The following is a 57,399-nucleotide window of genomic DNA, read 5'->3' on the forward strand; positions in this document are numbered from 1 at the left end:
GTCGCGATGTCGAACAGATCATCCGCGATCTGGTGGACGCCGCCATCGTGATGACCCGCGAATATCGGCGTGAGGAGGTCAAATCCAAGGCGCATGAGGCAGCAGAGGCCCGCGTCATCGCAGCACTTGCCGGTGAGGGCGCGCGCGAGCAGACCCGCGAGATGTTCCGCCGGAAACTGCGTGACGGATTGCTCGACGATACTGAAATCGAGGTTGAAGTGTCCGACACCTCGAACCCGCTGGGGGCGATGGACATCCCCGGTATGCCACCTGGGGGTCAGATGATGGACCTCGGCTCGCTGTTCGGAAAGGCGATGGGCGGTCGCAAGACCAAGAAACGCCTGCGCGTCGCCGACAGCTATGAGATTCTGATCGCAGAGGAAGCGGACAAGCTGCTGGATGAGGAGGCCCTGACGCGTGAGGCTGTGCAGGTCGTCGAACAGTCCGGCATCGTCTTCATAGATGAGATCGACAAGGTCGCGAGCAAGCAGGACGGGCGTGGTGGCGAGGTCAGCCGCGAGGGCGTGCAGCGTGATCTGCTGCCCCTCATCGAAGGCACCACCGTTTCCACCAAGCATGGCCCGGTAAAGACCGATCACATCCTGTTCATCGCATCGGGCGCGTTCCATGTGGCAAAACCGTCGGACCTGCTGCCGGAACTGCAGGGTCGCCTGCCGATCCGGGTCGAACTGCGGGCCCTGACCGAAGCTGATTTCGTGCGCATCCTGACGGAAACGGACAATGCGTTGACCCGTCAATACACCGCGCTTCTGGGAACCGAGGGCGTCACCGTGACCTTTACCGAGGAGGGCATCTCGAACCTCGCGCGGATCGCGGCGGAGGTGAACGCCAATATCGAAAATATCGGCGCGCGGCGGCTCTACACTGTGCTGGAACGGGTGTTCGAGGAGTTGAGCTTCACCGCGCCCGACCGCAATGGGGAAACGGTTCAGGTCGATGCCACATTCGTGGAAAAACACCTGGGCGAACTGAGCCGATCCAACGACCTCAGCCGCTACGTGCTGTGACATTACGGCCTTCCTGCTGAACACATCCCCGCCCCGTCCGTGCGATCAGGTGCTTCGGGCGGGGACGTTTGCGGAAGCTGACGCGAGAAAAGGCGGCACATGGCAGTCGCCTGACAGGCTGATGACGTGTCCCGCTCATGCGGCGCTGGCCTCCTGTCACGGATAGACTATCTTCACCCCATGACACTGCTCGCCTGCCCTTCCTGCGATATGCTCCACGATGTACCTGACCTGCCGCAGGGCCGTCGGGCCTATTGCCTGCGCTGCAATCACATGCTGGTTTCGGGGCGGCACACCTCGCTCGACCGAACGCTGGCGACCGGCTTCGCGATCGCCATCCTGATCGTGTTCGCGCTATTCTTTCCGTTCCTGTCGATCGAGGAACTTGGCTTTTCCAATACCACCACCTTGCTGGGCGTGGCCGCAGCGTTTCTGGACGGATGGCTGATTCCGCTGACCCTTGCCGTTACGGCCAGCATCGTGGCGATTCCGCTGATCCGCGTGGCCCTGCTGATCTATGCACTGTTCCCGATCTGGCGCGGGCGCCCCCCCGCGCCCCACGCCGCCCGCGCCTTTCGGTGGTCAGAGGCATTGCGCCCCTGGTCCATGGCCGAGATCTTCGTGCTGGGCGCAGCGGTGGCATTGGTCAAGGTCGCGGACCTTGCCACGATCGGTTTCGGTCCGGCCTTCTGGGCGTTTTGCGCCGCCGTCTTCATCATCGCGTTCGAGCGGCAGATCACCGACGCCGCCTCGATCTGGTCGATGCTGGACAATGAGCCATGAACGTCCTGACCGCGCGCGAGGCCGGCCTCGTTTCCTGCCATCGGTGCGAACTGGTCCACGATCAGGGGGTCGCGCGCTGTCGGCGATGCCATGCGCACCTGTCTTCGCGAAAACCCTATAGCCTGCAAAGGGTCTGGGCATGGCTGATCGCGGGGATCGTCGCCTATATTCCGGCCAACCTGTACCCGATGCTGGTCACACGGCAACTGGGCACGACGCATGAGGACACCATCGTCGGCGGCGTGATCGTTCTGGCAGATACCGGCGCCTACGGCATCGCGGGGATCGTCTTTTTTGCGTCCGTGGTGGTTCCGCTCTCCAAGTTCGGGGTGATCGCCCTGCTGGCGTGGTCCGTGACGCGCCCGAACAGTTTGAGCCAGCATTCGCGGCTTCACCTGCATGAGGTCATCGAATTCGTGGGCCGCTGGTCGATGATCGACGTGTTCGTCGTGGCCTTGCTGACGGCACTGGTCCAGTTGGGTGCGGCGGCCAGTGTGCATCCGGGGCCCGCTGCCGTATGCTTCGCCCTGTCAGTCGTTTTCACCATGCTGTCCGCGCAAGCGTTCGACCCGCGCCTGATCTGGGATCGTCCCGACACTTCGCCGAAGGAAACCTGATTTGACCGACCTGCCGCCCCCTGCCCCCCGGATCGAGACCGACGCCAAGCAGCCCTACTGGAAACGCGTGTCTCTGGTGTGGGCGATCCCCTTGGTTGCCCTGATCGTGGCCGCAGCGGTGACCTATCGGACCTATGCGTCGCGCGGACCGGTCATTTTGGTGCACTTCACCAACGCGGCGGGCATCGTTATCGGGCAGACCCCGCTGCGGTATCGCGATGTGAGGATCGGCCAGGTCGAGGATATCAGCTTTGGCCCCGGTCTTGACGACGTTCTGGTCCATGTTCGGCTGGACCGCGATATCGCATCCTACCTGACCGAGGAGGCGGTGATCTGGATCGTGCAGCCAGAGATTACCGCGCAGGGGATCTCCGGCCTCAGAACGGTGGTCAGCGGCACCTACCTCGCGGCTCAGTTGCCCGATGAACCGGGCGAGCAGGTGACCGAACTGACCGGGCTGGAGCGCGCGCCCCTGACGCCGATCGACCAACCCGGCCTGCGCGTCACGCTGCGCACCGCGCTGGCCAGTTCCATCTCTCTCGGCTCCCCGATTCTGTACAAGGGCATCGAGGTCGGCCAGGTCGAGGATCTGGAGCTTTCCAGCAATGGTCGCACGATCATCTACACCGCCTTCATACGTGAGCCCTACAACAACCTCATCACCGATGGGACGCGGTTCTGGGATGCGTCGGGATTCAACTTTACGCTGGATACCAGCGGTGCCTCGCTGAATGTGGGCAGTCTGGCCGCGCTGCTGCGCGGGGGGGTCACGTTCGACACGGTTTTCGAGGGCGGATCGGCCGTCACGCAGGATCGCGGATTCCGTCTGTATCCCGATCCCGAAACCGCCCGCTCCTCGCTTTTCGATACGTTGGAACGCGCGCCGGTCACCGTCTCGGCGGTCTTTCCCGGTTCGGTCAGTGGCCTGCGGGTGGGGGCGCAAGTCTCCTATCGCGGGATCCCTGTCGGCACCGTTACCAGCCTGTCCGCGCGACTGGCCGGCGAGGAAGGACATCGAACGGTCGAGTTGATCGCCGCGTTCGAGATCGAGCCGGGGCGGCTCGGCCTGCCGGCCGGCTCCGACACCAGCATCACGCTCGACCTGTTGGCGGAGCTGGTCGCGGATAACGGGCTTCGTGCCCAACTTAGCGCTCCATCGATCCTCAGCGGGGCGCAGAACATCGAGCTGACCGAAGTGCCGGACGCGGTCGCGGCCGTGCTTGACACGAATGTACAACCCTTCCCCCGCATTCCCACGGTGGAGACGGACGCGAGCGGTCTGGCCGAAACGGCAGAGGGGTTGATGACGCGCATAGACGAATTGCCCATCGAGGCTGTTCTGAATGCGGCGACACAGGCCCTGACGGCTGTCACGTCCCTACTCAACGATCCCGAGCTGCGGGAAATTCCCGCCGGAGCAAATGGCGCGATCGCGGATCTGCGCGATCTGTTGCAATCGGATGGCATTACGCAGGCCCCGGATGAATTGCTCGCCGGTCTGACCGCGCTGCGCGGTTTGCTGGAGGACGCGCAGCAGGCCGCCCTGATCGAGGCCTTCTCGACCGCTGTGGCCGACATCTCCATCCTTGCGGGCACCCTCAACCAGACGGCGGAGGAGATCACGCCCGAACTGGAATCGACCCTGATCGCCACCGAGGCATTCCTGACCTCGACGCAGGAAGTGCTGGACGATCCTTCGACCCGCGCGATCCCGATGCGGGCGGAGGCCCTGCTGGCAGAGGTTCAGGCCATCGTCTCCGACCCGGCCTTGCAGGCCGCACCCGAAACGTTGCAAACCGCCCTGGCCCAGGCCGAGGCGATCCTGAACGAGTTCCGCGATGCGGACATCGCGACCCGCCTGGCCACCGCCCTGGATGAGGGCGCGTCCGCCGCGACCGGAATCGCGGATCTGACCACCGGCGCGGCCGACCTGCCTGATACCTTGGCTGCTGTGATCAAGGAGGTGGACGAACTGACGAACACGGCCACCGCATTCCTGTCCGACCCCGAGGTAACCGCCGCCCCGGCGGAGTTGACGGGGCTGCTGCGTTCCGCCCGGGAAATCCTGGACGACGAGGCGACGCGCGCCCTGCCTGAGGAAACCCTGGCCGGGATCGCGACCATCAATCGCACATTGGCCGCCATCGAGGAGGCGGACATCACCACCCTGTTGGACGAAACGCTGACCTCTGCCACGCAGGCAGCGGCCCGTCTGGCCGAGATCGCTGAAGCGGCGGAGCCTGTTCCCGGTGCGCTGAACGATCTGATCTCGAATGCTGACTCGATCCTGACCGATCCCGGAACGCAGGCGCTGCCCAAGCAGGCCACAGCCGCGTTGAGCGCCCTGCGCACCTTGCTGGAGGATCCCGAGACGCAGGCATTGCCTGCCGATATCGGGGCGGGCCTGCGCAGTGCCCGTATCCTGCTGGACGATCTGATCGCTGCAGAACTGGGTCAGCGCCTGCAGGATGCGCTCGCCGATGCGGGCCGCGCTGCGGCCAGCGTAGCGGAGGCGTCCGACGGGGTCCCCGACCTGATCGCGCGCATCGACGCCGTCGTGAAGGATGCCGAACAGGTGGAACTGGACGTTCTGGCCCGAACCGCGCAGGATCTGCTGCGCAGTGCCGACGACATCCTGTCCGCCCCCGGCGCGGAGGATCTGCCCGCCTCGCTGAACGGCGCACTGAGCGAGGTTCGCGTAACGCTGGCCGAATTGCGCGATGTCGGTGTGGCGCAGGGTCTGGGCGATACGCTGAGCACGACGGAACGCGCGGCGGAGGCCATTCGTCTGGCCGCGCTCGATGTACCGGGCCTGTTGTCGCGACTGGATGCACTAACCTCTCAGGCTGGAACGACAATCGCCGCCTATAACGAGGATTCGCTCCTGAACGAAGAGGCCATTCGTGCCATCCGCGAGTTCCGCGATACGGCCCGTGCGATCACCGCGCTGGTCAGGCAGATCGAACGGAACCCCAACTCCCTTCTCACCGGGCGCTGACGCACCCCTCGCAAAGGATCGACCCCATGCGTTTTCTCATGCTCGCCCTCGCCATTACACTGACGGCCTGTAGCTCCGCGCCGGAACCGCGCATTCAGCTTGCCCCGATCGCACCCGCTGCCGAAACCACGGACAGCGTGGTGCAATCCATCGAGCTGCGCGAAATCTCCCTGCCATATTACGCGCAGGGTGAGGAGATCGGCATCGTCGAGGCGGATGGCAGCGTTGCCTTGCGCACCGACATTCTGTGGGCCGACCTGCCCCCCCGGGCGCTGACCTTGCGGTTGGCGCAAACACTGGCCGCCCGCTTACCCGAGACGGCCGTCGCAGCGGAACCCTGGCCCCTGCTCAGCCGCGCCGATCTGCGGATCGAGATTCAGGTCGCCCGGGCGCTGGGCCAGATCGACGGCGACTACAATCTGGACGGTCAGTATTTCGTCATCGCTGGCAATTTGGGGGAGTATGAACGCGCGCAAAGCTTCGCGATCTCACAGCCTGTCGAAGGCATCGGGTTTACGGCGATCTCCGTCGCGCAATCGGCCGCGTTCGATCAGTTGGCCGATCTGATCGTCGCGGATGTAGCGGCGGTCACGCCTGCCGACATTGGGCGGCGTTGAGGCGACCACCTATTGCGCGTTCTGCGGCAGCCCGTCGTTGATCCGGTAATAGTCGCCCTTGTCATCTGTGAATATGTGCAGAGCCAGCGCCGTGCCGGTCGGCCCATCAAACGCCCCCATCGCGACTGCGGTGCTGGTGCCTGCCAAGGGGTCCCAGAACAGGAACGCGCCGCATTCTGCACAGAACCCGCGACGAACCTTGGCGGAGGATCGATACCAGCGTATCGCGCTGTCGCCCTCGATCCGCAACCGAGCGCGGTCGATGTCAATGGAGGCCCAATAGTGGCCCGACATTTTCCGGCACTGGCTGCAATGGCAGGCATTGGGCGCTGGCAAGTCGCCCGTGACGCTGAACCGGACGGCGCCGCACAGACATGATCCTGAATGCATGATGTTACCTCCGAACTGGGCGCAGTATGCAAGCTGTACGGGATATGGCAAAGCCGCGATCACGTCTGGCACCGCGAAGCAGCCCAAAACTTGCGCAAGGTCTGGTCGCAGCATACGGGACTTGCGCAACAATATGTCCCGGGTTATCTCCTGATGCAGTGCAACATCAAACGTGAGTCCCATCATGGCCCAGAAAGACCGCCCCTGGCTTTTCCGCACCTATGCGGGACATTCAACCGCCAGCGCGTCCAACGCGCTTTACCGGTCAAATTTGGCAAAGGGTCAGACAGGGTTGAGCGTGGCGTTCGACCTGCCCACCCAGACAGGCTATGACAGCGATCACGTGCTTGCCGGGGGTGAGGTTGGCAAGGTCGGCGTGCCGATCAGCCATCTGGGCGACATGCGCGCCCTGTTCGCGGACATTCCGCTGGACCAGATGAACACCTCGATGACCATCAACGCCACCGCCGCGTGGCTGCTCGCGCTCTACGTCACGGTGGCGGAGGAACAGGGCGCGGATATCGCCGCGCTCAAGGGCACGGTGCAGAACGACATCATCAAGGAATACCTGTCGCGCGGCACCTATGTCTTCCCTCCCGCGCCCAGCCTCAAGCTGATCGGGGACATTGCGGAGTACTGCTACACATCCGTTCCGAAATGGAACCCGATGAACGTCTGTTCCTACCACTTGCAGGAGGCCGGCGCCACGCCGGAGCAGGAGCTGGCCTTCGCACTGGCCACCGCGACCGCCGTGTTGGACGAGGTTCGCCCCCGTGTGTCGGAGGAGGACTTCCCCGGCCTCGTCGCGCGGATTTCCTTCTTTGTGAATGCGGGCATCCGTTTCGTGACGGAGATGTGCAAGATGCGCGCCTTCGTGGACTTGTGGGACGAGATTTGCGCCGAACGCTACGGCGTCGAGGATCCCAAGCTGCGGCGCTTTCGCTATGGCGTGCAGGTCAATTCGCTGGGCCTGACCGAACAGCAGCCAGAAAACAACGTCTACCGGATCCTGATGGAAATGCTGGCCGTCACGCTCAGCAAGAAGGCCCGCGCCCGTGCCGTACAGCTTCCCGCGTGGAACGAGGCGCTGGGCCTGCCCCGCCCGTGGGATCAGCAATGGTCGCTGCGGATGCAGCAGATCATGGCGTATGAGACGGACCTGCTGGAATATGACGACCTGTTCGACGGCAACCCCGCAGTGGATCGCAAGGTCGAGGCGCTGAAAACCGGCGCGCGTGAGGAACTGGCCCGGATCGACGAGATGGGCGGCGCTGTCGCGGCCATCGACTACATGAAATCGCGTCTGGTTGAGAGCAACGCCGACCGGCTGGTCAGGATCGAGCGGGGCGACACCACCGTCGTCGGCGTCAATGCCTTCACCGGCGGGGAAAAATCCCCACTGGTCGATGAGCAGGGCGGCATCATGACCGTCGATCCGGCGGTGGAGCAGGAACAGATCGACCGTTTGCAGGCGTGGCGCGATGACCGTGACGATCTGGCCGTGCGCCGCGCGCTCGACGATCTGCGCAGCGCCGCGCGTGAGGGGCGCAATATCATGCCGCCGTCGATCGCCTGTGCGAAGGCAGGCGTTACCACCGGCGAATGGGGCACCGCGATCCGCGCCGAATTCGGTGAGTACCGCGCGCCCACCGGTGTCTCCAAGGCTGTCAGCAACGCTGCCACCGGACTGGACGACCTGCGTGAGGCCGTCGGTGACGTCGCCGCCCGCCTGGGCCGCCCGCTGACCTTTCTTGTCGGCAAGCCGGGGTTGGACGGGCATTCCAATGGCGCCGAGCAGATCGCATGTCGCGCCCGCGATGCGGGGATGGACGTGATTTATGATGGCATCCGTCTGACCCCCGAACAGATTGTCACCGCCGCGCGCGAGGGGCGCGCCCATGTGATCGGCCTGTCGATCCTGTCCGGCTCGCATCTGCCGCTGGTCCGCGACATGTTGGCCCGTCTGGCGGCAGAAAACCTGACGGTGCCCGTCGTCGTCGGCGGCATCATACCTGAGGAAGACGCCGCGCAACTGCGCAAGGATGGCGTGGCGCGGGTCTATACGCCCAAGGATTTCGAACTGAACCGCATCATGTTCGATCTGGTCGATCTGGTCGATCCCGACCGGACCGTCGCCGCCGAGTAATCACCGTCGAACGGTCGCTACCGCCGCGCCCATCGCGCGGCGGCCGCCCCTGCGTGCCGCCCCGTGGCGATACAGGCGGTCAACAGGTAGCCCCCGGTCGGGGCCTCCCAATCGAGCATCTCCCCCGCGGCGAAGGTGCTTGGATACGCCGTCAGCATCAGTGCATCGTCCAGTTCACCAGCCTTGATGCCCCCCGCGACGGAGATCGCCTCATCCATCGGGCGCGGTCGGATCAGCCGCAGCGGGCACGCCTTGATCCGGGCCGCAATGGCAGACGCGTCGCCCAGCGGTCCCGCCTCCCTCAACAGGGCCAGCTTGACCGGCGGCAGTCCTGTCACCTTGCGCAAATGGTTGCTCATCGACTGCTTGCCGCGCGGTTTGGCTATCGCCTGTTCCAGCGCCGCCAGATCCCGACCGGGGGCCAGATCAAGGGCGGCATCCGGCGCGTCGCGCAGCAGGGCGGACATCGCGTAGATCAGGCTGCCCTCCACGCCGGTCTTGCTGATGACGAATTCGCCCTGTCGCTGCGTGTCGCCATGGATCAGCGCCACGTCCTTGACCGGCGTGCCGGAAAACCGTGCCATATGCGGCGACCAGTCCACGTCGAACCCCATATTGGCAGGACGAAACGGCGCAATGGCCAGATCCCCCATCCGTTCAACCCACAGCCCGTCCGAGCCGAGCCGTGACCACGATGCACCGCCCATCGCCAGCACGCTGGCCCGTGGCCTGACCGCCACAGCCCCGCGTGGCGTGTCGAACCGATGGGTGCCGTCATCCTGCCCCAGCCAGCGCCAGCGCACCGTGATATCGACGGGGGCGAGCCGGGCCAGCCACGCCCGCAGCAGGGGTGAGGCCTTCATCGCGACCGGAAACACCCGTCCGCTCGACCCGGTAAAGACCTCCTGCCCCAATCCAGCGGCCCATTCCCGCATGGCATCTGCATCAAAGTCGCGCAGGATCGGTGCCAGCCAAGGGGCCCCGCAGGCAGCGACGATCTGGTCCGCGCTCTCATCCTTGGTCAGGTTCAAACCGGATTTTCCGGCCATCAGAAACTTGCGTCCGACGCTGGGTTTCTGTTCCGCCAGCAAAACGCTGGCCCCGGCAGCGGAGGCAACCTCGGCCGCGGCCAGCCCGGCAGGACCGCCCCCCACGATCAGAACATCGGGCGTCAGAACCATTCAGAAACTGGTCGTAAGCGAAAACTCCGCACCATAGGCCTCATAGTCATATCGCACATCGTTCGACGAACTGTTCGTCCATGTCAGACTGACCCGAGGCGTCACGCCCCGGAACTGGATGCGAGAGGACAAGGCACTGATGCGAAGACGGGTGATGTCATCCTCACGAATGCCGCCGACCAGCGAACTGACGCCGCGATAGGTCCGGCGCCTGAACTCCACCGATCCATCCAGCACCATGCCGTTGGCAAAGCCGCGATAGGCGCCAAGCTCGAACCCCAGCGCGTCATAGCTCTCGGCCTCATAAAGCGTCTCGGAGGTTCCGGCGAGCACGCCGAAGCTGACGCCCTGACGGGCGGACAGCGCCTTGTGCAAGGTCACTTCGGCATTCTGGTTGATCTGATCGGGGTTCCGCCGAAAATCACGATCAGTATAGGAATATTCGCCTTGAATGCGCATTCCATCACCAAGGGACAGACGCCCGGCGATCCGCGCGCCCAGCCCCGAGTCGAAGGAATTGCCGTCGACCCAACGCTGATCGCTGACGAGTTCGACCGTCGCGCGGCGTGTCGGCGGGCCGAAATGCATCCCCACGCGACCGGTGAGGATCTGGTTGTCAAACTGTGAATTGGGGTAATCGTTGATCTGCGCCGCGCCCGCGAAATAGAGCTGGCGATCCTGAATCATCGGTATGGCGTAGATCGCTGTGCCACCATAACTGACACCGACCCCGGATTCCTGCTCCGCCCCTACGATGAAGTTCAGCGGCAGGCCATTGAAATCCAAAACGACGGTACGCTGACCGGCGCCGCTGTTGAGGTTGGTGGACGGCGCGATGGTCAGAAAGGTCGAGAAGCTCAACCGGTTGTCAGGCGTTACGGCATCGATCGCCGCCTCGAAGAACTCCCGCTCACCGGCATTTTCCGCGGCCTCGGCCAGAATGTTGAGGTGGAATTGCGCCCCGTCCGTCTGATCCATCAGGGCGAGGACTTGTGCCAGCTCCAGCCGCACCAGGCGAAACTCCGGCTGCTCGGCCAGAATCTGGCGAAGCAGGACCGACGCTTCCTCCAGCCGCCCGGTCACGCGATAGATGATCGCTTGCAGATAGGCCGCCTGATAGCCGTAATCCCGTTCATCGAAGATCGAGCCGTTCAGCAGCAACTGTGCCTGTGCGACCTGACCGTTTTCGACCAACGTGCGGATTACGCCGATCTGCTCAGCCTGGCTCAGATCGACGTAAAGGACCTCACGCCCCTGATCGGGCTGCTGGGCGGCGGCGGGCAGCGTGAGGCAGCAGGCCGCCATGACCAGCGCAGCCCGGACGAATAACTTGAAATCGGCGACCATGTTTATTGAGCGCCACCGGCCGTGAGCGAAAGGATGAAGCCGACGGGGCCCGTGAGAGTGACGCTGGAATCCCCCGAATCCATGTCGTCGATGAAGATCGTCCCCTCCAGAATGCCGCTCATCGCGACCTCGGCCGCGTCCTCACCGAAGAACCCACCGGAGACGAGAGCCGCCGTTTCGCCAACGGGCGGGCCGCTGAAGATGTCGAGTTGATTGCCCGCCGCATCGGTGAACCACATCTGGGTGCCCGAGGCCGAGTTGCCCGTGATGTCGGCCTGCATGAACAATCCGGCCACTTGGTCGGTCAGCAGGTTATCGTCGTTCGTGTTGCCGATCTGCTCCCCAACCAGTTCCAGGTTCGCAATATCGGCTGTCAGCGTAGCTGCGCCGAAATCTGCGATGATGTCGAAGCTGGGCGCGTCCTTCGTGCTGGCATCCTGCAACCGCATGGAGGCGATGGCGTTTGCGCCCCGGCGATAATATCCGTTCTGCACCAGTATGGCGGAGGAATAGGTCGCCTGATTGGCGGTGGGAACGCTGGCGACAGCCGTCTCGTTCCCGATGAAACCGACGCCGAAGACGCCCTCATTCGTGACACTGTCAAAGCTGCTGACCTCGATCGCGCTGACATCGTGCAGCACCAGTTCACGCGGAGTACCCACCAGATAGACGCTCACCCCCGCGATCTGGGTTCTGGCATCGGTGCGCGCGTTCGTGTCACCGAAGCTGCTTTCCTCGAAATAAGTGGTTCCCTCGACCCCGGCCACATCCGTGAAGGTCGCGCCACGGTCCAGCGCACCCGTGACCGCTACATCGGTCAGCGTATCGACCAGGGCTTCCTGTCGTCTGGGCCTCGTGGTGCTGCCCGACGGATCAGCCGTCGATGATACAGTGATTGCAAGGCCGGAGGATGTCCGGTCACTGGCCTGAACCTCGGTCGGGGTGGTCGTGTATTCCGTGCCGTTCGCCCCGGTGGAAGAAGTTTGCGTGGCACCCAGTTGCGCCGCCAGAATCGTGCCCGACGCGGTAACGGGCAAATTGATCGCTGTCGATGGGGTGGATCCCCCCCCACAGGCACTTAGAACCAGTGGGAGGGCCAGAACCGGCAAAAAAGAGGTTTTCATAACATGCTCCATCGACGCGCTTGCGCCAATATAGACACGTACGCCCCCCTTATGTCTTCACCCGATAGGGTAAGTTTCTCAGAAAAACGCCTGTAGTCCGGTCTGCGCACGGCCCAGAATCAGCGCATGAACGTCATGCGTGCCCTCGTAGGTGTTCACGGTTTCCAGATTCTGCGCATGTCTGAGGACATGATATTCCGCCTGAATACCGTTGCCGCCGTGCATGTCGCGGGCCTGACGCGCGATATCCAGCGCCTTGCCGCAATTGTTGCGCTTGATAAGCGAGATCATCTCGGGCGCGGCGCGGCCCTCATCCATCAGACGCCCGACCCGCAGGGCGGCCTGCAACCCCAGCGTGATTTCCGTCTGCATGTCGGCCAGTTTCTTCTGGAACAGCTGCGTCTGTGCCAGCGGACGGCCGAACTGGTGACGGTCCAGACCATATTGCCGCGAACGCTGCCAGCATTCCTCCGCCGACCCCATCACGCCCCAGGCGATGCCGTAACGGGCGCGGTTCAGACACCCGAACGGCCCCTTGAGGCCCTCGACATTCGGCAACAGCGCGTCGTCACCGACCTCGACCCCTTCCAGCACGATTTCACCCGTGATGGATGCGCGCAGCGACAGCTTGCCGCCGATTTTCGGTGCGCTCAGCCCCTTCATGCCCTTTTCCAGAACGAAGCCGCGAATCTTGCCGTCATGCGCCTCTGACTTTGCCCAGACGACAAACATGTCCGCGATGGGCGCGTTGGAGATCCACATCTTCGCGCCGTTCAGCACGTAGCCGCCATCGGTTTTCCTGGCGATCGTCTTCATTCCGGCGGGGTCGGAGCCCGCATCCGGTTCCGTCAGGCCGAAGCACCCGATCCATTCGCCCGAGGCCAGCTTGGGCAAGTATTTGCGGCGTTGCTCCTCGGAGCCGTAGGCCTGAATCGGGTACATCACCAGGGACGATTGCACCGACATCATCGAGCGATAGCCGGAATCCACCCGCTCCACCTCACGCGCGATCAGACCGTAGCTGACATAGCCCGCGCCCAACCCGCCATATTCCTCGGGCACGGTTGCGCCCAGCAGGCCCATCGCACCCATTTCACGGAAAATCTCGGGGTCCGTGGTTTCGTTCAGATAGGCGTCCGTGACCCGCTTCATCAGGTTGTCCTGCGCGAAGGTCCGGGCGCTGTTGGACAGCATCCTTTCCTCCTCGGTCAACTGATCGTCGAGCAGGAACGGGTCCTCCCACTTGAAGGACGCGAGTGAGGGGCCGTGGCCCCCGGTCTGGGCATTGGACATGCTGGGTCTCCTTTATTCGCGGTATCGCACGGGGCGTGTCTGGCCTCAATCCGCGTCGTCGCGATGTTTGGCGACGAGGCGCGGCAGCACGGCGGAAAAATCCTTGCCCGTGCCGCCGTCGCTGACGAAAGCCTCGTAATAGGCGGTTGCGCGCGTACCCATTGGTGTGGCCGCATCGGCACTGTCGGCAGCCTGCTGGCTCAACCGCAGGTCCTTGAGCATCAGATCCGCGGCAAAACCAGGTACGTAATCGTTATCCGCCGGGCTTTGCGGGCCGATGCCGGGGGCCGGGCAATAGGCATTCATCGACCACGAATAGCCCGAGGACGTGGACACCACGTCGAACATCGCCTGACGGTCCAGGCCCAGCTTGTCCGCCAGCGCGAATGCCTCGCATGTGGCGACCATCGTGACGCCGAGGATCATGTTGTTGCAGATCTTGGCCGCCTGACCGTTGCCGGGCGCGCCGCAATGCACGGCCTTCTGGCCCATGATCTCGAACAACGGCGCCGCCTTGGCGAAGGCCGCGTCCGATCCGCCCGCCATGAAGGTCAGCGTTCCCGCCGAGGCACCGCCAATCCCGCCCGAAACCGGAGCATCCACGGGCAGCAAGCCTGCATCCTCCGCCAGGCTCGCAGCGGCGCGGGCACTGTCCACGTCGACAGTGGAACAATCGATGAAGACCGCGCCTTCCTGCCCGGCGGGGACAATCTCCGAATAGACATCGCGCAGGATATCGCCGTTCGGCAGCATGGTGATGACCGCGTCGCGCCCTGCGGCGGCCTGCGCGGCGTCTGACGCCTGTTCCACACCCTCGACAGTCACGCCCGCCACGTCGAAGCCGGTGACCTCGTGGCCCGCCGCGACCAGGTTCGCCGCCATCGGCGCCCCCATATTGCCCAATCCGATAAAGCCGATCTTCATGTCGTTCCCTCCTGACAGATCCCCCGGCCACCGCCTCCGCCTTGCGCGGAAGAAAGCGGCGTGCGGAAGTGTTTTCTACAGTTTCAAACCGTCCTCGCCCAACGGCATCAGCATCTGACTGACACGGATCTGCGGCAAATCCTCCAGCCGGGGGACGGCCCATTGCGGATTGCGATCCTTGTCGATCACGGCGGCGCGCACCCCCTCCAGAAACTCGCCATGTTCCATGCAGCGGGCGGTAAAGCGGTATTCCAGCGCCAGCGCGTCCTCGATCCGGCGCAAGGTCCGCGCCCGGTGTACCGCATCGACCGTACAGGCAACGGACAGCGGTGCATTGCGGCGCAGCGTCTTGAGGGTCGCCTGCTCCCACTCTCCGTTCACATGCTCCAGCGAGTTCACGATATCCATTGCCGTCTCGCCGCCGAAATGGCTGTCGATCCGCGCTTGTTCCTGCATCAGCGGCCCGGGCTGAAGCGGCTGCGCGAAATCACCGATCCTGTCGATGCCATCGGCGCAAAGCGCGGACTTCAGCTCCTCGATATCAGCCTGCGGAACATAAGTGTCCGCAAAGGTTGCGTGGATCGCATCCGCCGGTCCCATCCGGGTGCCGGTCGTGCCCAGATATTCGCCCAGCCGCCCCGGCGCACAGCTCAGCAGCATGGAGCCGCCGACATCCGGGATCAGCCCGATGCCGCATTCGGGCATTGCCACCTGCGTGTTATCCGTCACGATCCGGTGCGAGCCGAGCGCCGACAGCCCGACCCCGCCCCCCATGACGAACCCATGCATGATCGCGACATAGGGCTTGGGGTAGTTCCAGATCAGCGCGTTCAGCCGGTATTCATCGGACCAGAACTGCCGACCATAGGCGTAGTCGCCGGTGCGGCCCGTCTCGTACAGTTTCTGTATGTCGCCACCGGCGCAAAACGCCCGGTCCCCGGCGCCGTCGATCAGGATCAGCTCCACCGCCGGATCGTCGCGCCATGCGATCAGATGCTTTTCGATCTCCGGAATCTGGTCATGGGCCAGCGCGTTCAGCGCCTTGGGCCGGTTCAGCGTGATCCGGCCTGCACGGCCCTCTATGCGAAAGAGAGTGTCCACGTTCTGCCCCTCAGCCTTTGCCGCGATCCGCCAGCAGCTTTCGCGCGACGATCATACGCATGATTTCGTTGGTACCTTCGAGGATCTGGTGCACCCGCAAGTCGCGCACGATTTTCTCGATGCCGTAATCCTCCAGATAGCCGTAGCCGCCATGAAGTTGCAGACAGTCATTCGCGACCTTGAAGGCCGCATCGGTCACGAAGCGTTTGGCCATCGCGCAATGTTGCGTAGCGTCCGGTGCCGTCTGGTCCAGCTTCCACGCGGCCTGCCGCAGAAAGATGCGGGCGGCTTGCAGTTCCGTTTCCATGTCCGCGACCCGGAATTGCAGCGCTTGGAACGAATCGAGCGTCTCATCGAAGGCCTTGCGCTCACCCATATAGGTCAGCGTTTTCGTCAGGGCGCCCTGTGCGCCCCCCATGCTGCAGGCGGCGATGTTCAGGCGGCCGCCGTCCAGACCCTTCATGGCAAAACGGAACCCGTCGCCCTCCGCTCCGATCAGGTAGCGGGCGGGAATGCGGCAATCGTCGAATTGCACCTGGGCGGTTGGCTGCGCCTTCCAGCCCATCTTGCGCTCCTGCGCGCCGAAGCTGAGACCCGGTGCGCCCTTTGGCACCAGAACCGTGGAAATCCCCTTCGGCCCTGGGCCGCCCGTGCGGCACATCACGACATACCAGTCGGAATAATCACCGCCCGAGATGAACGCCTTGGTCCCGTTCAGAACGTAGTCGTCCCCGTCGCGACGCGCGGTCGTCTTCAACGATGCAGCATCCGAGCCGCAGCCCGGCTCCGTCAGGCAATAGCTGGCGACCGTCTCGAACGAGGCAAGACCGGGGATCACCTCGGCCCGCAACTCATCATTGGCAAAGCTGTCGATCATCCATGCGCACATGTTGTGGATCGACACGAACGCGGCGACCGACGGATCGCCCAGGGACAGCCCCTCGAAGATCAGGGCCGCATCCAGACGGCTGAGCGCGGATCCGCCGTGATCCTCGGCGCAATAGATCGCACCCATGCCGAGCGCCCCGATTTCCGTCAGCAATCCCCGGTCGATGCCGGTGCTTTCGGCCGCAATCGCGGCGGGGCCCAGCCGGTCCCGCCCGAAATCGGCGGCCATGTCCGCGATCGCCGCCTGCTCCTCGTTCAGCGCGAAGTCCATTTACTTCATCACCGGGATCGAGAATTCCGCCCCGTCCTTGATGCCGCTGGGCCAGCGCGCCGTGACCGTCTTGGTCTTGGTGTAGAAACGGAATGCATCCGGTCCGTGCTGGTTCAGATCGCCGAAGCTCGACTTTTTCCAGCCGCCGAAGGTGTAATAGGCAAGCGGCACCGGGATCGGCACGTTGATGCCCACCATCCCGACGTTGATACGCGCCGCGAAGTCCCGCGCCGCGTCACCGTCACGGGTGAAGATCGCTGTGCCGTTGCCGTATTCGTGATCCATAGCCAGCTTCAGCGCATCCTCGTAGTTTTCCGCCCGCACGGTGACCAGCACCGGGCCAAAGATTTCCTGCGTGTAGATGTCCATGTCCGGCGTCACGTGATCGAACAGGCACGCGCCGAAGAAGAAGCCGTCCTCGTAGCCCTGCATCGAGAATCCGCGTCCGTCCACGACCAGCTTCGCACCTGCCTCGACACCGGATTCCACCAGACCGCCGACGCGGGTCTTCGCCTCCGCCGTGACCAGAGGGCCGAAATCGACGTCATCACCGCCGGTATAGGGCCCGATTTTCAGCGCCTCGACCTTGGGCGCCAGCTTCTCCATCAGCTTGTCCGCCGTTCCCTCACCCACCGGAACCGCGACGGAGATCGCCATGCAGCGTTCCCCCGCCGCGCCGAAGCCTGCGCCGATCAGCGCATCCGCCGCCTGATCCATGTCCGCGTCGGGCATGATGATCATGTGGTTTTTCGCCCCGCCGAAGCACTGCACCCGCTTGCCGTTGGCGCAGCCACGCTCATAGATATAGGCCGCGATCGGGGTCGATCCGACGAAGCCCACGGCCGAAATCCCCTCATGGTCCAGGATCGCATCCACCGCTTCCTTGTCGCCGTTGACGACTTGCAGGATACCGTCGGGCAGGCCCGCCTCCTGCATCAGTTCGGCCAGCATCAGCGGCACGGAGGGGTCACGCTCGGACGGTTTCAGGATGAACGCATTGCCCGCCGCGATGGCCGGACAGAATTTCCACATCGGGATCATCGCGGGGAAGTTGAACGGGGTAATGCCCGCCGCCACGCCCAGCGGCTGCCGCATGGAATACATGTCGATGCCCGGGCCAGCGCCGTCGGTGTATTCGCCCTTCAGCAGATGCGGCGCGCCCAGACAGAATTCCGCCACTTCCAAACCACGGATCACGTCGCCTTTAGCGTCGGGCAGAGTCTTGCCATGCTCCCGGCTCAGCGCCTCGGCCAGCTTGTCCATGTCACGGTGCAACAGCCGGATGAACTCCATCAGCACACGCGCGCGGCGCTGCGGGTTGGTGGCACCCCACGCGACTTGCGCGCGGGCCGCGCCCTGCACGGCGCTGTCCATATCGGCCGCATTGGCCAGCGGCACCTGTGCCTGAACCTCGCCGGTTGCGGGATTGTAAATGTCCGCTTTCCGCCCCGAAGTGCCGGAAACGCGCTTGCCGTCGATGAAATGCCAAAGCTGTTGCATGGTCGTACTCCCCAGAATTTGCGGCACCTTAACCTTGCGTCCGCGCGGGATCGACCGTTAATTCCTCAGACCAATCCTGCAAATCTGCAAGAAGGCTGCCATGACCAAACCGAACTGGGACGATCTGCGCGTCTTTCTCGAATTGTCGCGACGCGGCACCCTATTGGGCGCGGCGCGCGCGCTCGGTATTGACGCGGCGACCGTCGGCAGGCGTGTCGCGGCGCTGGAACGCGCGCTGGACACCCGTCTGTTCGACCGCTCGCAACGCGGCTACGCGCTGACCGAGGCAGGCCGCCGCCTGACCGATCCGGCCATCGCGATGGAGGCCGCGGCCAGCACCGCCGCCGACCGCCTGTCCAACCAGACGGAACGCCTGTCGGGCGCCGTGCGCATCGGTGCGCCCGAGGGCGTGGCCGCCAGCATCCTCGCCCCGGCCTGCGCCCGGATCGCAAGCGATCACCCGAATCTGCGGTTGGAGCTGGTGGCCCTGCCGCGGGTCTTCTCCCTCAGCCAGCGTGAGGCGGACATTGCCATCGCGCTGACCCCGCCCACGGCCGGACGCCTGCGCACGCGGCGGGTCGCGGATTACGGTCTGCACCTCTATGCCACGGCAGAGGTGATCGCCCGCCATGACCTCACCACCCGACCGGCTCTGCGCGAGGTGCGGTTCATCGGCTATATTGCGGACATGATCTTTGACAAGGAACTGGACTACGTTCCTCTGGTCGGGGCGCGACTGCGCCCGCAACTGACATCGACCTCGCTGAGCATCCAGCTCGACTGGGCCGCCGCAGGCGAGGGGGCGTGTATCCTGCCTGATTTCGTTGCCCGCAAGCGGCCCGAGCTAATACAGGTTCTGCCGGATCAGATCGCCTTCACCCGCAGTTTCCACCTGATCCGGCATGAGGACGATCTGCGTGCCGCCCGGATCACCCGAACGGCGGACAGATTGACCGCGGCGTTGCGCGCGACGCTCAGCTGAGTTTGCTCCTGAAGTATCCGAATCCTCGCCCTCAGGTCGCGATGCCGTCCGGCAGGCGCGGTGTCGCCGCCAGCAATTGCCGTGTGTAGGCTTGCCGGGGTGCGGCGAAGACCGCCTCCGTCTGACCGCTCTCGACGATGCGACCTGCCTGCATGACCATCACCCGGTCGGTGATGGCGCGCACAACGCTCAGATCGTGACTGATGAACAGATAGCTAACCTCGAATTTCGCGGACAACTCCGCCAGCAGGTCGAGGATCTGGGCCCGCACTTGGACATCCAGCGCACTGACGGCCTCATCCAGCAGGATCACGTCGGGGCGAATGATCAAGGCCCGCGCGATGGCGATGCGCTGCCGCTGACCGCCGGAAAAGGCATGGATGTGCCGGTCCGCATCGCGGGGCTGCAATCCGACGCTGCGCAGAACCTCCTCCACCGCCGGGCGGCGCGGCGGTGCGTTGTCGAGCAGATGGAACGGTTCCGCAATCAGACGCTCCACCGTCCAGCGCGGGTCGAAGCTGCCGAACGGATCCTGAAACACGACGCCGATGCGCCGCCGCAACGCCCGTGGGGCCGCCGCATCCATCACCTGACCGCCCAGCGTGATGCAGCCGCCCTGCACCGGTTCCAAACCCAGCAGGGCGCGCGCCAATGTCGATTTGCCTGATCCGCTTTCCCCGACCAGCCCCAGATTTTCCCCCTGATGCAAGCTGAAGCTGACCCCGCGCACCGCCTCGACCGGGGGAGCGCGGCCCAGCAGGCGGCGGGTGCCGGGATAGCTGCGGACAACATCGCGCACGTCCAGAACCGTCGCGGCCTCAGCCCGCGCGGCGCGGACAGGCTGGTGCCGCGAGGCCGCCAGCAAGGCGCGGGTATAATCGTGGGTGGGCCGGTGCAGAACCTCATTCACCAGACCTCGCTCCACGATCCGGCCCGATTGCATCACCGCGATCCTGTCGGCCATTTCGGCCACCACTGCCAGGTCATGGGTTATCAGGATCAGACCCATCCCGTCCTCACGCACCAGCCGCCGCAGCAGGTCGAGGATCTCGCCCTGCGTCGTCACGTCCAGCGCGGTCGTCGGCTCATCCGCGATCAACAGCTTGGGGGCCAGCGCGATGGCGCAGGCGATGACCACCCGCTGCCGCTGACCACCCGAAAGCTCATGCGGGAACCGCGCCAGCCCGATATGCTCCAACCCCACGCGATCCAGCACCTCACGCGCGCGCTGCCTTGCGGCGCGGCGGCCGGTGCGGGTGTGCAGGCGCACCGTCTCCGCCACTTGGTCACCGATGGTATGAAGCGGGTTCAGCGCGGTCATCGGCTCCTGAAACACCATTCCGACATCGCGCCCGCGACGAGCACACATCCGGCGTTCGGACAGCTGATCCAGCGCCTCGCCTTGCAACAGGATCGCGCCTTCTACGCTCATGACCTCAGGCAGCAGGCGCATGATACCCAATGCGGTGATGGATTTGCCCGATCCGCTTTCCCCGACCAGGCCCAGAACCTCCCCCGGTTCCATCTCGAACGAGACATCGCGCAGGATATCCAGCGCGCCGATCCTGACCGACAGACCCTGAACCGACAGAAGGCTCATTGCGCGCGCCCCCGGCTCAACTTCGGATCGAACGCATCGCGCAGACCGTCCCCCATCAGGTTCAGCCCCAGCACGCTCAACACGATGGCAAGGCCGGGAAACAGCGCCATATGCGGCGCGAGAGAGATCAGCGTCTGCGCATCCGCCAGCATTCGGCCCCAACTGGGCAGGGGCGGCTGCGCGCCAAGTCCGACATAGCTCAACGCGGCCTCGACCAGAATACCGACGGAAAACTGGATCGTCCCTTGCACGATCAACAGGTTCGCGATGTTGGGCAGAATATGCTCCGCCGAAATCCGCGCCGGGCCTTTGCCGGCCACCCGTGCCGCCATGATGTATTCGCGGCTCCACAGGCTCAGCGCTGCGCCGCGTGACAGACGGGCGAAAACCGGAATGTTGAAGATGCCGATGGCCAGGATGGCGTTCCAGACGCTGGGCCCCGTCAGGGCCGTGATCAGGATGGCGATCAGGATCGACGGAAACGCGAAGATCAGGTCGTTCCCCCGCATGATCACATCGTCCAGCAGCCCGCCCCGTCGCGCGGCCGCCGTCAGACCCAGCGGCACACCCAGCCCCATGCCGATCCCGACCGATGCCAGCGCCACGGCCAGCGAGGTGCGCGCCCCCACCATCAGCATCGAGAAGATATCGCGCCCCAACTGATCCGTTCCCAGCCAGTGATCCACCGAGGGGCGCAACATCCGATCCGGTATCGAAATCGCACCGACATCGTGCGGGGTCCAGACGAAGCTCAACAGCGCCACCAGCGCGAACGCACCGCTCAACGTCCCACCTAGGATCAGATTGCGCGCCCTCATCGCCGCAACCTCGGATCGACGATGGCATAGGCCAGATCGACCAGAAAGGTGACCACCACCACGGCCATGACCAGCAACATCACCGTGCTTTCCACCACGATCAGGTCACGCTGGTTGATGGCCTGAAACAACAGCCGCCCCAGTCCCGGCAGATAGAAGACGTTCTCGATGATGATCGCGCCGGCCAGCAGGAACGAGAATTGCAGCCCGATAATCGTCAGAACCGGGATCATCGCATTGCGCAATGCGTGTGCGCGCACGACGCCGCTGCGGCTCAACCCCTTGGCGCGGGCGGTGCGCACGTAATCCTCGTCCAGCGTGTCGATCAGGGCGGAACGCATGATCCGCGCAAGGATGCTCGCCTGTGGCAGCGCCAGCGAAATCGCGGGCAAGGTCAACGCGCGGATCGCGGCGACAGGATCATGCCAGCCGGGGAAGCCACCCGCCTGCACCCAACGCAGGTTGATGGCGAAGATCACCACCAGAAACATCGCGAACCAGAAATTCGGAATCGCGATGCCCAGTTGCGTCGCCCCCATGATCCCGTAATCGGCCGCCCTGCCCCGCCGCATGGCGGCAACGATCCCGATGGGAAAAGCGATCACCGTAGACAGTCCCAGCGCATAGAGCGCCAGGGGCAAGCTGACCCAGACCCGATCCGCGATCAGTTCGGCCACCGGAACGCGGTAGGTATAGGACGTTCCGAAATCCCCGGTCAGCCAATCGCCGATCCAGGTGAAATACCGTGCCAACAGCCCCGCATCCAGACCCATCTGCGCCCGCAGCGCCGCCACGGCCTCGGGCTCGGCGTTCATGCCCAGCATGAATGCCGCCGGATCGCCGGGCAGAACCTCAATCACGCAGAAGATTAGAATCGATGCCACGATCAATGTCACGATGAGCGAGAACAGCCGCTGCATGAACCGCATCAGCATGGGATGGCCCTGACGGTTTCGCGCCATCGCGCGAGGATATTTGCCTCGTCCGGAAGGCTTCTGAGCCTCCCAGAAGCGCTATGGAAAGGCAGGCTTTTACGGCCAAGACCATCGGATACGGCATAGGACCAACGCGCGCAGCGCTGGTCGCAAAAGCATAAATGCGCCTTTCCGGTGGTTCGGATATCTCCGCCGGCCTGCACCCTCACACCCCGTAGAGGTCTGAGAATTTCGTTTCCAGATAGGCGATCAGCGGTGCGCTCGTCACCTCGCCGCCCACGGCCTGCCGCATCAGCGCGGGCGCAGGCAGAACCGCACCGTGCCGGTGCACGTTCTGCCCCAGCCAAGCCACCGCGGCCGAGGTATCGCCCTGCGCCAGTCTCGCATTCAGATCCGGTATGGCGGCGGTCAGCTTCTCGTACAGGGCGGCGGCGTAGATGTTGCCCAGCGCATATGTCGGAAAATAGCCGAACAGACCGACGGCCCAGTGCACGTCCTGCAGGACACCCTTTGCGGGATCGGTCACCTGCTGTCCGAAATCGGCCGCGAACCGCTCGTTCCATGCGCTCTCCAGATCGGGAACCTCCAGATCGCCAGCGATCAGGGCCCGTTCCAGATCGAAGCGCATGATGACGTGCAGGTTGTAGTGGACCTCGTCCGCCTCCGTCCGGATGAAGCCGGAGGTGACGCGGTTCACCGCCGCGTAGAATTCCTGCTCCCCCATGTCGATACCGAACGTTTGCACCATGCGGCCGTGCAACCAGCCACAGAACGCGCGGGATCGACCCAACTGGTTTTCCATCAGCCTGCTCTGGCTTTCGTGCACGCCCATGCTGGCATGTGCCCCGGCGGGGGTACGTTCCAACGCCGGGGGCAGCCCCTGTTCATAGACGGCGTGGCCGACCTCGTGCACGGCGGAATACAGGCAATCGAAGGGTCGCGCCGTGTCCACGCGGGTGGTGATGCGCACGTCCCCCAATGTGCCGGCGCAGAACGGGTGAGCCACCAGATCCATGCGCCCCGCCTGCCAGTCATAGCCGAAGACTCCGGCGAGGTCGCGCGCGATGCTCATCTGCCCTTCGACCTCAAACGTACCGTCCAGATCACGCGGATCGCGCCCGCTGTCCGCGATGCGTTCGCGCAGATCGGACAAGGGTGCCCGCAGCGATCCAAGGATCGCCTTCAGCGGCGCGGTCCTCATTCCCGGCTCGAACCCGTCGAGCAGGGTGTCGTAGCGGGTTTCGTCGTCCAGCTTCTGTGCCTCGGCCTGCTGTCGTTTCAGGTTCACGACCTCCGTCAGCGCGGGCACGAAGGCCGCCACGTCCGACTCGGCACGGGCCGCCGCCCAGACGTTATGACCCTTGCTGGTGGCGCGGGCGATCGCCTCGGCCAGATCGCCGGGCATGTTGCGGTTTCGCGACCAGTCGCGGCTGATCAGACGGACATTCGCTGCCTGCGCCGGGTCCAGCGCGCCCCCGTCGATGTCAGACAGCCAATCCTCGATGCGCGGATCGGTCCGCCTGGCGTGGATCACCGATTCCAGCGCCCCCACCTGATCGGCCCGCTGATCCGCGCCGCGCGGTGGCATCATTGCCTGCTGATCCCAGCCCAGCAGACCTTGCGCCTGTGACAAAGCCTCCGTTTGCTTCACATGCGCGATCAGGGCGTCATAGGACATAGGGCTTCCTTCGGTTCGTTTTGTGCACTGCGCAACGGAAAAGGGCCCGGGTCAAGCCCGGACCCTTCGCGGAATCGGCGCGGGCTTCACTCCGCCCAGCTTACGCCGGTCAGATCGGTCGCCTGCGTGGGGGAGTTTTCCCACAGCCCGCGTAGCCGCGCATCCGCGACACCGGTCTTGGCCAACTGGAACAGATAGGCGTTCACGTGCTGCTCCGCGATCATCGTCTGGGCGTCCTTCAACAACGCGGTCCGGGCGCTGTCGTCGGTGGTGGCGCTCAGCTCCTCCATGATCGCGACGAACTCCGGCGCGGCGTAGTCGAAGTAGTAGTCTTCACGCGCGTAGATGCCGATATCCATCGGCTCCGTGTGGCTGACGATGGTGAGGCCGAAGTCGCGCCCCTTGAACACGGTTTCCAACCAGTCGGCCCATTCGACATTGGTGATCTCCGTCTCGATGCCGACCTCACGCAGTTGCGCGGCGATGATCTCACCCCCACGGCGGGCATAGACGGGCGGCGGCAGTTTCAGCGTGGTGGTGAAGCCGTCGGGATAGCCTGCCTCCGCCAACAGTTCACGCGACCGCTCGGGGTCATGGTTCGACAGATCCGACAGGTCCGTATAGGCGGGATGGTGCGGGGCGAAATGGGTGGTGATGGGCGTGCCATAGCCGAACATCGCCCCGTCGATGATGGCCTGCCGGTAGATGGCATGGGCCACGGCCTCACGCACCAGCGGGTTGTCGAAGGGCTCGACGCCGTTGTTCATGGCGAGGATCGTCTCACCCTCAGTCGAGCCGACGATGACCGTATAGCGCGGGTCCGATTCGAACTGCACCAGATTTTCCGGCGCGGGGAAGACGGGGAATGCATCCAGATCGCCGGCCAACATGGCCGCGAACGCCGCCGTGGGATCCGAGATGAACTTGAACGTCGCGGATTCGAGCGCGACCGGATCCCCCCAATAGGCATCGTTGCGCACTAGCTCCACCCGATCGCCCTGCACCCAGTCCGCGAATCGGAACGGCCCGGTGCCCACGGGAGAGGTTGCATTGTCGGCGGCGGATTCTTCGGCCACGATCACCGCGTCGCCCCATGCCAGATTGAACGGCAGCGCACCGTTAGGTGCCTCCAGCGTGACGCGCACCTGGCTCGGGCTGATGACCTCGACCGCGGTGATGCCTTCGAACAGCGCCTTTTGCGCGTTGGTCGAATCCTCCGCTCGCGCCCGATCCAGAGTGAACTTCACGTCCTCCGCATCGAAGGCGGTGCCGTCATGGAACGTCGCGCCCTCGACCAGGGTGAAGGTATAGACGGTGCCGTCATCACTGATGTCCCAGGCGCGTGCCAGCGCGGGCAGGATTGCGCCATCGGGTCCGAAACGGGTCAACCCCTCGAAGATATTGGCATAGACGACCTCGTCGATGGCGGCGGCGGCACCGCCCGTCGGGTCGAGGTTTGGCGGCTCCAGCTGCATACCCAGCGTGATCGACGTCTCTTGCGCAATCGCCGTGGTCGCGATCATCGCGGCGGCGAAGGTCAGGCCCAGTTGCTTCATCGGTATCTCCCCTATTATCTGCCTTGTTCGACAGTCGGTCCGAAGCATGCGCCAGACCATATCGAAAATCCACCGGGACCGCACGCATGCGCAATACTACTTCGCATCCGCACAACCGAGCAGTGTTTTCAAAGCCTGTCCCATCACCTTCGCCGAATCCAGCATATCCTGCACGCCGATCCATTCGTCGGGCTGATGGGCGAGGTCCAGAACCCCCGGGCCGTAGGCGATGCAGTTCTTCAGCCGCCCGATCCGGTCGATATGTTTCTGGTCGTAAGTTCCGGGGGACACGACATAATCCGGCTCGTTTCCCAGAACCTTACGGATCGCATCGCTGACAGCCGTGACCACCGGAGCCGCGCGGTCGGTCATGCTTGGCTGCACCTCGAACATATCGCTGAGCGTGTAGTCGAAGCCATCCCGCCGCGCCGCCACCCGGTCGAGCACGTCGCGCATCTCGGCCTTTACCTGCGCGATATCCTCTTCCATCAGAAAACGACGGTCGATGATCATGCTGGCCCGGTCCGCGACGCAGGGCGCGGGCAGGCCGGTATAGCCTTCCTCCGGCACCGGCGCGCCCCCATGGATGGAGTTGATGTTGAGCGTCGATTGCTTCGCCCCCTCGGGGATCACCGGCATCGCGGTGCGCTTCAGCGCCAGTGCGGGAAACAGGCTGGCCTCCATTTCGGCCACCACCGCGCCCATGTGCCGGATCGCGCAATCGCCCAGAAACGGCATGGAGCCGTGGGCGATGCGGCCCCACGTCTCGACCTCGGCCCACCAGACGCCGCGATGGCCCAGACAGACACGATCCTTGTGCAGGGGTTCGGGGATTATGACATGCTGCACGCGCGCCGGATCGAACCAGCCGCGTTCGGCCAGATAGGCCACTCCGCCGAAACCACCGGATTCCTCATCCGCGGTGCCGCTGATCTCGATCGCGCCTGCGAAATCGGGATAGGTGGCGATGAACGCCTCCGCCGCAATGATCGAGGTTGCCAGCCCGCCCTTCATGTCACAGGCCCCGCGGCCATAGATCCTGCCATCACGCAATTCACCGCCGAACGGATCGACGGTCCAGCCGTGCCCGACCTCGACCACATCGGTGTGGGAGTTGAAGTGAACGCACTCCCCGGCCCGCGCCCCCTCACGCCGGGCGATGACGTTCCAGCGGGGATACCTGTCACTGTCACCCAGCGCCCCCTCGGCCCGGACCAGCGTCACGTCGAAGCCGGAGCCGGCAAGCCGGTCGCGCAGATACTCGCAAATCTCACGGTATCCACGGCCCGGCGGGTTCAGCGTCGGCATGCGGATCAGGTCCTGCGTCAGCGCGATCAAATCCTCACGCCGTGCCTCGATCGCCTCGTTCAAATCCATGACTACCTCCGTCCGGCACAGGTTAGACCCAGGGACAGGGTGCGGTCCAGCCGCTGTCATGGAACCCTCCAGCGCTGGAATCGCGTTTCTCCTGCATGGAACTGACAGCAGGAAGGAAGATCCCATGTCCTACGGCCGCTTTTTCGCAATGATCGCAACGTCGACGCTGTTGATGTACGGGCTGATGTACCTGAACACCTATGCCATTGATCATGTTTACTTCAGTCAGACCAGATCGTGGATGGCCCTGTACATGGGTGCCGTGATGGCGATCATCATGCTGGCGTTCATGCTGGGCATGTATTCGAACCGCAAGGTGAACATGGCGATCTTCGCGGGGTCCGCGCTGGTGTTCGCGGCATCGCTCTATCTGGTGCGCTCGCAGGATACGGTGGATGACGTGGCATGGATGAAGGCGATGATTCCGCACCACTCCATCGCGATCCTGACATCGGAGCGGGCGCACATCTCCGACCCCCGTGTGGCGGAACTGGCGCAGCAGATCATCGAGGCACAGCGCAAAGAGATCGACGAGATGAAATTCCTGATCGACGATCTGCAGGCGCGCTGACCCGATCATCTTATCCGATCCCCGGTCGCGGCTGGGCCGATCGATCCGATCGGTCGGGCAAATCGCGTTGCCCAGCGAAAGGGGTTTGCACTCCGCCCCGGTTCCCCTTACCGTTTCCGTCCGAATTACCCCCGGAATGGAGTCCCGACCGATGAAAGCCAGCATCGAACGCAGCGCCCTGCTCAAGGCGATGAGCCGCGCACAATCGGTCGTCGAGCGTCGCAACACCATTCCGATCCTCGCCAACGTGCTGATCGAGGCGGACGGCGCCGACATCTCCTTCCGCGCCACCGATCTGGACATCGAGGTCGTGGACAAGGCCGCCGCCATGGTCTCGCAGGCAGGCTCCACCACCGTGGGGGCGGGACTGCTGCACGAAATCGTGCGCAAGCTGCCCGACGGCTCCACGGTTGAGCTGCACGCCGATGCCGCAACCGGCCGGATGGAAGTCCGCGCGGGGCGCTCGCACTTCTCGCTGGCCACGTTGCCGCGTGAGGATTTCCCGGTCATGGCGTCGAGCGAGTATGACACCAACTTCTCGACCAAGGCCGCGATCCTGCGCCGCCTGTTCGACAAGGCGAAATTCGCGATCTCGACCGAAGAAACACGCTATTACCTCAACGGTATCTACCTGCATTCCGCGACCGCCCCGGCCGGCCAGATGCTGCGCGCCGTGGCCACTGACGGGCACCGCCTTGCCTGTATCGACGCGGAACTGCCCGATGGCGCGGATGCGATCCCCGGCGTGATCGTTCCGCGCAAGACCGTGACCGAAGTGCTCAAATTGCTGGCCGATGACGACGCCGACATCGCGGTGTCCGTGTCCGAGACGAAGATCCGCTTCGCCACACCGGAGATCACCCTGACATCCAAGGTTATCGACGGGTCGTTCCCCGATTATACCCGCGTGATCCCGCAGCAGAACCAGAAGCGGATGGAGGTCGATGCCTCCGATTTCGCCAAGGCGGTGGACCGGGTTTCCACCGTCTCCTCCGAACGCTCGCGCGCGGTGAAGCTCGCCCTGGACGAGGATCGCCTGATCCTGTCCGTCAACGCGCCCGATTCCGGTGCGGCGGATGAGGAACTGGCCGTCGCCTATGCGGATGAACGGCTGGAAATCGGCTTCAACGCGAAGTACCTGCTGGAAATCGCCAGTCAGGTGGACCGCGAAAACGCGGTTTTCCTGTTCAACTCTTCCGGCGATCCGACCCTGATGCGCGAAGGCAATGACGACAGCGCGATTTACGTCGTCATGCCGATGCGGGTCTGACGCGGGCCACCTTGCCTCACATCACCTCGCTTCGCCTTTCGCATTTCCGCTCGCATATCCAGACCACGATCGAGGCGGATATGCGTCCGGTGGCGATCTGGGGGGCAAACGGCGCGGGCAAGACCAATATCCTCGAAGCGATCTCCCTTCTGTCGCCCGGCCGCGGTCTGCGACGCGCCACGGCGGACGAATTGGGCCGCAGACCTGACGACCTGGGCTGGCGGGTGCGGGCCGACATAACCGCCGATGCGGATCACCGGATCGTCACCGGGGCGACGGGGGGCGACCCGCGCACCGTGCGCATCGACGACAAAGCGACCTCGCAGGCGGCGCTCGGCCGGTTGCTGCGTGTCGTCTGGCTGGTTCCCGTGATGGACCGTTTGTGGCTGGAGGGCGCGGCGGATCGCAGGCGGTTTCTGGACCGCATGACCCTCAGCTTCGACCCCGAACATGGTGACACCGTGCTGCGATATGAAAAGGCGATGCGCGAACGCAACCGCCTGCTGCGCGATCAGGTCACCGATCCATCCTGGTACGCCGCCCTGGAACAGCAGATGGGTGATGCCGCTATGCGGGTGACCGCCGCACGACGTGACACCATCGCACGGCTTGCGCAGGCGCAGGGCGATGCCACCACCGCCTTTCCGTCCTCCACCCTCAGCCTCACCGGCCCCGACGGCCTGCCAGAGGACAGCGACGAGATGACCGCGCGCCTCGCCGATCACCGCCGCCGCGATCTGGCTGCCGGGCGGTCGCTGATCGGGCCGCATCGCGCCGATCTGACCGCGCTCTACGCCGCGAAGGGCGTGCCGGCCCGGAACTGTTCCACCGGGGAGCAGAAGGCCCTGCTGATTTCCCTCGTACTCGCCAATGCACGCGCGCTGTCCGCCGATGGCAAGGGTACACCGGTCCTGCTGCTGGATGAGGTCGCGGCGCATCTCGACCCCTCACGCCGGGGGGCGTTGTATGCGGAGATTCTGGAGCTTGGGATTCAGGCCTGGATGACCGGCACGGACGCCACGCTATTCAGCGAACTTAACAACCATGCGTTGAATCTGGAAGTCACCGACAGCGACGACCACTCTACCATCACGCGCCACTGATCCCGCCTGCGTTAACCATACTTTCACCTCCGGAAGACACGAAAGGGCCCAGTATAGCCTGCGGGTCAACGGTTAATTGAAAGTTAAAATTTTAATAAAAATGATAACAACTTATAGGATTTACTCGGATTAACCATTTGTCGATGATCTCATCATCAACTTAAGGAAGAGTAACATGACCCACTTCAAAGCCAAGCTCGCTGACCCGGCCAAGCGTCTCTCGATGCATGTCAACGTCATCCCCTCCGCCGTGACGACCCAGGCGATCGCCGCCTCGGGTGCGGATGTGGTCGTGATCGATCGGGAACATGGCGCGGTCGATTACGGCACCTGCCACGCGATGATCGCCGCGACACAGGGAACCGAATGCGCCCCCGTCGTCCGCGTGTCTGACATCAATACGGCCGAGGTGAAGCGCGTGCTCGATCTGGGGGCCGAGGGCATCATCTTCCCGCTGGTCCGCGACGTAGAGGACGTGCGCCGTGCCGTTTCCTCGATGCGCTATCCCGGCTCGATGGGTGCGCGCGGATTCGGACCGTTCATCGCCCATTCGCGCTGGCCGTCCGACATGATGACTTACGCGCGCACAATCGAGGATCGTCTGACCTGCGGCATTCTGATCGAAACGGTTGAGGCCGTGGCCAATATCGACGCCATCGTCGCGGAGGAAGGCATCGACTACATGATCCTCGCGGCCTTCGACCTCAGCGCGACGATGGGCATTCCGGGCCAGTTCGACCACCCGCATTTCGTCAAGGCCTGTGCCAAGGTCGAGCAGGCCGCACGTGGCGCGGGCATTCCGCTCGGTGGCATCGCCATGACGGAGCAGGACGCGGCGGAACGCTTCGCCCACGGCTACCGGATCATAGCGGGTTTCGATGTGCTGCATCTCAAGGCGAAGGTCGCGCAGACGGCCGCCTGGACCCGCCGCCCGGATTCGGTGCACACCTATGTCTCCGGCACCGCAGCGCAGCATTCGCTGACTGTTCCGCACTAAGCACGGGCGTTCACTTTCCCTAAATATCCGCGCCGCAGGCAGCCCCCCGCATCGGGGGGCTTCGCCATGTTCACACCGAAAACCCTTCGCCATATCCCCGTCGCACCGCACCCCCTGCAATTTCATGGCAAAGGCGTGACAATCCCCCCCGCAGCGGATAAAAGGAAGGCCACAATATAAGGGATTTCGGACATGGCGGACACACCCGCGAACCAGAGCGACTACGGCGCGGATTCCATCAAGGTTCTCAGAGGCTTGGAGGCCGTCCGCAAACGCCCCGGCATGTATATCGGCGACACGGACGACGGATCGGGCCTGCACCACATGGTGTACGAGGTCGTGGACAACGGCATTGATGAGGCACTGGCAGGCCATGCCGACGAGGTTCGCGTGACCTTGCATGAGGACAGCTCCGTTTCCGTCAGCGACAACGGACGGGGAATTCCCGTCGGCTTGCATGAGGAAGAAGGCGTCTCCGCGGCCGAGGTCATCATGACCCAGCTGCATGCCGGCGGTAAATTCGACAGCAATTCCTACAAGGTCTCAGGCGGTCTGCACGGCGTCGGCGTCTCGGTCGTCAACGCGCTCAGCGATTGGCTGGAGCTGCGCATCTGGCGTGAGGGGTACGAGCATGTCGCCCGCTTCGAGCATGGCGATACCGTCAAGCACCTCGAACGGCTGGGCCCGACAGACCGCACCGGGACCGAGGTCAGGTTCCTCGCCTCGACCCAGACCTTCTCGAACTTGGACTACAAGTTTGCGACGCTGGAACACCGCTTGCGCGAACTGGCGTTCCTGAACTCCGGCGTTCGCATCACCGTTCGCGATGAGCGTGAGGTCGAACCGCTTGAAACCACACTGGAATATGAGGGGGGCGTACGGGAATTCGTCCGCTACCTCGACCGTTCCAAAACAGCGATGATCCCCGATCCGATCTTCATCGTGGGGGAGAAAGACGATATCGCGGTCGAGGTCGCGATGTGGTGGAACGACAGCTATCATGAGAACGTGCTGCCCTTCACCAACAACATTCCGCAGCGCGACGGCGGCACGCATATCGCGGGCTTTCGCGGCGCATTGACCCGCACGATCAACAGTTACGTTGCCTCCTCGGGCATCGCGAAGAAGGAAAAGGTCACGCTGACCGGTGACGACGCGCGTGAGGGGCTGACCTGCGTTCTGTCGGTCAAGGTGCCGGACCCGAAATTCTCCAGCCAGACCAAGGACAAGCTCGTCTCGTCCGAGGTGCGCCCCGCCGTCGAATCCCTGATGAACGAGAAGCTCTCCGAGTGGTTCGAGGAAAACCCGGCTGAGGCCCGCATGGTCGTCAGCAAGATCGTCGAGGCCGCCCAGGCGCGTGAGGCCGCGCGCAAGGCGCGCGAACTGACCCGCCGCAAAAGCCCGATGGATGTCAGCTACCTCGCGGGCAAGCTCAAGGATTGCTCGGAAAAGGATCCGTCCAAGACCGAACTGCTGCTGGTGGAGGGCGATTCCGCCGGTGGTTCCGCGACGCAGGGCCGTGATCGCGGCACGCAGGCCGTCCTGCCCCTGCGCGGCAAGATCCTGAATGTGGAACGCGCCCGTTTCGACCGGATGCTCGGCTCGCAGGAGATCGGCAACCTTGTGATGGCGCTCGGCACCGGGATCGGACGTGACGAGTTCAACATCGACAAGCTGCGCTATCACAAGATCATCATCATGACGGATGCAGACGTGGACGGCGCGCATATCCGCACGCTGCTGCTGACATTCTTCTACCGGCAGATGCCGCAACTGATCGAGAACGGTCACATCTACATCGCGCAGCCGCCGCTCTACAAGGTGGCGCGGGGCAAGTCCGAGGTATACCTCAAGGATCAGGCCGCGCTCGACGATTACCTGATCGACCAGGGCCTGAACGAGGCGACACTGGAACTCGCAACCGGTGAACAACGCTCCGGCGCCGATCTGGCGGAGGTCGTGCGCACGGCGCGTCAGGTGCGCAACATCGTCAACGCCTTCCCCACCCATGTGCCGCGCGTGGTGCTGGAACAGGCCGCGATCGCAGGTGCGCTGTTGCCCGAGAACATTCAGGGCGAACCGCAGGCCGCCGCCGACCGCGTGGCGGACCGGCTGAACCTGATCGCCCCCGATACGGAGCGCGGCTGGACCGGACGCCCGACACAGGACAGCGGCCTGCGGTTCTCCCGCGTTCTGCGCGGCGTCGAGGAAACCCGTACTCTGGAGGGCGGGGTCTTCCGCTCGGTCGAGGGGCGGCGTCTGGCCCAGATGACCGAGGCCTTGCAGGAAATCTATTCCGGCCCCGCCAAACTGCACCGCCGCGACAAGCACGCGACGGTCAACGCGCCCACCGAATTGCTCGACCTGGTGATCGCGGAGGGGGAGCGTGGCCTGAGTCTGCAACGCTACAAGGGTCTGGGCGAAATGAACCCCGACCAGCTGTGGGAAACCACGCTGGACGCCGACGCCCGCACCCTGTTGCAGGTCAAGATCGACCATCTGGACAGCGCGGACGAAATCTTCACCAAGCTGATGGGTGACGTGGTCGAACCGCGCCGCCTGTTCATTCAGGAAAACGCCCTGAGCGTCCAGAACCTCGATTTCTGATCGGGCTTTCCGGATCAGCCATGGCGACCTGAACGCGATTGAGGCCAGGTGATCGACGCAGTCGTGTCGGTCACCTGAGACGGACTTCAGCGCCGCCCCCCCGTGGATGTGCCAGCCAAGGCGGAACGACCTCTGGCTGCGCGAACAGCGCCGGACGAAAGGAACTGACCATGACAACCCAACCTCTTCTGATCGACATCGTATCGGACGTGATGTGCCCATGGTGCATTATCGGCTATCGCCAACTGGCCCGCGCGCTGGAGGAAACCGGCGTACCGCACGAGATTCACTGGCACCCGTTCGAACTGAACCCCGAAATGCCGGCCGAGGGGCAGAACATGCGCGAACATATCGTCGAGAAATATGGCGCCACGCCCGAACAATCGGAACAGAACCGGGCGCAGATGACAGCCTTGGGCGCGCAACTCGGCTTCGACTTCCGGTTCACGGAGGGATTTCGGATGCACAATACCTTCGTCGCCCATCAGTTGTTGCACTGGGCGGATCAGCAAGGTCGGAAGCACGATCTGAAGATGGCGCTGTTCACGGCGCATTTCACCGATCGGCGCGACCTGTCGGACAATACGGTGCTGGCGGACGTGGCGGGCGAAATCGGTCTTGACCGGGACGAAGCCCTCGCGGTGATGCAGGACCAGCGGTTCGCGCAGGTCGTGCGCGAACAGGAACAGTTCTGGATCAATCAGGGCATTACCGGTGTTCCCGCCGTGGTTCTGGACCGCAAGCATCTGGTCACGGGGGCGCAGGGCGTGGAAAACTACAGCGCCATCCTGCGCCAGGTGACTCAGGCAGAGGGCTGACCCCTGCCCGGCGAGGCCGCTGTCTGCGAAACAGCGGCTTTCGCGATCTCGCTTTCGGAACCGGTTAAGGCGGGCCGGAACCGGATGTACCCCTTTCGGCAATCCAGATCACTCGTACACTATCAGCGCCACCGCATTGCGGCCCTTCTTATCCATTCTGCGTAAGAAACGCTCCATGACCTTGCCCGTCGCCCGCGCCTGCCGCACAAATGGTAGGAACCACACGTGGAGGACCTGATGAACCGTTATCCCAGAGACATGCGTGGCCACGGCCAAACCCCGCCCCGAGCGAACTGGCCCCGCGATGCGCGGATCGCCGTGCAGTTCGTCATCAATTACGAGGAAGGTGGCGAGAACAACGTTCTGCACGGTGATGACGCCTCCGAGGCATTCCTGTCCGAAATCGTCGGCGCTACCCCATGGCCCGGCCAACGGCACTGGAACATGGAATCGGTTTACGAGTACGGCGCACGGGTCGGCTTCTGGCGCCTGCACCGGCTGTTCACCGCCATGAACGTTCCCGTCACGGTCTACGGCGTGGCAACGGCGCTGGCCCGGTCCCCCGAACAGGTCCGCGCAATGCAGGACGCGCAGTGGGAGATCGCCAGCCACGGTCTGAAATGGATCGAGTACAAGGACGCCGACCCCGAGGTCGAACGTGCCGACATGATGCAGGCGATCCGGCTGCATACCGAGGTGACGGGAACCCGCCCCACGGGGTGGTATATTGGGCGCTGCTCCGACAACACTGTGCGTCTGGCGGCGGAGGAAGGCGGTTTCGCCTATCTGGCAGATACCTATGCCGACGATGTGCCCTACTGGATGGAGTTGGACGCACATGACCAGCTGATCGTGCCCTATACGCTGGATGCCAACGACATGCGTTTCGCCACCCCGCAGGGGTTCAATTCCGGCGATCAGTTCTATTCATACCTCAAGGACAGTTTCGACTGCCTGCGCGCGGAGGGCGGGCGCATGATGTCCATCGGGCTGCACTGCCGTCTGATCGGGCGGCCAGGGCGGATAATGGCTCTCAAACGGTTCATCGAATATGCCAGCGGCTTCGACGATGTGTGGTTCGCACGTCGCATCGACATTGCCGAGCACTGGATGCGCCAGCACCCCCATATCCGGCGCGAGCGTCCCAGCCAGATGGACCGGGACACCTTCGTCGCGCGCTATGGCGGTGTTTTCGAGCATTCCGCCTGGATCGCCGAAGGCGCCCACGATCTGGAGCTTGGCCCCGCGCATGATAGCGCGATTGGACTGCACAATGCACTGGCCCGCGTCTTTCGCGCCGCGACGCCACAACAGCGCCTTGGCGTTCTGACCGCTCACCCCGATCTGGCGGGCAAGCTGGCCGCCGCAAAACGTCTGACGCAGGAAAGCACGGCGGAACAGGCCAGCGCCGGTCTGGACGCGCTGACCGACGCGGAGCGGGCGGAATTCACCGCCCTCAACGATGCCTATGTTGCGAAATTCGGCTTTCCCTTCATCATCGCCGTGCGCGACCACGACAAGGCCGGCATCCTAGCCGCCTTTCGCAGCCGCATCGACAATGACCGCGATACGGAATTCGCCACCGCGTGTACGCAGGTGGAGCGGATCGCGGAACTGCGTCTGGCCGAGATGCTGCCATGATAGTGGTGGAGCCGCTGAGCCAGACAGCCTTCGCCCCGTTCGGGGACGTGCTGGAGGTGGCGGGCAAGCCGGACAAGCTGATCAATCAGGGCCTGTGCGGGCGCTACCACGACCGCGCGGCCCTCGATTTCGGTGCTGGGCGCGCGGGGATCAGCCTGTTCGACGCGCAGCCGCGCAGCCTGCCCCACAGGCTCGACATGATGGAACGGCATCCGCTGGGATCGCAGGCCTTCATCCCGATGACCCACACCCCGTTTCTGGTAATCGTCGCGGCGGATGCGGGGGGGCGGCCCGATACGCCCCGCGCGTTCCTGACCCAGGCCGGCCAAGGCGTGAACTATCACCGCAACATATGGCACGGCGTGCTGACGCCGCTGCACGCCCCCGGCCTGTTCGCGGTGGTGGACCGGATCGGTGAGGGTGACAACCTTCAGGAGCACTGGTTCGACACGCCGCTGACCGTCACGACCTAGGCGAACCTCACCACAGCTTTCCGCGCGCTGTTACAGGCCACAGGCATTCGACGCGGCCATCGCGAATGCCGACATGCCAGTCGTGCAGGTTGCAGGTGGGATCACAATGTCCCGGCACCAGCCGCAGTTGATCCCCCACGCGCAACATGTTGAGCGGATCGGCCAGGCCGCCATGCTCATCCGAGGGTTGGTCATAGCTGACATCCGTCCGGCCCCAGACGGTCGGCACGCCACTTTCCATCGACATGGATTTCAGACCTGCGTCGCAGGTCGCACGTCCCGGCACCGCCGTGCTCATCACCTCGGACAGCACGAACAGCGCATGGCGAAACGGCTCCACCCCCGGACCGCCCCTTGCGCGGTAATCAGCATCCATGAAGATATACGACCCGCATTGCAGCTCGGTATAAAGCCCGCTCGACGCCTCCGCCGGATAGCTGCCGCTGCCCGCGCCGGTCACGCATGGGCAGTGAATGCCTGCTGTGGTCAGGGCGGCCAAGGCCTCCCTCACGGCGGCGGTGACGTTGCCCATCATTTCCGCGCGTTCCGTTTCCAGTGTCTGGTGCTGCGCCGCGCCGTTATAGGCCTGCAAGCCGCCGAAATGCAGGTTGGGCGCGGCAAGAATGGCCCCTGCCAGACGGGCCGCGTCGTGGGGTTGCACACCGCACCGTTTCTGCCCGACCTCGATCTCGACCAGCACTGTCAGCTGCGTTCCGGCGCTGTGACAGGCTCTCGACAGTTCTGCCACACCCTCCACATCATCCACGCAGACCGACATGTCGGCCTGCCCGGCCAGCTTTGCCAGCCGCGCGACCCTGGCCGCGCCGCGCACCTGGTTCGAGACCATGATATCTCTCAGACCCGTGTGCGGGCCAGCGTGCAGACCGGCGCGCACCATCGCCTCCGCCTCACTCACCTTCTGACAGCATATCCCCACGGCCCCGCCACGTGACATTTGTGCCTGTGCGATATCGGCGGATTTGTGGGTCTTGGAATGCACGCGCAACCGCAGACCCGAGGCCGCGGCGATGCCGCGCATCACCTTCAGATTGTGGTCAAACGCATCCAGATCGACGATCAGCGCGGGGGTCTGCACGTCCGCCTCGGCCATGCCGACACTGGCGGGAACGTCGTAGCCCGGCTCCACTACAGCGGCCTCAACGGCATGTGCCGGTTGACGTCCTTGTAGAGCAGATAGCGAAACCGACCCGGCCCGCCCGCATAGCACGATTGCGGGCAGAAGGCGCGCAACCACATGTAATCCCCGGCCTCGACCTCCACCCAATCGCGGTTCAGGCGGTAGACGGCCTTGCCCTCCAGCACGTAGAGGCCGTGTTCCATCACATGCGTCTCGGCAAAGGGGATGGTGCCCCCCGGCTCGAAGTTCACGATATTGACGTGCATGTCATGGCGCAGGTCACCCGGATCGACGAAGCGCGTCGTGGACCACGCGCCGTCAGTTCCCGGCATTTCGACCGTGGTGCCGTCGGCCTCACTCGTCACGAAGGCCGCCGCCGGTTCCAGACCCACGCCCGGCACCCACAACTTGCGCAACCAGTGGAAGGTCAGCGGGCCGCTTTCCCCCTTTACCGCCCAGTCGCAGCCCGGCGGCAGATAGGCGTAGCTGCCGGGCGCGATCGCATGGTCCTGCCCCGCCACCGTCAGCGTTCCAGTGCCGGCGACCACGAACAGGACACCCTGCGCATCCCCCTCCGGCTCCGGCGTGGTGGAGCCGCCGCCATCCGCGACCTCCATGATATAGTGGCTGAACGTCTCGGCGAAGCCGCTGAGCGGGCGGGCCAGCACCCACAGGCGCGTGTCGTGCCAACCGGGCAGATAGCTGGTGACGATATCGCGCTGCACCCCGTGCGGGATCACGGCATAGGCGGTGGTGAACATGGCGCGGTCCGTGCTCATCACGTTCTGTCCGGGCAATCCGGCGGGCGGGGTGGCGTAATCGGTCATCTGGCATCCTCGAACCACTGCGCGATCATGTCCCGCTCGGTCTGTTCCATATAGCTGACATTGGCGGGCGGCATCGCGTGGGTGACACCCGATTGCAGATAGATCTCGCGGGCGCGTGTGGCGATTTGCGTGTCCGTCTCCAGCATCACGCCCTTGGGTGCCCAGCGGATACCGTCATAGAACGGTTCCGCCGAATGGCACATGGAACAGCGGCCGCGCACGGTGTTGGCGACCGCCGCGAACTGCTCATGCTGCATGAAGCCTTGCGCCCGCGCGGGAATGGCGGCGTTCGCCTCCGCCACGAAATCGGGCTCCGTGGACAGCCATGCCATGATCAGCACCAGGATGATCGTGACGGGCCAGGTCCAAGTCGGCTTGCCCGACCGCGCGTGTTGCGAGTTGAACCAGTGCCGGATCGTGACCCCGGCCAGGAACACCAGTGCTGCGATGATCCAGTTGTATTTCGTGCCGAACGCCAGCGGATAGTGATTGCTGAGCATCAGGAAGATTACCGGCAGCGTCAGGTAGTTGTTGTGGGTCGAGCGCAGCTTGGCGATCTTGCCGTATTTCGGATCGGGCTTGCGCCCTGCCTTCAGGTCCGCGACGACGATCCGCTGGTTGGGCATGATGATGGCAAAGACGTTTGCCGTCATGATTGTGGCGGTGAACGCCCCCAGATGCAGCAGCGCCGCGCGGCCCGTGAACACCTGATCGTATCCCCAGGCCATGACGACCAGCAGGCCAAACAGCAGGACCATCAGCGTGGTCGGACGCTCCCCCAGTTTCGACTTGCACAGAAAATCATAGATCACCCAGCCCACGGCCAGCGATCCCGCCGATAACAGGATCGCCTGCCACGTCGCCAGATCAGCCTTGGCCGGGTCGATCAGGTACAGTTCGGACCCCGCCCAATAGACCACTGCCAGCATCGCGACGCCCGACAACCAGGTGGCATAGCTCTCCCACTTGAACCAGGTCAGATGCTCGGGCATGGCCGAGGGGGCGACCAGATATTTCTGGATGTGGTAAAAGCCGCCGCCATGGACCTGCCATTCCTCACCATCCGCCGGGCCATCGATGTTGCGGTTCAGCCCCAGGTCGAGCGCGATGAAATAGAACGAGGACCCGATCCACGCGATCGCGGTGACGACGTGCAGCCAGCGCACGCTCAACGCCAGCCAGTCCCACATGATGGCAAATTCGTACATCTCAACTGCCCCGATAGGTGGAATAGCTGAACGGACTGACCAGCAGCGGAACGTGATAATGCTCCTCGGCACCCATGGTGAAGCGCAACGGCACCGTGTCCAGGAACCCCGTCGGCAATCCGTTCGCGGCCAGGTAATCCCCCACCGCGAATTCCAGCTCGTATTCCCCGGTGGCGAAGGCTTCGGCGGGCAGGATCTGCGCATCTGTGCGCCCGTCCGCATTGGTGGTCACGGTGGTCAGCACCACCCGTGCGCCGCCGGTCAGGCGGGTCAGGGTGATGCGCATTCCCGCTGCGGGCACGCCGCGCGCCGTGTCCAGCACATGTGTCGTCAGATATCCGCTCATCTCATCCTCCATCCTCGCACCATATGGACACAGCCCACGCCCCGACGGAAGATGCGGCGTGGCCAAAAACTGGAGAGATCATGCGCAGCATCGTCACCGCACCCGCCGCCATCCTGTCCGCGACCGCCAAACCGATAGAGGATTTCGCAACCCCGTGGTTATACGATCTGGTGGCGGACATGGCGCGCATCCGCCGCGCGATGGGCGGTGCCGGCATCGCCGCCCCGCAGGTGGGTGAGGGCGTGCGGTTGTTTCTGCTGGACGCCGCGCAACGCGATGGGACCGTTCTGTCGCGCCACGCGGGCATCGAGCGGCTGGTGGTCGCGAACCCCTGCATCATCCGCCATGAGGGGCAGCCCGTCACCGGGGCGGAGGGGTGCCTTTCCATCCCTTCGACCCTAGTGCCCGGGGGGCGCATCGACGTGCACAGGTCGCCCCGGATCGTCTGGCGCGGATCGTCCCTGACCGGATCAGCGATCGGCGGCACGCTGGACGGTTTCGCGGCGCGGGCGTTTCAGCATGAGGTCGATCACCTCGATGGCATCCTCATCACGGATCACATCGTCGCAGGGCCGGAACGCCAGCCATAGTCCATCCGTTAGGATCACACGGGTCATATTCCGGCCCCTGAACGGAGGAATTGAGAATGAAAGATTTGAACAACTATTCGATTGCGATCCTGGCCACCAACGGGTTCGAACAAGTCGAACTGACCGTCCCCCTCGAAAAATTCCGCGAAGCAGGCGCGACCGTGCACGTGGTCAGCCCCGAGCAAGATTCGATCAAGGGTTGGGACGAGGATCACTGGGGCGACACCGTTCCCGTGGACAAGGGTCTGTCGGCCGCTAATCCCGGCGATTACGACGCCCTGGTCCTGCCGGGCGGTCAGATCAATCCCGATATTCTGCGCACGAACGGCGATGCGATAAAATTCATCGAAGCCTTCGCCAAGGCAGACAAACCCGTCGCCGCGATTTGCCATGCGCCGTGGCTGCTGATTGAGGCCGGACTGGCCGAGGGGCGCATGCTGACATCCTTCCCCTCCATCCGCACCGACCTGCGCAATGCCGGCGCGAATGTGGTGGATCAGCCCGCCGTGACGGATCGAAACGTCATCACGTCGCGCAATCCCGACGATCTGGACGCATTCTGCGATACCATCGCCGATGCCTTGACTCGTACGGGCGGCCAAGCAACTTAAATCGGCCAAACAACTTAAAAACGAACCATACGCGGGTCGTTGCGTTGCTTGAACTGCAACGACCCGGCGTTATGCCGTGGTCAACCGACTTACAGGACGCCAGATGACACGCACCCCCCTAGCAGGACCGATCCTTTTCGCACGCGATGTTGATAGGGTGCGCTACCAGATCAGCGTGATCCTAGTGCACGAAGATGGGGGCCCCCTGCCGGAAATCGCGGCTGAGGGGGATGATCCTGCGCAGGTTGAAATATTGTGGTCCGGGCACGGCCGCGTCATATACCGTGCCGATCTGACCCTGCCGGTTGCATCAAAAACGTCCTATCGTGTGGACGAAACCTCTTATCAGGTCTGCACCGATCTGACCGGGGACGCGAACATCGCCTATGTCTCATGCAACGGGGAGGAGGACGAGGACGCCGATTGGCCGGTGGAGCATCGCGACGCCCTCTGGTCACGCCTCGCCCGGGATCACGAGGCCACGCCCTTCGGTCTGTTCCTGCATGGCGGCGATCAGATCTACGCGGATGATATCCTCGCCTCCCACCCCAAAATCGTGGAATGGGAAGAGGCCGAGCCTGAGGAAAAGTCCACCTTCGAGTGGACCGACGACATGCAGCAAAAGGCGGAAAAGCATCTGCTGAACCGCTATATCGACCTCTACGCGCACCCCGCAATCGCGCACATGCTGGCCCGCGTGCCATCCGTGATGATGTGGGACGATCACGACATCTTCGATGGATATGGCAGCCATCCCGCCCCCAAGCAGAACAGCCCGGTCGGGCAGGGTCTGTTCGAAATCGCCCAACGCATGTTCAACCTGTTCCAACGGGGCGCGGCAGAGAATATCGCCCCTGTCGGCGCGGGGGTGAAGCTGGACGCGCCCGGATTTTCCGTCATCGCGCCGGATCTGCGCACCGCCCGCACGCCGGAGCGGGTGATGAACGACGCCGGATGGGAGTGGTTCGATCAGGTCATGCTCAAACGCCGTGACGGCAATCATTGCCTGGTGATGTCGTCGGTTCCCGCGCTCGGTCCCCGGCTCAGCTGGGTGGAATTCATGATCGACACCTTCTGGCCCGGCGTGAACCAGTACGAGGACGACCTGCGCGACCAGTGGCAAAGCCGCGCTCACCGCGAGGAATGGAAACGCTTCCTCGGCATCATGGTGCGGGAGGTGGAGCAGAACGACCAACCGGTGACGCTGCTCTCAGGGGAAATCCACGTGGCCACCCGTGCGACGATGAAGCTGAAATCCGGCAGTGTGATCCATCAGCTCGTCTCATCGGGGATCAGCCATACCCCGCCCGGTACGGGTTACGCGCGCACATTGGGTGCGCTGGCCATTTTCGGTGAAGACCCGCTGTCAGGCTATCCGATCACCATTCGCCCCCCTGCGGGCCAACGCAACCGCTACGTTTCGCAACGCAATTATTTGCGCATTCGTCGCCGGGGTGAGGATTGGACCGCGGAATGGGAATTCGAGGATGACGGCGCCTCGCCCCCACTGGCGCTGTCCTGAGGGGCATTTGCTTGCCACAATAAGGAAGGCTCAGGCACGGCGGGACAGTTGTACCGCCAGAATGCCAGCCATGATGACCACCACGCCCAGCATGTCGGTCAGGCCCAGTGCCTCACCCAGGATAAGGCTGGCAATGGCGACGCCCAGAAACGGGTTGAGGAAATGGAACGTCGCGGCCCGCGTGGCGCCTATCCGGTTCACCAGCATGAACCAGGTGATCGTTGCCAGCAGTCCCGGCACCAGCGTCGTATAGGTGAATGCCACGATCAGCTGCCACTGCCAGTCGATGATCCACGGTTCCGTGGCCAGGCTCAGCGGCAACAACACGGCGGAGCCGACCAGCATCTGCAATCCCACCACCATGATCACGTTATCCCCCGAGGATGCGCCCTGCACCAGCAATGTCGCGAGGGTCAGGGCCAGCACCGCACACACGATGATGAGGACACCGGTCACGTCCGCGCCGCCATCCAGCCGCGCGCCCATGATCAGCAAGACTCCGGCCAGCCCCGCGAACAGACCCAGCGTCGCCATCGCACCCAACCGCTCCCCCCGCAACGCATTCGCGCCGGCGACCAGCAGCGGCAGCAGGCTGGCAATGATGACGGCCAGCGAGGCGTCGATAACCTGCGCGGCGTAGAAGTTTCCGCCCAGATAGATCACGTTTTGCAAGACGCCAAACGCGGCCAGCGCGGCCCATTGCCTGCGGCTCAATCGCGCCCGCTGGCCCATCGCCCACGCAATGCCGACCGCCAGCAGGCCCGAAATCAGGAACCGCACCCCCAAAATGGCGAAGGGCGGCGCATAGGCCACCGCCACTTTGGCCGAGGTGAACGCCGAGGACCACATCAGCGCGAAGCCGCAGCCCATCATCAAAGCTCTGAAATCCACGCGCATCACCTTTCCGTCCAGCGAGGGCTCGCTTATCACGGACGCATCAAATCGTCGTCGCCAAAATAGTGAGGGGCACAATGCAGGTACATGACGCCATCGCCGCCCGCCGGTCCACCCGGGCCTTTCTGGACAACCCTGTGGACACCTCCCACCTGACCCGTCTGATCGAGCAGGCCGCCGGTGCGCCTTCGGGGGGGAACCTGCAACCATGGCATGTGCATCTGCTGAACGGTGAGGGCATGACCCGGTTTCGCACCATGATGGAACCGCGGCTGGATGCCGGTCAGGTCGAAGCAACCGAATATCCAATATATCCAGACTCCCTGAGCGAACCCTACCGCACGCGCCGTTTTGCCGTGGGGGAACAGATGTATGACCGCCTTGGCATTCCGCGCACGGACAAGGCCGCCCGCCTCGACTGGTTTCGCCGAAACTGGCGGTTTTTCGACGCCCCCGCCGGTCTGTTCCTGTTCGTGGATCGCGCAATGGGTGCGGCACAATGGTCCGACTTGGGCGGTTTTCTGCACGGCCTGATGCTGTTGCTGGTGGAGGACGGTCTGGCCTCCTGCCCGCAGGAGGCATGGGCGATGCAACATACCGCCGTCACCGAATTCTGCGGCGCGCCAGCCGATCACATGTTATTTTGCGGCCTGTCGATCGGAATACCGGACCCCAACCACCCGCTCGCCACGTTTCGAACGGAACGGGCACCTCTGACAGAATGGCTGACCCTGCATGAGTGAGAACCCCCGCGCCGTGATTTTCGACATCGGTAATGTTCTGATCCAGTGGCGACCGGAACGTCTCTATGCGCAACTGATGCCGGCAGAGGATATGGCCCGCTTCTTTGCGGAGGTGGACCCCCACCTGATGAATGACCGCATCGACCGGGGTGCCCCGTTTCGCGATACGATCTATGCCCATGCCGACGCGCATCCCGAATGGTCCGCGATGATCCGCCTGTGGCACGATCGCTGGATCGAGATGGCCAGCCCCGTGATCGACGGTTCCGTGTCGATCCTGCGTCAGCTTCGCGCATCGGGTGTGGCGTGCTATGCGCTCAGCAATTTCGGGGTCGAAAGCTTCGCCTATGCCGAAACGCATTATCCCCTGCTGGCGGAATTCGACCACCGCTACATCTCGGGCCATATGCGCACAGCGAAACCCGATGCCGAGATCTATCAGATGGTCGAGGCGGATTGCGGTCTGTCAGGGAACCAGTTGTTCTTCACCGATGATCGGGCCGACAATATCGAGGCGGCCGCCAGCCGTGGTTGGCAGACACATCTGTTCACCGACCCCACCAGCCTGCGTGCGGCGTTGACCCGGGCAGGTTTGCCGGTTCAGTAGGCCCAACCATAGGTCAGATAGGCCGCGTTCTTGCCCGGGTTGTCGTCATACAGACCCCCGTTCGAGATATGTGCGTAGGACAGACCCAAACGCCCCTGTCCCGCCGCGACCGACACGCCCAGCCTGCTGCGAATCTCGACCGGACCGCCCAGTTCGGTGTCACTCGTCCCGGCCTCGTACAGACCCGGCATGATGCTCAGCGACAGTCGCACCGCATCGAAATCGCGTTGAGCGTGCAGGCCGGCGCCGGCCCAGACGTCGCCGTCGGCGTCCACCTCGAACCCTGCGCCCCATCCGTAATCGAACCCGGCAAAGGTTCCGCGCGGCGCGTCTGTCCAGACACCCTCCAGCGAAGCGGCCTGCTGTTCATCGCTGGAATACGCCCCATCCGTTCCCAGACCGAACGTCCAGTTTTGAGCACTTGCAGCGGATGCTGCGACCGAGGTCGCAAAGCCCAGCACTGCAATAAAATGTAGTGTCTTCATGTCGTGTCCTCCGATGAATCGGAATTAGAAGTGGCCCGAGGGACTTCAACGGAGAATTTCGCCGTTCCTGCGGGACTTGCACCAATGCCCTGTTCGCACTAAGCCCCCTCAATCCCCCATATTGGTGGGAGAGGTCTTCCGCGACCCTCTATAAAAAACGGAAAGGATCACTCATGTCCCGTGGATTTTTCATTGGCGTGGCCGCCATGGCCGCCGTTGTCGTCGCATCGAACATTCTGGTGCAGCACCTTCTGGGTGATTGGCTTACCTGGGGTGCGTTTACCTATCCGGTGGCGTTTCTGATCACCGATCTGACGAACCGCTTTCTGGGCCGCGATGCCGCGGGCCGCGTCGTGATCGTGGGCTTTGCCGTCGGCGTCATCTGTTCGTTGATCGCAAGCCAGATACAGGGGGAATTCGGCCCCCTGGTCACATTGCGCATCGCGCTGGGATCGGGGATCGCGTTCATCGTGGCGCAACTGGTGGACGTGGCGATCTTCGACAGGCTGCGGGCGCGTGAATGGTGGCGGGCGCCGCTGGCCTCCACGCTGATCGGTTCCGCGCTCGACACCGCGATCTTCTTCGGCATCGCGTTTTCGGCCCTGTTCGTGTTCCTCGATCCCGGGCAGCCGAACGCTTGGGCGCGCGAGGCTGTCCCCCTGCTGGGCGTCGGGCCGGTTCTGCCTTTGTGGATCAGCCTCGCCGTGGCCGACTTCGCGGTGAAGCTGTCATTGGCGGCTGTGGCGCTGATCCCGTTCCGCATCGCGGTGCGGCAGGTCGAGACTTGATTTATCCACAAGATATGGCAGGCTCCTCCCTGAACGTAACAACAGAAAGGAGGTGACCTGATGTCGAGTGAGATGCAGGAGCATGTGGTCGGGTTCAAGTGCGAGGCTGTTGGCTGAAGGGGCAGCCCCCATCAGCGTCCTTTCGCTCAGGTCAGTGACCTCCGGTCATTCGCCCCAGCTCACGAATTCAGATATGGAAGGGGGCCGCACGATGTGGCCCCTTTCTCTTTGCGGGGAAAACCGGATGATCGTCATCAATGACAAGATAACGTTGCAGGACTGGGAGCTGACGGAACAGTTCGTCCGGTCCTCCGGTCCCGGTGGGCAGAACGTCAACAAGGTCTCGACAGCGGTGGAATTGCGGTTCGAGGCGGAACGCTCCCCCAATCTGCCGGGCGATGTTAAGGCGCGCCTGCGCCGGGCCGCGGGGCGCAAATGGACCAAGGACGGCGCGCTCATCATCACGGCCGAGAAACACCGCTCGCAGGCGATGAACCGTGAGGAGGCGGAAAAGAAGCTGATCGACATGATCCGCGCCGCCCTTCACCGCCCCAAGCGACGCATCCCGACCAAGCCGACCCGCGCCAGTCAGCGCCGCCGGATCGAGGCGAAGAAAGCGACCGGCCAGAAAAAGGCGCTGCGCGGCTCCGTCGATCCGGAATAAACCCGCTTTCACTTTCCCCAAATATCCCCGCCGGAGGCATCATTACCTCAACCGCAAGGCCAGCGGTACCAGCGCCGTTAGCACGAACAGGCGCAAGACATGATGCGCCGCGACAAAGGCCGGATCCGCGTCCAGCAACACCGCCATCGCGGCCATCGTCTCCACCCCTCCGGGGGCGAAGGCGATCAGCACCTGCATCGTGGGCAGATCGGTCAGCCACGCCACCATGAACGCCCCGATGATCGCGATACCTACCGACAGGCCGGTCAGAACGACCGATGCGCCCAGCGCGGAGCGCAGAACCGCCCAGCGCGCCCCGTCAAAGCGGGTGCCGATCAGCGTCCCCATCACGCCGAACGCAGGCAGGGCCAGCCATCCCGGCACGCCGCCGTGGATCAATCCGATGCCGTGGGCGAAGGACGACACGAACATGCCGCCCAGCAACAGTGCCGCCGGCACGCCCAGACGGGCCAGGATCATACCGCTCACGCCCGATGCCAGAATGCACAGCGCCAGCGGGATTAGGGCCAGCGGGGCAACGGGCAGGGAAGGTGTTCCGACCTGACCGCCCATAACCACCACCACCGGCACGAGGAGGGTCAGCGCCAGCAATCGCAGGCTCTGCACTACGGTGACGAAGCCGATATCGGCCCGCATCTCCACCCCCAACCCCAGGACGTAGCTCAGATGGCCGGGGGATGCGGCCAGAACGGATGTGCGCCAGTCCTTGCCGAACAGCCACGCCACCGCCGCGGCCCCGGCCACCAGGATCGCGGCCACAACAACGATCAGAAACGCGATGCTGGCGGGCCAGGTGCGCACCGCTTGCAACGTTTCGGGCGTGACGCCTGCGCCCATACCGATCCCAATGATGACGAATGCACTGTCGCGCAACCAGACGGGCATGTGCATCCGCTGACCCGACACTGCAGCTATGGTCACGCTGATCGCTGGTCCCATCAACATGGGTGCGGGCAAACCCACCAGCCATGCTGCCACCCCGCCAATCGCCCCGATCACCAGCGCCCTGATGGTGCGCACTGCCTCGTCCTGCATGCTGCCTCCTGCCTTTGGCGTGATCTTATCCATCTCTCGCGACCGCGCCAATCAGTGCTTTGTACCGATTGCGCCCCTTGCCGAGCGGTCTGAATTCGCTCAGTTTGTCGCAAACGGATACAAGGAGTTGTTCCATGAAAACCCGCGCAGCCATTGCCATTCAGGCAGGCAAGCCCCTCGAAGTCACCGAGGTCAACCTAGACGGCCCCCGCCATGGTGAGGTGCTGGTCGAGATCATGGCGACCGGCATCTGCCATACCGATGAATTCACCCGCTCCGGCGCGGATCCAGAAGGGATCTTTCCCGCCATTCTGGGGCATGAGGGCGCAGGCATCGTGCGTGAAATCGGCCCCGGCGTCACCTCGCTGAAGGTCGGCGATCACGTGATCCCGCTCTACACCCCCGAATGTCGCGAATGCGAGTACTGCCTGAACCCCAAGACGAACCTGTGCCAATCCGTGCGCACGACGCAGGGTCAGGGCCTGATGCCTGACGGAACCTCCCGCTTCAGCACACTGGATGGTGACCCGATCTTTCACTACATGGGCACGTCCACCTTCTCGAACTTCACGGTGATGCCGGAAATCGCGGCTGCGAAAATACGCAAGGACGCGCCCTTCGACATGGTGTGCTATATCGGCTGCGGCGTCACCACCGGCATCGGCGCAGTCATCAACACCGCGAAGGTCGAGATCGGCTCGACCGCCATCGTTTTCGGGCTGGGCGGAATCGGGCTGAACGTGATCCAGGGCCTGCGACTGGCCGGTGCGGGTCAAATCGTCGGTGTGGACATCAACCCGTCCAAGGTCGAGATGGCCACCCGCTTCGGCATGACAGATTTCGTGAACCCGAAAGAGGTCGAGGGCGATCTGGTGCCCTATCTGGTGAACCTGACCAAGGGCGGCGCGGACTATACCTTTGACGCGACCGGCAACACGGACGTTATGCGCACCGCGCTGGAATCCGCGCACAAGGGCTGGGGCGAGTCGATCATCATCGGGGTCGCGGCCGCAGGCGCGGAGATTTCGACCCGCCCGTTCCAGCTTGTCACCGGGCGCTCATGGCGCGGCACGGCCTTCGGCGGCGCACGGGGCCGGACCGATGTGCCCAAGATCGTGGACTGGTACATGGACGGAAAGATCGAAATCGACCCGATGATCACGCACAAGCTGAAGCTGGATGAGATCAACCACGGTTTCGACCTGATGCATCAGGGCAAATCCATTCGAGCGGTCGTGGAATACTGATCCGACGCGCGGTCCCCCTCCACTTTCAGGGGGCCGCGCGATCCCTCCTGTGGCAGAGCGGAAATTGCCCTCTGCCCACATACCTTTGCCCCTCTATATCCGCTGCCGTACCGTGCGTGGACGGGCCGCGACGGCCAGCGCGCTGCCCAGGATCAGCGCCGCGCCCAGATAGAATCGCGGTTCGGGAACCTCTCCGAAGATCAGGAATCCTATGGTCGTCGTCAGTGGCAGCGATAGCACGACCAAACCCGCTGAGGGCAGGCCCAGCTCGATCAACCGCGCCCATCTGGTGATGCTGCGTGAAACCGACATTCTGAACGCGCAGGACGCAGCCAAGATCGCCGCAGCCCTAACCGCGATCGAGGTCGAAACGGACCGTGACGCGCTGACCTATACCGGGGAGCATGAGGATTGGTTCTTGCTGGTCGAGGTGGAGCTGCGCGCCCGTCCGGGCGATCTGGGCGGCGCGCTGCACACTGCCCGGTCGCGCAACGATATGGACCACACCCTGTTCAAGATGGCCCTGCGCTGGCGGGCGGAGGGAATGGTGGCCCAGCTTCTGACCCTCGCGTCCGCCCTGATCGACACAGCCCGGCGTGAGGCGCAGACGCCCATCGTCGCCTATACCCACGGTCAACCGGCGCAACCGTCCACCTTCGGTCACTATCTGGCAGCGATGGTGGAGGTGGTGCTGCGCAATGCGGAACGGCTGACCGCCGCGATAGCCCCCCTCGACCTATGCCCGATGGGTGCGGCGGCGATCACGACAACCGGCTTTCCCATCGACCGGGCGCGTGTGGCGACGCTTCTGGGGTTCGAGGAACCGCTGCTCAACTCCTATAGCTGCATCGCCTCCGTCGATTATATCACGGGGCTTTATTCCGCGATGAAGCTGCCCTTCGTGCGTCTGGGCTGCCTCGTGCAGGACATGGCGTTCTGGTCCGCGTTCGAGGTGGGGCAACTGTCGGTTCCCGGCTCCCTTGTGCAGATCAGCTCCATCATGCTGCAGAAACGCAATCCGGTGCCCATCGAGCATATGCGCCACCTCGCCGCCGTAACCCCGGGCGATGTGACGTGATGGTGGACACCATGCGCAACACCCCTTCACCGACATGAACGACTCTGAGGGGGAGGTTCAGCAGGCCGGGTATGCCGCATTCGAAAGCGGGGGCGCCACGTGACGCCCCCACGCTATCAGTTCTTGTATACCTTGATCTCACCTGCGGACAGCCGGGAGGAGTAGGACCGCAATTCCTTGCGCACCAGCTTCATCAGGAAGTACAGGCAGAAGATGTTCACCACCGCCATCGAGAAGATCGCCGCATCAGAGAAGTCGATGACCGGGCCAAGGCTGGCCGCCGCACCGATCACGATGAAGATGCAGAAGATCACCTTGAACACGATCTCGGTCGTCTTGCCCTCTCCGAACAGATAGGTCCAAGCCTTCAGGCCGTAATACGACCAGGAAATCATGGTGGAGAATGCGAACAGCACCACCGCGATGGCCAGGACATACGGGAACCAGCTGATACCGGTGCCGAATGCCGCCGAGGTCAGCGCCACGCCGCTGGTATCGCCAATTGTCGCGATCGCGGTGCCTGCTTCGTTCAGCACGAAACGACCCGTCGCATCGTCCACGATCAACTGGCCGGAGATGGTGATGACCAGTGCTGTCATGGTGCAGATCACGACCGTATCAATCAGCGGCTCCAGCAGGGACACGAACCCTTCGGTGATCGGCTCCTTCGTCCTCACGGCGGAGTGCGCGATCGCGGCCGAGCCGACGCCCGCCTCGTTCGAGAATGCCGCCCGCTTGAACCCCTGGATCAACGCTCCGACCAGACCACCCGCGACACCCAGCCCGGTAAAGGCCCCGGCGAAGATTTGACCGAATGCCCACCCGATCTGATCGAAATTGGCCAGCAGGATGATCAGCGCCGCACCGACATACAGGACGCCCATGAACGGCACGATCTTCTCCGTCACGTGGGCGATGGATTTGATACCGCCGATGATGACGGCAAACACCACAACCGCGAAGATCACGCCGGTGATCCATCCCGGATAGGCCCCGACGATCCCCGAAATCTGCGCATGTGCCTGATTGGCCTGGAACATGTTGCCACCGCCCAATGCGCCCAGAATGCAGAAGATCGAGAACAGGACGGCCAGGATCTTGCCTCCCGGCAGGCCAAGCTCGTTGAACCCCTTCTGGATATAGTACATCGGCCCGCCCGAAACTGTTCCGTCAGGGTATTCGTTGCGGTACTTCACGCCCAGCGTACATTCGGTGAACTTGGACGCCATGCCCAGCAGACCCGCAAGGATCATCCAGAACGTCGCCCCCGGCCCGCCGATGCCCACGGCCACCGCGACACCCGCGATGTTGCCCAGCCCGACGGTGCCCGACAGCGCCGTCGCCAGCGCCTGGAAGTGGCTGACCTCACCCGCATCATCGGGATCGGAATAATCGCCCTTCACCAGACGGATCGCATGGCCAAAGAATCTGAACTGCACGAAACCGAAATAGACGGTGAAGATTGACGCCGCGACGACCAACCACAGCACGATCCACGGAAATGCCGTTCCGGGCAACGGGGCAAAGATCAGGCTGACGAAAGGACCGGTGACGTTCGCGAACACCTCGTTCACCCGTTCGTCCAGGGACATCGCCTCCTGCGCGGAGGCCGCGGTCGCCGTCGCGGACAGCGCCAGCAGCGTTGGAAAGAGTTTCATGGTCCGATTCCTTAATTGACGACCGTAACGGGCACGGTGGCATTCATCACGAGGTTGGAGGTAGACGAGCCGAAGAACCGCTTCGCAAAGCCGCCCTCGGACGATCGCGCGACGATGATCTGCTCCGCCCCCTCAGCTTCGCAAACGGTATTGAGGATCTGCGCCACGTCACCGTGTTTGACGATGCCCCGGCTTTCGATATTGGCGGATTTGACCCTCTGCACGGCGGGATCGACGACACGGCTCTTTGCCATTGCGATTTCCTCCTCACGACGTTTGTGCCGCTGGGCGTTCTCCTCGGCTGTCTGGAACGAAAACGGTGACCATTCGATCACATACACGACCAGAAGCTCACATGCTCCGATCAGCTCGGCCAGTCGCATGCCATGGGCGAGTGCACGCTCCCCCGACGCATGGCCATCCAGCCCGACTACTAGTTTCGACGGCATCAGGAATCTCTCCTACGCTATCCCGGCTGATCCTTCACCGATCAGGGCAAAGCTATGCAAAGGTCAGCAGCGGTTTTTGTTTTTCTGGCCCTTGAAAAATATTGCAGAATTATTACGGCCAAATCTACTTATTTGTAGAAATCTGTCAGGCAAATGTACTTCTTATGACTGAAAATTCAGGTGATAGTACTTCCTGATCGGCGTTTTTCAGAGAATAGGCCATCGGACGCTGAATGTACGTGCGCCGCCGCAATGTCACGTTACCACACTACAATAGAATCGAGGTGCAGTTTCGTAGAGATGGTGCATTCGCCCCGCGCGCTCAGTCGGATCGTCGCTTGCCTCAACGCGACGCCGGGGGCGAAGGTGGCGGCCATACAAACACGGGCGAATTTCGATGACGCAAGAGACTGGACTCCTCATCATCGGTGCAATTGCGCTGCTATACGCAGCCTTCGCACGGCGCTTGACGACAAGCGTACTGACCGGCCCGATGCTGTTTTTGATATTGGGCTGGCTGCTGGCGGAGATGAACGTCTTTCAGTTGGGCGGGGCGGAGAAAGCCCTACACATCCTCGCAGAAATCACGCTGGTGATCGTTCTGTTTTCGGATGCTTCCATCATCGACATCGGCGCCCTGCGAAGACGGCATGTCTGGCCGCAGCGCACATTGCTGCTCGGCCTGCCGCTGGCGATGCTTTTAGGCACGTTGGTCGGCATCGTCCTGTTGCCGGATTGGCCGTACTGGGAGGTTGCCTTGGTCGCGGCGATCCTGGCCCCTACGGATGCCGCATTGGGGCAGGCTGTCGTGACCAATCCCGCCGTACCGCGACGTGTCCGCCGGGCGCTGGACGTCGAGAGCGGCGTGAATGATGGCCTCACCCTGCCGGCCGTATTGCTGTTCGGAGGTCTGTCCGTGGGAGAGCTTCATCAGGTGCAGGACCAGAACTGGCTGCTGTTCACGGTCTGGCAGATCGGGTTCGGCATCTGCATCGGCGCGGCACTGGGATGGGGCGGCGGCCGCTGTCTGGCATGGGCGCGCAACCGTGGGTTCAGCGCCGCCGGGTATGAGGGGATCGCCCTGATCGCGCTGGCGGGTTTGTGCTATCTGATCTCGGATATCGCAGGTGGCAACGGCTTTCTCGCCGCCTTTGCCGGAGGGGCGGGGTTCGGGGCGACGCAGGACAGTCGCGATCATCAACTGCGTGAGTTCATGGATTCCGAGGGCACGATACTCACCCTCGGGACATTCCTGCTTATCGGATTGGCGCTGGTGCCACGGGCGGTCGATGCTATCTCGACGCCGGTGCTGTGTCTGATTGGTGCCAGCCTGTTCGTGGTGCGACCGGTCGCAATCTGGCTGTCGCTGATCGGCACGGATGCCAGCGGGCCGGTGCGTCTGTTCATCGGATGGTTCGGGCCGCGTGGGCTGGCGACCGTGCTGTTCGCGCTGCTGATCGTCGATCAGATCGAGTCCCTGCCCCACCGCGAGGTCATCGTCGCCATCGCGACTCTAACCGCGCTGGCCAGTGCACTGCTGCACGGCGCGACCGCCGCAATCGCCGCGCGTCGCTTCGGCCCGCGACTGGATGGGGCGGAGTGAGAGAATGCTCTGTTTCCAGATGGATACAGCGCCACAGGATGCCGCGATATTTGACAGAGCGCCTCCGTTCGCACAGACTTTCGTGACTTGGTGGGGGCTCACCATGGACCGGATGGCCGAGGGACGGCAGGCTTTTCCGGCACGATGAGGACGATCATGTCGGAATTCGAAGTCCAGATCTGGGGCGCCCGAGGCTCCATCCCTCTCTACCACCCCGATCATCAACGCGCCGGATGCAACACCATCTGTGTCAGCGTCAGGATCAACGGGCACATCTCGATTCTGGACGCCGGAACCGGGATCGTGCGGCTGGGGGATGCAATAGCCGGTGAGGCTCCGCAGGATATGGACCTGTTTCTCAGCCACTATCACTACGACCATGTGCTGGGGCTGAATTTTTTCCCTCCCCTCAGGTCGGCGCGGACGCACCTGACCGTTCATGGGGGCACCGCCCATACGGGTGAGGGGCCGCAAGCCATTCTGAGCAAACTGTTTTCCCAACCGTTCTGCCCCAACGAGCTGGACAGCCATCCCGGCAGATTGACGTTCGAGAGCTTTGCGACAGGCGACCGGATCGCTCTGAAAGGCGGCGCTCGTCTGATTCCGTATCGCCTCAACCACCCGTCAGTCGCATATGGATTTCGTATCGAGTATCGCAACCGGGTTTTCGTCTTCGCCCCCGACTTCGAGCTTGGCGATGCACAGGGCGATGCCGCTATGGCGGACATGTTGCGGGATGCCGATCTGGCCGTTCTCGACACGATGTTCACCCCGGCAGAGATCACGGAATATCGCGGTTACGGGCATTCCTCGTGGCAGGATGTGGCCCGGATTTGCGCGGCCTCGCGGGTGGCATCCTGGCGATTGTTTCATCACGCCCCGGCCCTGACGGATAGTGCACTGGACGCGATCGAGGCGGAACTGCGCCGCGAATTCCCCGATTCCGGCGCAGCCAGAGAGGGTGACCTATACGTGCTGTGACGCGCGGATCACACAGGAACCTCTAGCCCTCCACCGGCGTTTGCGGTCGCCAATAGCGTGGTGCCCGTTCGATCTCACGGTTCAGCAATGCGCCGAACAGGACGATGAAACTGGTTACGAAAAACCACATCATCAGGGCGGCGACAGCGCCGATCGAACCGTATATCTCATTGTAATTGCCGAAATTTCCCAAGTAATAGGAAAACATCGCCGAGACTGACATCCACAGGATCGCCGCCACGATTGCCCCGAACGAAAAAAGCGGCAACCGCTCACCCCGTCGGTTCGGGCCGAAATGGTACAACATCCCGATCGCCAGCGTCATGGCCCCCAGACCTATTCCGTAGGTCACTGTTTGCACAAGAATTTCTGTGCTGCCCGGCAGTGGGACAAATGCAAATAGAACTGGCATCGCGACCAGCGCCAGAAGAGCGAAAATAACGATGCCGATCAGGGTCAGGGTCAGGATGATCGCCGTTGCCGTATGGCGCAGAAATGTCCTGCGCTCCCGATCCGAGAAGACCAGATTCAACCCCTCCAAAAGCGCGTTCGAACCGGCGCGGGCGAACCACAGGGTAAATAGGATGGACAACAAACCGCGCAAGCCATGATCGGACCTCTCGGTTGAAAGGATACTCATCAACTGCCCCTGAATAAGGTCGAATGCGGAGGGGGGCAGAAAATCCCTCATCTCGTTGATATGGATGAGGATGATCGTCGGATCGGAGACGTAGCCATACGCCGCGATCAAAAACGCCAGAAACGGAAAGATCGACAGCGTCGCGAAGAAAGCCATTCCGCCGGCCGCCAGAAACAGCGACCGGCCACCCACCCCATCAATGATACGGCCCATGGCAAGATACCAGTCGCGTCGCGTCAATCGGGTCAACGGGCGCAGGCCATATGTCAGACGGGGGTTCAAATACTCCTCATGCTCCGATGCCGTAATATGTCAGCAAGGTGCCTGAGCCCGTGGTGGTAATCTGGTCGTTCTCGAACACGTCGGGGGCCGCACTGATCTCCTCCTGCGTTGCATCGACCTTGCCCTTGCCATCGTCCCAGTTGATCGAGTTGATCTTCGCGGTGGGCAGGAGCACTTGTCGATCGGGAAGCCACGATCCGGTTTCCACCACTACGAACGGAACCATCATGGTATCGGTATCGACAACGATGTCCAGCACGCGGCCCACCGGCCCTTCGTTCAGGTCGAGGGACAGACCCTTGTAGGCTTCGCCTGAACGCAAGGTGCCGCGCGTTTCTGGCAGGGGTGAGAAGACCATGTCCTTCACCTTTTCCAGCGCGGATTCGGGTTCCTGGCGCACCGGCTCACAGCCCTTGATTGCCTCGGTCGTGATGTCTACGGGCCATGTTCCGGCCTCCACATCGGGGGTTCCGAACGCTGCCGCTGGCATGGCGATGGCGCGCAGGTCCAGCAATCCGTTCATGTCCACGACAACCTCCCGGACATTCATCTCCTCCGTCAGGTAGAGCCCGCGAACCTTGGCGGCCTCGCCACCCGGCGTTTCCGTCGACAGGGTGGTCAGATCGTGCAATTTCATCAGCATGGCTATTCCCTCACATTAAGTGCTTCACCTCATCAACGCCCCCCGACGGGCTAGAGTTCGGTTGCCGCAAACGTGTCGCAGTTCGATACGGAACCTGTGCGGTATCCCCGGTCAAACCAGCGCATGCGTTGTTCCGACGTTCCGTGGGTGAAGCTGTCAGGCACGACGTAGCCCTGAGCGCGGCGTTGCAGGGCGTCATCGCCGATCGCCTCGGCGGCATTCATCGCTTCGGCTATGTCGCCCGGTTCCAGCGTGTCGAACATCTGTTCCGCACGATTGGCCCAGATCCCCGAATAACAATCCGCCTGCAATTCCAGCCGCACGGTCAGGCGGTTGGCGCCGGTTTCGTCGACGCGCTGTCGCTGGGCGTTCACCTCGGGCAGGATGCCTTGCACGTTCTGGACGTGATGCGCGACCTCATGTGCGATCACGTAAGCCTTTGCGAAGTCGCCGCGCGCGCCGAGTTCCCGGTCCATCACGTCGAAGAAATCGAGGTCGATGTAGATTTGCTCGTCACCGGGGCAATAGAACGGACCGACCGCGCTGGACGCCTGACCGCAGGCGGACCCCACGGCGCCGCTGAACAGGACCAGTGTCGGCCGGGGATAACTGGCGCCGGAGCGTTGGAACAGGTCGGTCCAGACTTCCTCGGTATCGGCCAGGACGACGGCGACGAACTCCTCCGTCTCATCATCTATCCGATTG

The 57,399-nt window shown here is 63.4% G+C and carries 54 protein-coding genes (2 of these 54 cut by a window edge); 26 read left to right on the plus strand and 28 right to left on the minus strand.

Annotated features, from left to right (window positions below):
- From hslU to G8E03_RS01695, 5 genes are all read left to right on the plus strand, one after another.
- Positions 1-1,028 carry the 3' portion of an ATP-dependent protease ATPase subunit HslU gene (gene hslU, locus G8E03_RS01675; protein ID WP_166187891.1) on the plus strand. 277 nt of this gene lie to the left of the window's left edge, so the window shows 1,028 of its 1,305 coding nt (coding positions 278-1,305); its start codon lies beyond the left edge, outside the window; it ends in the stop codon at positions 1,026-1,028.
- Positions 1,029-1,208: 180 nt separating this feature from the next.
- Positions 1,209-1,811 carry a paraquat-inducible protein A gene (locus G8E03_RS01680; protein WP_166187893.1) on the plus strand — a complete coding sequence of 201 codons (603 nt, stop codon included), beginning with the start codon at positions 1,209-1,211 and terminating at the stop codon, positions 1,809-1,811.
- On the plus strand, positions 1,808-2,428 hold the full coding sequence (locus G8E03_RS01685) for a paraquat-inducible protein A (RefSeq protein WP_166187895.1): 621 nt from the start codon (positions 1,808-1,810) through the stop codon (positions 2,426-2,428). Before G8E03_RS01680 ends, G8E03_RS01685 begins: the two co-directional genes overlap by 4 nt.
- Position 2,429: 1 nt before the next feature.
- The gene (locus G8E03_RS01690) at positions 2,430-5,426 is read left to right on the plus strand and encodes an MlaD family protein (RefSeq protein WP_166187897.1); all 2,997 of its coding nucleotides are present in this window, start codon (positions 2,430-2,432) and stop codon (positions 5,424-5,426) included.
- A 26-nt stretch (positions 5,427-5,452) separates the two neighbouring features.
- Positions 5,453-6,043: a PqiC family protein gene (locus tag G8E03_RS01695; protein WP_166187899.1), complete on the plus strand. Its 591-nt coding sequence runs from the start codon at positions 5,453-5,455 to the stop codon at positions 6,041-6,043.
- A 9-nt stretch (positions 6,044-6,052) separates the two neighbouring features.
- On the opposite strand, the gene G8E03_RS01700 is transcribed toward G8E03_RS01695, so the two are convergent.
- Positions 6,053-6,433: a GFA family protein gene (locus G8E03_RS01700; RefSeq protein ID WP_166187901.1), complete on the minus strand. Its 381-nt coding sequence runs from the start codon at positions 6,431-6,433 to the stop codon at positions 6,053-6,055.
- A gap of 184 nt (positions 6,434-6,617) precedes the next feature.
- On the opposite strand from G8E03_RS01700, the gene G8E03_RS01705 reads away from it, so the two are divergent.
- Positions 6,618-8,579: a protein meaA gene (locus G8E03_RS01705; protein ID WP_166187903.1), complete on the plus strand. Its 1,962-nt coding sequence runs from the start codon at positions 6,618-6,620 to the stop codon at positions 8,577-8,579.
- Between the two features lie 17 nt (positions 8,580-8,596).
- On the opposite strand, the gene G8E03_RS01710 is transcribed toward G8E03_RS01705, so the two are convergent.
- From G8E03_RS01710 to G8E03_RS01745, 8 genes are all read right to left on the minus strand, one after another.
- Complete coding sequence (locus G8E03_RS01710) at positions 8,597-9,760, minus strand: TIGR03862 family flavoprotein (RefSeq protein ID WP_166187905.1); 1,164 nt, start codon at positions 9,758-9,760, stop codon at positions 8,597-8,599.
- Positions 9,761-11,107, minus strand: coding sequence for a porin family protein (locus tag G8E03_RS01715; protein WP_166187907.1), 1,347 nt, complete (start codon positions 11,105-11,107; stop codon positions 9,761-9,763). It lies immediately after the preceding gene.
- A gap of 2 nt (positions 11,108-11,109) precedes the next feature.
- Positions 11,110-12,231, minus strand: coding sequence for a transferrin-binding protein-like solute binding protein (locus G8E03_RS01720; RefSeq protein ID WP_166187908.1), 1,122 nt, complete (start codon positions 12,229-12,231; stop codon positions 11,110-11,112).
- 78 nt (positions 12,232-12,309) lie between these two features.
- Positions 12,310-13,524: an acyl-CoA dehydrogenase gene (locus G8E03_RS01725; RefSeq protein WP_166187910.1), complete on the minus strand. Its 1,215-nt coding sequence runs from the start codon at positions 13,522-13,524 to the stop codon at positions 12,310-12,312.
- A gap of 45 nt (positions 13,525-13,569) precedes the next feature.
- On the minus strand, positions 13,570-14,448 hold the full coding sequence (gene mmsB / locus G8E03_RS01730) for a 3-hydroxyisobutyrate dehydrogenase (RefSeq protein WP_166187912.1): 879 nt from the start codon (positions 14,446-14,448) through the stop codon (positions 13,570-13,572).
- Between the two features lie 75 nt (positions 14,449-14,523).
- Positions 14,524-15,549, minus strand: coding sequence for an enoyl-CoA hydratase/isomerase family protein (locus G8E03_RS01735; protein ID WP_166187914.1), 1,026 nt, complete (start codon positions 15,547-15,549; stop codon positions 14,524-14,526).
- A 10-nt stretch (positions 15,550-15,559) separates the two neighbouring features.
- The gene (locus tag G8E03_RS01740) at positions 15,560-16,708 is read right to left on the minus strand and encodes an acyl-CoA dehydrogenase family protein (protein ID WP_166187917.1); all 1,149 of its coding nucleotides are present in this window, start codon (positions 16,706-16,708) and stop codon (positions 15,560-15,562) included.
- Positions 16,709-18,208: a CoA-acylating methylmalonate-semialdehyde dehydrogenase gene (locus G8E03_RS01745; RefSeq protein ID WP_166187919.1), complete on the minus strand. Its 1,500-nt coding sequence runs from the start codon at positions 18,206-18,208 to the stop codon at positions 16,709-16,711.
- Between the two features lie 100 nt (positions 18,209-18,308).
- Between G8E03_RS01745 and G8E03_RS01750 the strand changes: the two genes are divergently transcribed.
- Complete coding sequence (locus tag G8E03_RS01750) at positions 18,309-19,190, plus strand: LysR family transcriptional regulator (RefSeq protein WP_166187921.1); 882 nt, start codon at positions 18,309-18,311, stop codon at positions 19,188-19,190.
- A gap of 31 nt (positions 19,191-19,221) precedes the next feature.
- Here the strand turns inward: G8E03_RS01750 and G8E03_RS01755 are convergent, their stop codons facing one another.
- The 6 genes from G8E03_RS01755 to G8E03_RS01780 form a co-directional block, all read right to left on the minus strand.
- Positions 19,222-20,790: an ABC transporter ATP-binding protein gene (locus G8E03_RS01755; RefSeq protein ID WP_166187923.1), complete on the minus strand. Its 1,569-nt coding sequence runs from the start codon at positions 20,788-20,790 to the stop codon at positions 19,222-19,224.
- Entirely contained in the window at positions 20,787-21,608 is an 822-nt protein-coding gene (locus G8E03_RS01760; RefSeq protein ID WP_166187925.1) for an ABC transporter permease, read from the minus strand. Before G8E03_RS01760 ends, G8E03_RS01755 begins: the two co-directional genes overlap by 4 nt.
- On the minus strand, positions 21,605-22,543 hold the full coding sequence (locus tag G8E03_RS01765) for an ABC transporter permease (protein WP_166187927.1): 939 nt from the start codon (positions 22,541-22,543) through the stop codon (positions 21,605-21,607). The genes G8E03_RS01760 and G8E03_RS01765 overlap by 4 nt, the downstream gene beginning before the upstream one ends.
- Before the next feature lie 205 nt (positions 22,544-22,748).
- A complete protein-coding gene (locus tag G8E03_RS01770; RefSeq protein ID WP_166187929.1) occupies positions 22,749-24,221 on the minus strand; it encodes a carboxypeptidase M32 in 1,473 nt (490 codons plus the stop codon).
- An 86-nt stretch (positions 24,222-24,307) separates the two neighbouring features.
- The gene (locus G8E03_RS01775; RefSeq protein ID WP_166187932.1) at positions 24,308-25,777 is read right to left on the minus strand and encodes an ABC transporter substrate-binding protein; all 1,470 of its coding nucleotides are present in this window, start codon (positions 25,775-25,777) and stop codon (positions 24,308-24,310) included.
- A 96-nt stretch (positions 25,778-25,873) separates the two neighbouring features.
- A complete protein-coding gene (locus G8E03_RS01780; RefSeq protein ID WP_166187934.1) occupies positions 25,874-27,154 on the minus strand; it encodes an acetylornithine deacetylase/succinyl-diaminopimelate desuccinylase family protein in 1,281 nt (426 codons plus the stop codon).
- 124 nt (positions 27,155-27,278) lie between these two features.
- Here G8E03_RS01780 and G8E03_RS01785 point away from each other — a divergent pair, with 124 nt between their 5' ends.
- The 8 genes from G8E03_RS01785 to G8E03_RS01820 all read left to right on the plus strand — a co-directional run bounded on the left by G8E03_RS01785 (position 27,279) and on the right by G8E03_RS01820 (position 36,634).
- Entirely contained in the window at positions 27,279-27,725 is a 447-nt protein-coding gene (locus G8E03_RS01785) for a DUF305 domain-containing protein (RefSeq protein ID WP_166187936.1), read from the plus strand.
- Positions 27,726-27,876: 151 nt separating this feature from the next.
- Positions 27,877-28,995, plus strand: a complete 1,119-nt coding sequence (gene dnaN / locus G8E03_RS01790; protein WP_166187939.1) for a DNA polymerase III subunit beta — start codon at positions 27,877-27,879, stop codon at positions 28,993-28,995.
- An 11-nt stretch (positions 28,996-29,006) separates the two neighbouring features.
- The gene (gene recF, locus G8E03_RS01795) at positions 29,007-30,098 is read left to right on the plus strand and encodes a DNA replication/repair protein RecF (RefSeq protein WP_166187941.1); all 1,092 of its coding nucleotides are present in this window, start codon (positions 29,007-29,009) and stop codon (positions 30,096-30,098) included.
- Positions 30,099-30,273: 175 nt separating this feature from the next.
- Complete coding sequence (locus tag G8E03_RS01800; protein ID WP_166187943.1) at positions 30,274-31,095, plus strand: HpcH/HpaI aldolase family protein; 822 nt, start codon at positions 30,274-30,276, stop codon at positions 31,093-31,095.
- 192 nt (positions 31,096-31,287) lie between these two features.
- Positions 31,288-33,702, plus strand: coding sequence for a DNA topoisomerase (ATP-hydrolyzing) subunit B (gene gyrB, locus G8E03_RS01805; protein ID WP_166187947.1), 2,415 nt, complete (start codon positions 31,288-31,290; stop codon positions 33,700-33,702).
- Positions 33,703-33,872: 170 nt separating this feature from the next.
- Complete coding sequence (locus tag G8E03_RS01810) at positions 33,873-34,520, plus strand: DsbA family oxidoreductase (protein WP_166187950.1); 648 nt, start codon at positions 33,873-33,875, stop codon at positions 34,518-34,520.
- A 237-nt stretch (positions 34,521-34,757) separates the two neighbouring features.
- Positions 34,758-36,161: an allantoinase PuuE gene (puuE, locus tag G8E03_RS01815; protein WP_166187953.1), complete on the plus strand. Its 1,404-nt coding sequence runs from the start codon at positions 34,758-34,760 to the stop codon at positions 36,159-36,161.
- Complete coding sequence (locus G8E03_RS01820; RefSeq protein ID WP_166187956.1) at positions 36,158-36,634, plus strand: ureidoglycolate lyase; 477 nt, start codon at positions 36,158-36,160, stop codon at positions 36,632-36,634. The genes puuE and G8E03_RS01820 overlap by 4 nt, the downstream gene beginning before the upstream one ends.
- A gap of 7 nt (positions 36,635-36,641) precedes the next feature.
- On the opposite strand, the gene G8E03_RS01825 is transcribed toward G8E03_RS01820, so the two are convergent.
- From G8E03_RS01825 to uraH, 4 genes are read right to left on the minus strand one after another with little or no spacing between them, the layout of a single operon-like run.
- Positions 36,642-37,781 carry a DSD1 family PLP-dependent enzyme gene (locus tag G8E03_RS01825; RefSeq protein ID WP_240910386.1) on the minus strand — a complete coding sequence of 380 codons (1,140 nt, stop codon included), beginning with the start codon at positions 37,779-37,781 and terminating at the stop codon, positions 36,642-36,644.
- The gene (locus G8E03_RS01830) at positions 37,781-38,599 is read right to left on the minus strand and encodes a bifunctional allantoicase/(S)-ureidoglycine aminohydrolase (protein ID WP_166187960.1); all 819 of its coding nucleotides are present in this window, start codon (positions 38,597-38,599) and stop codon (positions 37,781-37,783) included. Before G8E03_RS01830 ends, G8E03_RS01825 begins: the two co-directional genes overlap by 1 nt.
- Positions 38,596-39,807, minus strand: a complete 1,212-nt coding sequence (locus G8E03_RS01835) for a urate hydroxylase PuuD (protein ID WP_166187963.1) — start codon at positions 39,805-39,807, stop codon at positions 38,596-38,598. The genes G8E03_RS01830 and G8E03_RS01835 overlap by 4 nt, the downstream gene beginning before the upstream one ends.
- A gap of 1 nt (position 39,808) precedes the next feature.
- Entirely contained in the window at positions 39,809-40,153 is a 345-nt protein-coding gene (gene uraH, locus G8E03_RS01840; RefSeq protein ID WP_166187966.1) for a hydroxyisourate hydrolase, read from the minus strand.
- 80 nt (positions 40,154-40,233) lie between these two features.
- Between uraH and G8E03_RS01845 the strand changes: the two genes are divergently transcribed.
- From G8E03_RS01845 to G8E03_RS01855, 3 genes are all read left to right on the plus strand, one after another.
- A complete protein-coding gene (locus G8E03_RS01845; protein WP_166187969.1) occupies positions 40,234-40,743 on the plus strand; it encodes a peptide deformylase in 510 nt (169 codons plus the stop codon).
- A gap of 56 nt (positions 40,744-40,799) precedes the next feature.
- Entirely contained in the window at positions 40,800-41,354 is a 555-nt protein-coding gene (locus tag G8E03_RS01850) for a type 1 glutamine amidotransferase domain-containing protein (protein WP_166187971.1), read from the plus strand.
- Between the two features lie 103 nt (positions 41,355-41,457).
- On the plus strand, positions 41,458-42,876 hold the full coding sequence (locus G8E03_RS01855; protein WP_166187974.1) for an alkaline phosphatase D family protein: 1,419 nt from the start codon (positions 41,458-41,460) through the stop codon (positions 42,874-42,876).
- Positions 42,877-42,906: 30 nt separating this feature from the next.
- On the opposite strand, the gene G8E03_RS01860 is transcribed toward G8E03_RS01855, so the two are convergent.
- Entirely contained in the window at positions 42,907-43,767 is an 861-nt protein-coding gene (locus G8E03_RS01860; RefSeq protein ID WP_166193755.1) for a DMT family transporter, read from the minus strand.
- Positions 43,768-43,847: 80 nt separating this feature from the next.
- Here G8E03_RS01860 and G8E03_RS01865 point away from each other — a divergent pair, with 80 nt between their 5' ends.
- The gene (locus G8E03_RS01865; protein WP_166187977.1) at positions 43,848-44,513 is read left to right on the plus strand and encodes a nitroreductase; all 666 of its coding nucleotides are present in this window, start codon (positions 43,848-43,850) and stop codon (positions 44,511-44,513) included.
- Positions 44,506-45,120, plus strand: coding sequence for an HAD family hydrolase (locus G8E03_RS01870; protein WP_166187981.1), 615 nt, complete (start codon positions 44,506-44,508; stop codon positions 45,118-45,120). Before G8E03_RS01865 ends, G8E03_RS01870 begins: the two co-directional genes overlap by 8 nt.
- Here the strand turns inward: G8E03_RS01870 and G8E03_RS01875 are convergent.
- A complete protein-coding gene (locus tag G8E03_RS01875) occupies positions 45,114-45,605 on the minus strand; it encodes an acyloxyacyl hydrolase (RefSeq protein WP_166187984.1) in 492 nt (163 codons plus the stop codon). The genes G8E03_RS01870 and G8E03_RS01875 overlap by 7 nt on opposite strands.
- Before the next feature lie 173 nt (positions 45,606-45,778).
- On the opposite strand from G8E03_RS01875, the gene G8E03_RS01880 reads away from it, so the two are divergent.
- Together G8E03_RS01880 and arfB are read left to right on the plus strand one after the other, a co-directional pair.
- Positions 45,779-46,393: a queuosine precursor transporter gene (locus tag G8E03_RS01880; RefSeq protein ID WP_166187987.1), complete on the plus strand. Its 615-nt coding sequence runs from the start codon at positions 45,779-45,781 to the stop codon at positions 46,391-46,393.
- A gap of 244 nt (positions 46,394-46,637) precedes the next feature.
- Positions 46,638-47,057, plus strand: coding sequence for an alternative ribosome rescue aminoacyl-tRNA hydrolase ArfB (arfB, locus tag G8E03_RS01885; protein ID WP_166187992.1), 420 nt, complete (start codon positions 46,638-46,640; stop codon positions 47,055-47,057).
- A gap of 42 nt (positions 47,058-47,099) precedes the next feature.
- On the opposite strand, the gene G8E03_RS01890 is transcribed toward arfB, so the two are convergent.
- Positions 47,100-48,113, minus strand: coding sequence for an AbrB family transcriptional regulator (locus G8E03_RS01890; RefSeq protein WP_166187995.1), 1,014 nt, complete (start codon positions 48,111-48,113; stop codon positions 47,100-47,102).
- A gap of 134 nt (positions 48,114-48,247) precedes the next feature.
- Between G8E03_RS01890 and G8E03_RS01895 the strand changes: the two genes are divergently transcribed.
- Positions 48,248-49,360: an S-(hydroxymethyl)glutathione dehydrogenase/class III alcohol dehydrogenase gene (locus G8E03_RS01895; protein ID WP_166187998.1), complete on the plus strand. Its 1,113-nt coding sequence runs from the start codon at positions 48,248-48,250 to the stop codon at positions 49,358-49,360.
- A 93-nt stretch (positions 49,361-49,453) separates the two neighbouring features.
- Here G8E03_RS01895 and G8E03_RS01900 read toward each other — a convergent pair whose 3' ends face one another.
- Positions 49,454-49,672 (minus strand): hypothetical protein, encoded by a 219-nt coding sequence (locus tag G8E03_RS01900; RefSeq protein ID WP_166187192.1) that lies wholly within the window; start codon positions 49,670-49,672, stop codon positions 49,454-49,456.
- Here G8E03_RS01900 and G8E03_RS01905 point away from each other — a divergent pair.
- Entirely contained in the window at positions 49,653-50,438 is a 786-nt protein-coding gene (locus G8E03_RS01905) for a lyase family protein (protein WP_240910473.1), read from the plus strand. The genes G8E03_RS01900 and G8E03_RS01905 overlap by 20 nt on opposite strands.
- Positions 50,439-50,554: 116 nt before the next feature.
- On the opposite strand, the gene G8E03_RS01910 is transcribed toward G8E03_RS01905, so the two are convergent.
- A complete protein-coding gene (locus G8E03_RS01910) occupies positions 50,555-52,096 on the minus strand; it encodes an alanine/glycine:cation symporter family protein (protein ID WP_166188001.1) in 1,542 nt (513 codons plus the stop codon).
- Between the two features lie 11 nt (positions 52,097-52,107).
- On the minus strand, positions 52,108-52,545 hold the full coding sequence (locus G8E03_RS01915) for a universal stress protein (RefSeq protein ID WP_166188004.1): 438 nt from the start codon (positions 52,543-52,545) through the stop codon (positions 52,108-52,110).
- Between the two features lie 397 nt (positions 52,546-52,942).
- On the opposite strand from G8E03_RS01915, the gene G8E03_RS01920 reads away from it, so the two are divergent.
- Positions 52,943-54,148 (plus strand): cation:proton antiporter, encoded by a 1,206-nt coding sequence (locus G8E03_RS01920; RefSeq protein WP_166188008.1) that lies wholly within the window; start codon positions 52,943-52,945, stop codon positions 54,146-54,148.
- A 156-nt stretch (positions 54,149-54,304) separates the two neighbouring features.
- On the plus strand, positions 54,305-55,129 hold the full coding sequence (locus G8E03_RS01925) for an MBL fold metallo-hydrolase (RefSeq protein ID WP_166188011.1): 825 nt from the start codon (positions 54,305-54,307) through the stop codon (positions 55,127-55,129).
- Positions 55,130-55,151: 22 nt separating this feature from the next.
- On the opposite strand, the gene G8E03_RS01930 is transcribed toward G8E03_RS01925, so the two are convergent.
- The 3 genes in view from G8E03_RS01930 to ypfJ are tightly spaced (at most 50 nt apart) and all read right to left on the minus strand, a layout consistent with a single transcriptional unit that may run on beyond the window.
- The gene (locus G8E03_RS01930; RefSeq protein WP_166188014.1) at positions 55,152-56,051 is read right to left on the minus strand and encodes a YihY/virulence factor BrkB family protein; all 900 of its coding nucleotides are present in this window, start codon (positions 56,049-56,051) and stop codon (positions 55,152-55,154) included.
- 7 nt (positions 56,052-56,058) lie between these two features.
- Positions 56,059-56,694, minus strand: coding sequence for a PRC-barrel domain-containing protein (locus tag G8E03_RS01935; protein ID WP_166188018.1), 636 nt, complete (start codon positions 56,692-56,694; stop codon positions 56,059-56,061).
- Between the two features lie 50 nt (positions 56,695-56,744).
- Positions 56,745-57,399: the 3' portion of a KPN_02809 family neutral zinc metallopeptidase gene (ypfJ, locus tag G8E03_RS01940; protein ID WP_166188022.1), read on the minus strand. It continues 215 nt past the right edge of the window; 655 of the gene's 870 nt are visible here — the last part of the coding sequence; its start codon lies off the right edge, out of view; its stop codon occupies positions 56,745-56,747.

Source organism: Pontivivens nitratireducens, assembly GCF_011290545.1.
In the GTDB taxonomy this organism is placed as follows: Bacteria; Pseudomonadota; Alphaproteobacteria; order Rhodobacterales; family Rhodobacteraceae; genus Pontivivens; species Pontivivens nitratireducens.

Excerpts from the sequence above, each read along its gene's own strand:
- G8E03_RS01925 (WP_166188011.1), top strand. The coding sequence starts at position 54,305 with ATGTCGGAATTCGAAGTCCAGATCTGGGGCGCCCGAGGCTCCATCCCT.
- G8E03_RS01865 (WP_166187977.1), top strand. The coding sequence starts at position 43,848 with ATGCAGGTACATGACGCCATCGCCGCCCGCCGGTCCACCCGGGCCTTT.
- mmsB (WP_166187912.1), bottom strand. The coding sequence starts at position 14,448 with ATGAAGATCGGCTTTATCGGATTGGGCAATATGGGGGCGCCGATGGCG.
- G8E03_RS01810 (WP_166187950.1), top strand. The coding sequence starts at position 33,873 with ATGACAACCCAACCTCTTCTGATCGACATCGTATCGGACGTGATGTGC.
- G8E03_RS01835 (WP_166187963.1), bottom strand. The coding sequence starts at position 39,807 with ATGTACGAATTTGCCATCATGTGGGACTGGCTGGCGTTGAGCGTGCGC.
- gyrB (WP_166187947.1), top strand. The coding sequence starts at position 31,288 with ATGGCGGACACACCCGCGAACCAGAGCGACTACGGCGCGGATTCCATC.
- G8E03_RS01780 (WP_166187934.1), bottom strand. The coding sequence starts at position 27,154 with ATGGATTTGAACGAGGCGATCGAGGCACGGCGTGAGGATTTGATCGCG.
- G8E03_RS01830 (WP_166187960.1), bottom strand. The coding sequence starts at position 38,599 with ATGACCGATTACGCCACCCCGCCCGCCGGATTGCCCGGACAGAACGTG.
- G8E03_RS01875 (WP_166187984.1), bottom strand. The coding sequence starts at position 45,605 with ATGAAGACACTACATTTTATTGCAGTGCTGGGCTTTGCGACCTCGGTC.
- G8E03_RS01850 (WP_166187971.1), top strand. The coding sequence starts at position 40,800 with ATGAAAGATTTGAACAACTATTCGATTGCGATCCTGGCCACCAACGGG.
- dnaN (WP_166187939.1), top strand. The coding sequence starts at position 27,877 with ATGAAAGCCAGCATCGAACGCAGCGCCCTGCTCAAGGCGATGAGCCGC.
- G8E03_RS01890 (WP_166187995.1), bottom strand. The coding sequence starts at position 48,113 with ATGCAGGACGAGGCAGTGCGCACCATCAGGGCGCTGGTGATCGGGGCG.
- G8E03_RS01800 (WP_166187943.1), top strand. The coding sequence starts at position 30,274 with ATGACCCACTTCAAAGCCAAGCTCGCTGACCCGGCCAAGCGTCTCTCG.
- G8E03_RS01740 (WP_166187917.1), bottom strand. The coding sequence starts at position 16,708 with ATGGACTTCGCGCTGAACGAGGAGCAGGCGGCGATCGCGGACATGGCC.
- G8E03_RS01685 (WP_166187895.1), top strand. The coding sequence starts at position 1,808 with ATGAACGTCCTGACCGCGCGCGAGGCCGGCCTCGTTTCCTGCCATCGG.
- G8E03_RS01855 (WP_166187974.1), top strand. The coding sequence starts at position 41,458 with ATGACACGCACCCCCCTAGCAGGACCGATCCTTTTCGCACGCGATGTT.
- arfB (WP_166187992.1), top strand. The coding sequence starts at position 46,638 with ATGATCGTCATCAATGACAAGATAACGTTGCAGGACTGGGAGCTGACG.
- G8E03_RS01705 (WP_166187903.1), top strand. The coding sequence starts at position 6,618 with ATGGCCCAGAAAGACCGCCCCTGGCTTTTCCGCACCTATGCGGGACAT.
- puuE (WP_166187953.1), top strand. The coding sequence starts at position 34,758 with ATGAACCGTTATCCCAGAGACATGCGTGGCCACGGCCAAACCCCGCCC.
- G8E03_RS01880 (WP_166187987.1), top strand. The coding sequence starts at position 45,779 with ATGTCCCGTGGATTTTTCATTGGCGTGGCCGCCATGGCCGCCGTTGTC.
- G8E03_RS01870 (WP_166187981.1), top strand. The coding sequence starts at position 44,506 with ATGAGTGAGAACCCCCGCGCCGTGATTTTCGACATCGGTAATGTTCTG.
- G8E03_RS01785 (WP_166187936.1), top strand. The coding sequence starts at position 27,279 with ATGTCCTACGGCCGCTTTTTCGCAATGATCGCAACGTCGACGCTGTTG.
- G8E03_RS01715 (WP_166187907.1), bottom strand. The coding sequence starts at position 11,107 with ATGGTCGCCGATTTCAAGTTATTCGTCCGGGCTGCGCTGGTCATGGCG.
- G8E03_RS01900 (WP_166187192.1), bottom strand. The coding sequence starts at position 49,672 with ATGTCGGTTTCACGCAGCATCACCAGATGGGCGCGGTTGATCGAGCTG.
- G8E03_RS01700 (WP_166187901.1), bottom strand. The coding sequence starts at position 6,433 with ATGCATTCAGGATCATGTCTGTGCGGCGCCGTCCGGTTCAGCGTCACG.
- G8E03_RS01760 (WP_166187925.1), bottom strand. The coding sequence starts at position 21,608 with ATGAGGGCGCGCAATCTGATCCTAGGTGGGACGTTGAGCGGTGCGTTC.
- G8E03_RS01910 (WP_166188001.1), bottom strand. The coding sequence starts at position 52,096 with ATGAAACTCTTTCCAACGCTGCTGGCGCTGTCCGCGACGGCGACCGCG.
- G8E03_RS01935 (WP_166188018.1), bottom strand. The coding sequence starts at position 56,694 with ATGCTGATGAAATTGCACGATCTGACCACCCTGTCGACGGAAACGCCG.
- uraH (WP_166187966.1), bottom strand. The coding sequence starts at position 40,153 with ATGAGCGGATATCTGACGACACATGTGCTGGACACGGCGCGCGGCGTG.
- G8E03_RS01710 (WP_166187905.1), bottom strand. The coding sequence starts at position 9,760 with ATGGTTCTGACGCCCGATGTTCTGATCGTGGGGGGCGGTCCTGCCGGG.
- G8E03_RS01745 (WP_166187919.1), bottom strand. The coding sequence starts at position 18,208 with ATGCAACAGCTTTGGCATTTCATCGACGGCAAGCGCGTTTCCGGCACT.
- G8E03_RS01680 (WP_166187893.1), top strand. The coding sequence starts at position 1,209 with ATGACACTGCTCGCCTGCCCTTCCTGCGATATGCTCCACGATGTACCT.
- G8E03_RS01725 (WP_166187910.1), bottom strand. The coding sequence starts at position 13,524 with ATGTCCAATGCCCAGACCGGGGGCCACGGCCCCTCACTCGCGTCCTTC.
- G8E03_RS01775 (WP_166187932.1), bottom strand. The coding sequence starts at position 25,777 with ATGAAGCAACTGGGCCTGACCTTCGCCGCCGCGATGATCGCGACCACG.
- G8E03_RS01720 (WP_166187908.1), bottom strand. The coding sequence starts at position 12,231 with ATGAAAACCTCTTTTTTGCCGGTTCTGGCCCTCCCACTGGTTCTAAGT.
- G8E03_RS01765 (WP_166187927.1), bottom strand. The coding sequence starts at position 22,543 with ATGCTGATGCGGTTCATGCAGCGGCTGTTCTCGCTCATCGTGACATTG.
- G8E03_RS01820 (WP_166187956.1), top strand. The coding sequence starts at position 36,158 with ATGATAGTGGTGGAGCCGCTGAGCCAGACAGCCTTCGCCCCGTTCGGG.
- G8E03_RS01905 (WP_240910473.1), top strand. The coding sequence starts at position 49,653 with ATGCTGCGTGAAACCGACATTCTGAACGCGCAGGACGCAGCCAAGATC.
- G8E03_RS01895 (WP_166187998.1), top strand. The coding sequence starts at position 48,248 with ATGAAAACCCGCGCAGCCATTGCCATTCAGGCAGGCAAGCCCCTCGAA.
- G8E03_RS01845 (WP_166187969.1), top strand. The coding sequence starts at position 40,234 with ATGCGCAGCATCGTCACCGCACCCGCCGCCATCCTGTCCGCGACCGCC.
- G8E03_RS01920 (WP_166188008.1), top strand. The coding sequence starts at position 52,943 with ATGACGCAAGAGACTGGACTCCTCATCATCGGTGCAATTGCGCTGCTA.
- G8E03_RS01695 (WP_166187899.1), top strand. The coding sequence starts at position 5,453 with ATGCGTTTTCTCATGCTCGCCCTCGCCATTACACTGACGGCCTGTAGC.
- G8E03_RS01770 (WP_166187929.1), bottom strand. The coding sequence starts at position 24,221 with ATGTCCTATGACGCCCTGATCGCGCATGTGAAGCAAACGGAGGCTTTG.
- G8E03_RS01915 (WP_166188004.1), bottom strand. The coding sequence starts at position 52,545 with ATGCCGTCGAAACTAGTAGTCGGGCTGGATGGCCATGCGTCGGGGGAG.
- G8E03_RS01755 (WP_166187923.1), bottom strand. The coding sequence starts at position 20,790 with ATGAGCCTTCTGTCGGTTCAGGGTCTGTCGGTCAGGATCGGCGCGCTG.
- G8E03_RS01750 (WP_166187921.1), top strand. The coding sequence starts at position 18,309 with ATGACCAAACCGAACTGGGACGATCTGCGCGTCTTTCTCGAATTGTCG.